At 56.1% G+C, this 56060-nt stretch carries 55 protein-coding genes (2 of these 55 cut by a window edge); 32 read left to right on the top strand and 23 right to left on the bottom strand.

The window, feature by feature from the left end:
* Positions 1-431 carry the start of a TonB-dependent receptor PqqU gene (gene pqqU / locus F3I20_RS04810; protein ID WP_190286016.1) on the bottom strand. Its footprint begins 1690 nt before the window's first position, so the window shows 431 of its 2121 coding nt (coding positions 1-431); it begins with the start codon at positions 429-431; its stop codon lies off the left edge, out of view.
* A 182-nt stretch (positions 432-613) separates the two neighbouring features.
* On the opposite strand from pqqU, the gene F3I20_RS04815 reads away from it, so the two are divergent.
* The 9 genes from F3I20_RS04815 (at position 614) to F3I20_RS04855 (ending at position 8986) form a co-directional block, all read left to right on the top strand.
* A complete protein-coding gene (locus F3I20_RS04815; RefSeq protein WP_150010013.1) occupies positions 614-1486 on the top strand; it encodes an NAD(P)-dependent oxidoreductase in 873 nt (290 codons plus the stop codon).
* A 152-nt stretch (positions 1487-1638) separates the two neighbouring features.
* Positions 1639-2655 (top strand): dipeptidase, encoded by a 1017-nt coding sequence (locus tag F3I20_RS04820; RefSeq protein WP_150010015.1) that lies wholly within the window; start codon positions 1639-1641, stop codon positions 2653-2655.
* Between the two features lie 143 nt (positions 2656-2798).
* Positions 2799-2870, top strand: a complete 72-nt coding sequence (pqqA, locus tag F3I20_RS04825) for a pyrroloquinoline quinone precursor peptide PqqA (RefSeq protein ID WP_010245082.1) — start codon at positions 2799-2801, stop codon at positions 2868-2870.
* A 54-nt stretch (positions 2871-2924) separates the two neighbouring features.
* Positions 2925-3842: a pyrroloquinoline quinone biosynthesis protein PqqB gene (gene pqqB / locus F3I20_RS04830; RefSeq protein WP_150037147.1), complete on the top strand. Its 918-nt coding sequence runs from the start codon at positions 2925-2927 to the stop codon at positions 3840-3842.
* 3 nt (positions 3843-3845) lie between these two features.
* A complete protein-coding gene (pqqC, locus tag F3I20_RS04835) occupies positions 3846-4601 on the top strand; it encodes a pyrroloquinoline-quinone synthase PqqC (protein WP_010245074.1) in 756 nt (251 codons plus the stop codon).
* A 3-nt stretch (positions 4602-4604) separates the two neighbouring features.
* Complete coding sequence (pqqD, locus tag F3I20_RS04840) at positions 4605-4883, top strand: pyrroloquinoline quinone biosynthesis peptide chaperone PqqD (protein ID WP_098050560.1); 279 nt, start codon at positions 4605-4607, stop codon at positions 4881-4883.
* Positions 4846-6012, top strand: coding sequence for a pyrroloquinoline quinone biosynthesis protein PqqE (pqqE, locus tag F3I20_RS04845; RefSeq protein WP_370513505.1), 1167 nt, complete (start codon positions 4846-4848; stop codon positions 6010-6012). Before pqqD ends, pqqE begins: the two co-directional genes overlap by 38 nt.
* Entirely contained in the window at positions 6012-8285 is a 2274-nt protein-coding gene (pqqF, locus tag F3I20_RS04850) for a pyrroloquinoline quinone biosynthesis protein PqqF (RefSeq protein ID WP_150010021.1), read from the top strand. Before pqqE ends, pqqF begins: the two co-directional genes overlap by 1 nt.
* A gap of 116 nt (positions 8286-8401) precedes the next feature.
* A complete protein-coding gene (locus F3I20_RS04855) occupies positions 8402-8986 on the top strand; it encodes a YceI family protein (RefSeq protein ID WP_013357817.1) in 585 nt (194 codons plus the stop codon).
* Between the two features lie 53 nt (positions 8987-9039).
* Here F3I20_RS04855 and F3I20_RS04860 read toward each other — a convergent pair whose 3' ends face one another.
* Positions 9040-9942 carry a pyridoxal-phosphate dependent enzyme gene (locus tag F3I20_RS04860; protein ID WP_150010023.1) on the bottom strand — a complete coding sequence of 301 codons (903 nt, stop codon included), beginning with the start codon at positions 9940-9942 and terminating at the stop codon, positions 9040-9042.
* A gap of 586 nt (positions 9943-10528) precedes the next feature.
* Here F3I20_RS04860 and F3I20_RS04865 point away from each other — a divergent pair.
* The 9 genes from F3I20_RS04865 to psrA all read left to right on the top strand — a co-directional run bounded on the left by F3I20_RS04865 (position 10529) and on the right by psrA (position 16874).
* Positions 10529-11509, top strand: coding sequence for a 6-phosphofructokinase (locus tag F3I20_RS04865; RefSeq protein WP_150010025.1), 981 nt, complete (start codon positions 10529-10531; stop codon positions 11507-11509).
* A 10-nt stretch (positions 11510-11519) separates the two neighbouring features.
* Positions 11520-11834 (top strand): PTS sugar transporter subunit IIB, encoded by a 315-nt coding sequence (locus F3I20_RS04870; RefSeq protein ID WP_013357820.1) that lies wholly within the window; start codon positions 11520-11522, stop codon positions 11832-11834.
* The gene (locus F3I20_RS04875; RefSeq protein WP_033732644.1) at positions 11827-13194 is read left to right on the top strand and encodes a PTS sugar transporter subunit IIC; all 1368 of its coding nucleotides are present in this window, start codon (positions 11827-11829) and stop codon (positions 13192-13194) included. The genes F3I20_RS04870 and F3I20_RS04875 overlap by 8 nt, the downstream gene beginning before the upstream one ends.
* Positions 13181-14023, top strand: a complete 843-nt coding sequence (locus F3I20_RS04880; RefSeq protein ID WP_150010027.1) for a class II fructose-bisphosphate aldolase — start codon at positions 13181-13183, stop codon at positions 14021-14023. Before F3I20_RS04875 ends, F3I20_RS04880 begins: the two co-directional genes overlap by 14 nt.
* Positions 14024-14117: 94 nt before the next feature.
* On the top strand, positions 14118-14387 hold the full coding sequence (locus tag F3I20_RS04885) for a hypothetical protein (protein WP_150010029.1): 270 nt from the start codon (positions 14118-14120) through the stop codon (positions 14385-14387).
* 9 nt (positions 14388-14396) lie between these two features.
* Complete coding sequence (locus F3I20_RS04890; protein WP_033732648.1) at positions 14397-14834, top strand: PTS sugar transporter subunit IIA; 438 nt, start codon at positions 14397-14399, stop codon at positions 14832-14834.
* Positions 14831-15454, top strand: a complete 624-nt coding sequence (locus F3I20_RS04895; RefSeq protein WP_150010031.1) for a P-loop nucleotide/nucleoside kinase family protein — start codon at positions 14831-14833, stop codon at positions 15452-15454. Before F3I20_RS04890 ends, F3I20_RS04895 begins: the two co-directional genes overlap by 4 nt.
* Positions 15423-15863, top strand: coding sequence for a thiol-disulfide oxidoreductase DCC family protein (locus F3I20_RS04900; protein ID WP_150010033.1), 441 nt, complete (start codon positions 15423-15425; stop codon positions 15861-15863). Before F3I20_RS04895 ends, F3I20_RS04900 begins: the two co-directional genes overlap by 32 nt.
* A gap of 111 nt (positions 15864-15974) precedes the next feature.
* The gene (gene psrA / locus F3I20_RS04905; protein WP_150010035.1) at positions 15975-16874 is read left to right on the top strand and encodes an L-proline-binding transcription factor PsrA; all 900 of its coding nucleotides are present in this window, start codon (positions 15975-15977) and stop codon (positions 16872-16874) included.
* Here psrA and F3I20_RS04910 read toward each other — a convergent pair.
* Together F3I20_RS04910 and F3I20_RS04915 are read right to left on the bottom strand one after the other, a co-directional pair.
* On the bottom strand, positions 16849-17658 hold the full coding sequence (locus F3I20_RS04910; RefSeq protein WP_150010037.1) for a substrate-binding domain-containing protein: 810 nt from the start codon (positions 17656-17658) through the stop codon (positions 16849-16851). The two genes, psrA and F3I20_RS04910, sit on opposite strands and share 26 nt — an antisense overlap.
* A 10-nt stretch (positions 17659-17668) precedes the next feature.
* Positions 17669-18973: an MFS transporter gene (locus F3I20_RS04915; protein ID WP_370452831.1), complete on the bottom strand. Its 1305-nt coding sequence runs from the start codon at positions 18971-18973 to the stop codon at positions 17669-17671.
* A 314-nt stretch (positions 18974-19287) separates the two neighbouring features.
* Here F3I20_RS04915 and F3I20_RS04920 point away from each other — a divergent pair, with 314 nt between their 5' ends.
* On the top strand, positions 19288-20181 hold the full coding sequence (locus F3I20_RS04920) for a dihydrodipicolinate synthase family protein (RefSeq protein WP_150010041.1): 894 nt from the start codon (positions 19288-19290) through the stop codon (positions 20179-20181).
* Positions 20182-20193: 12 nt separating this feature from the next.
* On the opposite strand, the gene F3I20_RS04925 is transcribed toward F3I20_RS04920, so the two are convergent.
* The 3 genes from F3I20_RS04925 to F3I20_RS04935 form a co-directional block, all read right to left on the bottom strand.
* Positions 20194-20688, bottom strand: a complete 495-nt coding sequence (locus tag F3I20_RS04925; RefSeq protein WP_150010043.1) for a P-loop nucleotide/nucleoside kinase family protein — start codon at positions 20686-20688, stop codon at positions 20194-20196.
* Between the two features lie 307 nt (positions 20689-20995).
* Complete coding sequence (locus tag F3I20_RS04930) at positions 20996-21235, bottom strand: hypothetical protein (protein WP_150010045.1); 240 nt, start codon at positions 21233-21235, stop codon at positions 20996-20998.
* 264 nt (positions 21236-21499) lie between these two features.
* Positions 21500-21829, bottom strand: a complete 330-nt coding sequence (locus F3I20_RS04935; RefSeq protein ID WP_150010047.1) for a cupin domain-containing protein — start codon at positions 21827-21829, stop codon at positions 21500-21502.
* A gap of 139 nt (positions 21830-21968) precedes the next feature.
* On the opposite strand from F3I20_RS04935, the gene F3I20_RS04940 reads away from it, so the two are divergent.
* Positions 21969-22607, top strand: a complete 639-nt coding sequence (locus F3I20_RS04940) for an RpiB/LacA/LacB family sugar-phosphate isomerase (protein WP_150010049.1) — start codon at positions 21969-21971, stop codon at positions 22605-22607.
* Positions 22608-22672: 65 nt separating this feature from the next.
* Here the strand turns inward: F3I20_RS04940 and F3I20_RS04945 are convergent, their stop codons facing one another.
* The 6 genes from F3I20_RS04945 to F3I20_RS04970 form a co-directional block, all read right to left on the bottom strand.
* On the bottom strand, positions 22673-23437 hold the full coding sequence (locus tag F3I20_RS04945) for an ABC transporter ATP-binding protein (protein WP_150010051.1): 765 nt from the start codon (positions 23435-23437) through the stop codon (positions 22673-22675).
* Between the two features lie 10 nt (positions 23438-23447).
* Positions 23448-24314 carry an ABC transporter ATP-binding protein gene (locus tag F3I20_RS04950; RefSeq protein WP_150010326.1) on the bottom strand — a complete coding sequence of 289 codons (867 nt, stop codon included), beginning with the start codon at positions 24312-24314 and terminating at the stop codon, positions 23448-23450.
* Entirely contained in the window at positions 24286-25191 is a 906-nt protein-coding gene (locus tag F3I20_RS04955) for an ABC transporter permease (protein ID WP_150010053.1), read from the bottom strand. The genes F3I20_RS04950 and F3I20_RS04955 overlap by 29 nt, the downstream gene beginning before the upstream one ends.
* Positions 25188-26219 carry an ABC transporter permease gene (locus F3I20_RS04960; RefSeq protein ID WP_150037145.1) on the bottom strand — a complete coding sequence of 344 codons (1032 nt, stop codon included), beginning with the start codon at positions 26217-26219 and terminating at the stop codon, positions 25188-25190. The genes F3I20_RS04955 and F3I20_RS04960 overlap by 4 nt, the downstream gene beginning before the upstream one ends.
* A complete protein-coding gene (locus F3I20_RS04965; RefSeq protein WP_150010057.1) occupies positions 26216-27847 on the bottom strand; it encodes an ABC transporter substrate-binding protein in 1632 nt (543 codons plus the stop codon). Before F3I20_RS04965 ends, F3I20_RS04960 begins: the two co-directional genes overlap by 4 nt.
* Positions 27848-27937: 90 nt before the next feature.
* On the bottom strand, positions 27938-29092 hold the full coding sequence (locus F3I20_RS04970; protein WP_150010059.1) for a mandelate racemase family protein: 1155 nt from the start codon (positions 29090-29092) through the stop codon (positions 27938-27940).
* A 347-nt stretch (positions 29093-29439) separates the two neighbouring features.
* On the opposite strand from F3I20_RS04970, the gene F3I20_RS04975 reads away from it, so the two are divergent.
* The 5 genes from F3I20_RS04975 (at position 29440) to F3I20_RS05000 (ending at position 35473) form a co-directional block, all read left to right on the top strand.
* Positions 29440-30555, top strand: a complete 1116-nt coding sequence (locus tag F3I20_RS04975; protein ID WP_150010061.1) for an ABC transporter substrate-binding protein — start codon at positions 29440-29442, stop codon at positions 30553-30555.
* Positions 30556-30720: 165 nt separating this feature from the next.
* Complete coding sequence (locus F3I20_RS04980) at positions 30721-31128, top strand: DUF2231 domain-containing protein (protein ID WP_013357848.1); 408 nt, start codon at positions 30721-30723, stop codon at positions 31126-31128.
* Positions 31129-31140: 12 nt separating this feature from the next.
* Entirely contained in the window at positions 31141-32442 is a 1302-nt protein-coding gene (locus F3I20_RS04985) for a PQQ-dependent sugar dehydrogenase (protein WP_150010063.1), read from the top strand.
* Between the two features lie 631 nt (positions 32443-33073).
* Positions 33074-33706, top strand: coding sequence for a DapH/DapD/GlmU-related protein (locus F3I20_RS04995; protein ID WP_150010328.1), 633 nt, complete (start codon positions 33074-33076; stop codon positions 33704-33706).
* A 336-nt stretch (positions 33707-34042) separates the two neighbouring features.
* A complete protein-coding gene (locus tag F3I20_RS05000; protein WP_150010065.1) occupies positions 34043-35473 on the top strand; it encodes a purine-cytosine permease family protein in 1431 nt (476 codons plus the stop codon).
* Between the two features lie 112 nt (positions 35474-35585).
* On the opposite strand, the gene F3I20_RS05005 is transcribed toward F3I20_RS05000, so the two are convergent.
* Both F3I20_RS05005 and F3I20_RS05010 read right to left on the bottom strand, forming a co-directional pair.
* Complete coding sequence (locus tag F3I20_RS05005; protein ID WP_150010067.1) at positions 35586-36908, bottom strand: MFS transporter; 1323 nt, start codon at positions 36906-36908, stop codon at positions 35586-35588.
* A gap of 190 nt (positions 36909-37098) precedes the next feature.
* Positions 37099-38103, bottom strand: a complete 1005-nt coding sequence (locus F3I20_RS05010) for a GT-D fold domain-containing glycosyltransferase (RefSeq protein ID WP_150010069.1) — start codon at positions 38101-38103, stop codon at positions 37099-37101.
* A 668-nt stretch (positions 38104-38771) separates the two neighbouring features.
* Here F3I20_RS05010 and F3I20_RS05015 point away from each other — a divergent pair.
* Positions 38772-41129, top strand: a complete 2358-nt coding sequence (locus tag F3I20_RS05015) for a membrane-bound PQQ-dependent dehydrogenase, glucose/quinate/shikimate family (RefSeq protein WP_150010071.1) — start codon at positions 38772-38774, stop codon at positions 41127-41129.
* Between the two features lie 258 nt (positions 41130-41387).
* Here the strand turns inward: F3I20_RS05015 and curA are convergent, their stop codons facing one another.
* Positions 41388-42419, bottom strand: coding sequence for an NADPH-dependent curcumin/dihydrocurcumin reductase (gene curA / locus F3I20_RS05020; protein WP_150010073.1), 1032 nt, complete (start codon positions 42417-42419; stop codon positions 41388-41390).
* Between the two features lie 111 nt (positions 42420-42530).
* On the opposite strand from curA, the gene F3I20_RS24580 reads away from it, so the two are divergent.
* Positions 42531-42626: a hypothetical protein gene (locus F3I20_RS24580; protein WP_373276587.1), complete on the top strand. Its 96-nt coding sequence runs from the start codon at positions 42531-42533 to the stop codon at positions 42624-42626.
* Positions 42608-43276 carry a glutamate racemase gene (locus F3I20_RS05030; RefSeq protein ID WP_223811657.1) on the top strand — a complete coding sequence of 223 codons (669 nt, stop codon included), beginning with the start codon at positions 42608-42610 and terminating at the stop codon, positions 43274-43276. The genes F3I20_RS24580 and F3I20_RS05030 overlap by 19 nt, the downstream gene beginning before the upstream one ends.
* 50 nt (positions 43277-43326) lie before the next feature.
* Here the strand turns inward: F3I20_RS05030 and F3I20_RS05035 are convergent, their stop codons facing one another.
* Positions 43327-44427, bottom strand: a complete 1101-nt coding sequence (locus tag F3I20_RS05035) for an NADH:flavin oxidoreductase/NADH oxidase (RefSeq protein ID WP_150010075.1) — start codon at positions 44425-44427, stop codon at positions 43327-43329.
* A gap of 229 nt (positions 44428-44656) precedes the next feature.
* On the bottom strand, positions 44657-45406 hold the full coding sequence (locus F3I20_RS05040; protein ID WP_150010077.1) for an SDR family oxidoreductase: 750 nt from the start codon (positions 45404-45406) through the stop codon (positions 44657-44659).
* A gap of 152 nt (positions 45407-45558) precedes the next feature.
* Between F3I20_RS05040 and F3I20_RS05045 the strand changes: the two genes are divergently transcribed.
* Complete coding sequence (locus F3I20_RS05045; RefSeq protein ID WP_150010079.1) at positions 45559-46482, top strand: LysR family transcriptional regulator; 924 nt, start codon at positions 45559-45561, stop codon at positions 46480-46482.
* A gap of 14 nt (positions 46483-46496) precedes the next feature.
* On the opposite strand, the gene uraH is transcribed toward F3I20_RS05045, so the two are convergent.
* Complete coding sequence (uraH, locus tag F3I20_RS05050) at positions 46497-46919, bottom strand: hydroxyisourate hydrolase (RefSeq protein ID WP_150010081.1); 423 nt, start codon at positions 46917-46919, stop codon at positions 46497-46499.
* A gap of 369 nt (positions 46920-47288) precedes the next feature.
* Between uraH and F3I20_RS24100 the strand changes: the two genes are divergently transcribed.
* From F3I20_RS24100 to F3I20_RS05065, 3 genes are all read left to right on the top strand, one after another.
* Positions 47289-48482 carry a thioredoxin domain-containing protein gene (locus F3I20_RS24100; protein ID WP_223811658.1) on the top strand — a complete coding sequence of 398 codons (1194 nt, stop codon included), beginning with the start codon at positions 47289-47291 and terminating at the stop codon, positions 48480-48482.
* A 314-nt stretch (positions 48483-48796) separates the two neighbouring features.
* Positions 48797-49312 carry an O-acetyl-ADP-ribose deacetylase gene (locus F3I20_RS05060; protein WP_150010083.1) on the top strand — a complete coding sequence of 172 codons (516 nt, stop codon included), beginning with the start codon at positions 48797-48799 and terminating at the stop codon, positions 49310-49312.
* 852 nt (positions 49313-50164) lie between these two features.
* Positions 50165-50500, top strand: a complete 336-nt coding sequence (locus tag F3I20_RS05065; RefSeq protein WP_150037144.1) for a gamma-glutamylcyclotransferase family protein — start codon at positions 50165-50167, stop codon at positions 50498-50500.
* Positions 50501-50855: 355 nt separating this feature from the next.
* Here F3I20_RS05065 and F3I20_RS05070 read toward each other — a convergent pair whose 3' ends face one another.
* From F3I20_RS05070 to F3I20_RS05085, 4 genes are all read right to left on the bottom strand, one after another.
* On the bottom strand, positions 50856-52901 hold the full coding sequence (locus F3I20_RS05070; RefSeq protein WP_150037143.1) for an FUSC family protein: 2046 nt from the start codon (positions 52899-52901) through the stop codon (positions 50856-50858).
* Between the two features lie 114 nt (positions 52902-53015).
* Entirely contained in the window at positions 53016-54398 is a 1383-nt protein-coding gene (locus F3I20_RS05075; RefSeq protein WP_150037142.1) for a M24 family metallopeptidase, read from the bottom strand.
* Positions 54399-54625: 227 nt separating this feature from the next.
* On the bottom strand, positions 54626-54832 hold the full coding sequence (locus tag F3I20_RS05080; RefSeq protein WP_013357880.1) for a type II toxin-antitoxin system MqsA family antitoxin: 207 nt from the start codon (positions 54830-54832) through the stop codon (positions 54626-54628).
* A gap of 104 nt (positions 54833-54936) precedes the next feature.
* A protein-coding gene (locus F3I20_RS05085) for a type II toxin-antitoxin system HipA family toxin (protein WP_150037141.1) crosses the window boundary here: on the bottom strand, positions 54937-56060 show its 3' portion. 190 nt of this gene lie beyond the right edge of the window; 1124 of the gene's 1314 nt are visible here — the last part of the coding sequence; the start codon falls outside the window, past its right edge — the gene reads right to left on this strand; the stop codon is at positions 54937-54939.

Below are 56060 nucleotides of genomic sequence, written 5' to 3' on the forward strand. Positions count from 1 at the left end.
AAGGGGCCGCGCAGTACCTCGACATGATCAATCGAGCCGATGTCGATATTGGAGGTCTGCGCCTGACCGTCCGGCATGGTGGCCGGGATGCCATCCACGTAGATACGTAAGCCGCGCACGCCGTAGGTTGAGCGGGAGCCAAAGCCGCGCATCGACAGCTGCAGGTCCTGGGCATAATTCTGGCGGTTCTGGATCTGCAGACCCGGCACGCTGCTGAGGTTTTCCGACAGGTTCACGCGCGGTGCCGCCTGACGCATATCGTCGCCAGTGACCACACTCAGGGCGGCGGGGGTATCGAGTTCGTTAAGACCCGTTTCCGGCGGGGCGGCCGTCACGACCAGGGTATTGTCATTGTCTGCCGCCAGCAGCGGCAGCGGCAAAATGGCAGGCAACATCAGCAGCGTCGCCTGACGCAGAGAGAGTATTTTCATTATCAGAGGCCTGAAAAAAGAAGCGTAAATGAACCAGGTAGAACCATTGCCGCATAGGGTAAGGCTTCGGGGTGCCGGGGTACACCGTTTCACGCTGGATTTTTTCTCTGTTTACCGCCAGGCTGGAATCCATCTTTTGCAGTCATAAGGCATCCAGCGTTGACGGATGCAGACACAAACTTATGGGAGTCAGCATGAAACAACCTGAAGTGGCGGTTCTGGGATTAGGCGCAATGGGGCACGCATTTGCCGCCAATCTGCTGAAAAAAGGTTTTCGCGTACACGGCTGGAACCGCACCCGCGCGCGCGGCGAGGATTTGCTGGAGGCCGGATTGCAGCTGGCTGATTCACCGGAAGAGGCGGTGCGTGAAGCCGATGTGGTGATCGCCATGCTCTCCGATGGCGGCACCACAGAGCAGGTGCTCCATCAGGCGAAAGCGGCGTTTAAACAGGGCGCGACGCTGTGCCAGATGGGTACCATCGGCGTGGAAAAAACCGACGCGCTCATCGCCTTTTTCACAGCGAAACGACCAGATCTGCTGTTTATTGACGCGCCGGTTTCCGGCACCAAAGCACCCGCAGAAAACGCACAGATTCTGGTGCTGGCCAGCGGCGATCAGAGCCGTGCCGAGGCGGCAGAAGCAGTGTTTGCCGCCATCAGCAAAGGGACAAAGTGGCTGGGCGAGGCGGGCAAAAGTACCCGCATGAAGCTGGTCATCAACAGCTGGCTGATCGGCATGATGCAGAGCCTGGCGGAGAGCACCCGGCTGGCGGAGGATTTCGGCTTTTCCACCGACGATCTCTGGCAGGTGCTGGAGGGCGGTCCGCTGGCCGCGCCCTATGCGAAGATGAAGCTTGGGATGATCGCCAGCGACGACTATACGCCGCAGATGCATCTGATCTGGGCGCTGAAGGATGCCCGCCTGGCGCTGGATGCGGCTGAAACGCCCTTACCGACGCTGGAGAACATTGCGCAACTCTGGCAGCAGGCGGTAGACGCCGGACACGGTGACGAGGATCTGGCGGTCATCTACCGCTACCTGAAGGCGCAATGAGTCAGCCGCCGTTTGACTTTAACACCCGCCCGCGGGTGCACAATTACCTGCACGGTGCCAGCGCACGCTGACCCACACCCTGCGTGCGCGCCTGTTTGATGAATCCACCAGGCAGGGTTAGCATGGTCGCCTGTTTATTCGGGTGAACACTTATGCTGATTTTTGACGGTCATAACGATCTGTTGCTTAACCTATGGCTGCATCATCGCGATGCGCCCGCGCAGGCGTTTTATCAGGGCATTGAACGGGGCCATCTCGACTTTCCACGCATTCAGCAGGGCGAGATGGGCGGCGGGCTGTTTGCGATTTTTGTACCGCCGCAGGCGTACATCGCCAGCACGGTTCCGGCCCGCGCCGATGAGCCTTATGAGCCGCTGGAGATCATGTGGCAGCAGCTCGATATCCTGCAGCAGCTGGCTGATGCGTCCGGCGGACGGGCGCGACTCTGCCGCAGCAGTGACGAGATTGCCGCCTGCCGCGCGGAAGGCGTGCTGGCGATGGTGGCGCACATTGAAGGTGCCGACGCGCTGGACGAGGAGGGCGAGCAGCTGCGCGCCTTCTGGCAGGCGGGGGTGCGCAGTATCGGGCCATTCTGGAATCTGCGCAGTCGCTTTGGTGAAGGCGTCAGCGGCTCGTTTCCCGGCACGCCCGATACCGGACCGGGTCTGACCGCCGCCGGTGAAAAGCTGATTCAGCAGGCGAGTGAGCTGAAGATGATGATCGACGTGTCGCACATGAACAGTAAGACGTTCTGGGAAACCGCCCGGCTTTCCCGTGCGCCGCTGGTCGCCAGCCACTCCAACGCGCATGCCCTCTGCCCGCAGCCGCGCAATCTGACCGACGATCAACTGGTAGCGATCCGCGACAGCGGCGGTCTGGTTGGCCTTAATTTCGGCAATGCGTTTCTGCGCGCCGATGGAAAACGCGGCGCTGACACGCCATTAACAGAAATTGTTAAGCATTGTGATCACCTGTTGAAGATAATGGGCAGCGACCATGTGGCCTTTGGCTCTGATTTCGACGGGATTACCCCTCCGGCCGCGCTGGGCGATGTCAGCGGAATGCCGCGATTGCTCGCCGCTTTTCAGGAAGCGGGCTATGATCAGAGACTGACAGAGAAGCTGGCATGGGGAAACTGGCAGCGGGTTTTACATCTGACCGGGCTGTGATAACAATTTCCTTACGTTCCGGGCTTGATCCCGACGCGCCATTGGCGCAACATCTGCCTGGAAATTGTGACGGTGCTCTCATTTAACAGCCGTCACGCCGATTTCAGACAGCACATTTACTGTTAACCAAGAGGAAGTAACTCATGTGGAAAAAACCAACTTTCGTTGATATGCGTCTCGGTCTGGAAGTGACTCTTTACATCTCCAACCGTTAATCGTTCTGCCCGCCCTCTGAGCGGGCATTTTTTTTCAACTTCTGGTTTTCCTCTATGTTTATCAAAATCCTCGGCTCAGCCGCGGGTGGCGGGTTTCCGCAGTGGAACTGTAACTGCGCCAACTGCCACGGCGTGCGTAATGGTACCATTCAGGCTCAGGCACGCACACAATCGTCGATTATCCTCAGCGATAACGGTGAAGACTGGGTGTTATGTAATGCGTCACCCGACATCGGCCAGCAGATCCTGCACACGCCAGAGCTAACCCGCAAGGGCGTACTGCGCGGCACGGCGATCGGGGGAATTATCCTCACCGACAGCCAGATCGATCACACCACCGGGCTGCTGAGCCTGCGTGAGGGCTGTCCGCATCAGGTCTGGTGTACGCCGGAAGTCCATGCCGACCTCAGTACCGGCTTCCCGGTCTTTCCGATGCTCACCCACTGGAACGGCGGTTTACAGCACCGACCGATTGCACCCCTGACGCCGTTCAGCGTCGATGTCTGCACCGATTTGCAGTTCACCGCGATTCCTATCATCAGTAATGCACCGCCTTACTCGCCCTATCGCGATCGGCCGCTGCCGGGCCATAACGTGGCGCTGTTTATTGAAAACCGGGTGAATGGCCAGACGCTGCTCTACGCGCCAGGTCTGGGCGAGCCGGATGCGGTGATCCTGCCGTGGCTGCAAAAAGCGGACTGCCTGCTGATTGACGGCACCGTCTGGCAGGATGATGAGCTGCTGACCACCGGCGTGGGTCACAACACCGGCAAGGCAATGGGTCATCTGGCGCTGGCGGAAGAGCAGGGGCTGATGGCGCTGCTGGCGTCACTGCCGGCTAAACGCAAAATTCTGATCCACATTAACAACACCAATCCGATCCTTAATGAGCAGTCACCCCAGCGTCAGTTTCTGACGGAGCAGGGAATAGAGGTGAGCTGGGACGGAATGGCGATTCATCTTCAGGGCTAAATCATGCAGATTACTGACACGCTGTCGCCGCAGGCTTTTGAACAGGCCCTGCGCGACAAAGGCGCTTACTACCACATTCATCACCCGTATCACATCGCGATGCATAACGGTCAGGCCACACGGGAGCAGATTCAGGGCTGGGTGGCGAATCGCTTCTATTACCAGACCACCATTCCGCTGAAAGATGCGGCGATCATGGCTAACTGCCCGGATCCGGCCACCCGGCGTAAATGGGTGCAGCGCATCCTCGACCACGACGGCAGCAACGGTGAAGAGGGCGGTATTGAGGCCTGGCTGCGGCTGGGCGAGGCGGTCGGGCTGACGCGTGAAGAATTATTGTCTGAGCAGCATGTGCTGCCGGGCGTGCGCTTTGCGGTTGATGCCTATATCAACTTCGCCCGCCGTGCCAACTGGCAGGAGGCGGCCTGCAGCTCACTTACCGAGCTGTTCGCGCCGCAGATCCACCAGTCACGACTCGATAGCTGGCCGCAGCACTATCCGTGGATCAAAGAAGAGGGCTACTTTTACTTCCGCAGCCGCCTGGGTCAGGCGAACCGCGATGTAGAGCATGGCCTGGCGCTGGCGCTGGAGTACTTCACCACCGCAGAAACGCAGAACCGGATGCTGGAAATTTTGCAGTTTAAGCTCGATATTTTATGGAGCATGCTGGATGCCATGACCATGGCTTACGAGCTGAAACGTCCGCCTTATCACACCGTCACCGACAAGGCGGCGTGGCACACCACCCGACTGGTATAACAGATGAATGAAAACTCGATTGCCGTGTTTCGTCGCGGCTACCGTATGCAGTGGGAAGCTGCTCAGGATACCCATGTGGTGCTCTATCCCGAAGGCATGGCGAAGCTGAACGAAACCGCCGCCGCCATTCTTGAGCTGGTGGATGGCAAACAGGATATTGCCGCGATCATTGCGACGCTGGATAGCCGTTTTCCGGAAGCGGGCGGCGTGGGGCCGGACGTTTTAGAGTTCCTGCAGTCAGCCTATGAACAAAAGTGGATACAGTTCCGTGACCCCGCATAAACCCGGCGTGAATCCCCCGCTCTGGCTGCTGGCCGAGCTGACCTATCGCTGTCCGCTGCAGTGTCCCTACTGCTCCAACCCGCTGGATTTCGCGCAGCAGGAGAAGGAGCTGACCACGGAGCAGTGGATTGAGGTCTTTCGTCAGGCGCGCGCCATGGGCAGCGTCCAGCTTGGATTCTCCGGCGGCGAGCCGCTGGTGCGTAAAGATCTGCCTGAACTGATTAAGGCGGCGCGCGATCTCGGCTTTTACACCAACCTGATCACGTCGGGCATTGGCCTGACGGAGAAGAAGCTGGATGCGTTCAGCGAGGCCGGTCTGGATCATATCCAGATCAGTTTCCAGGCGAGTGACGAAACCCTGAATGCGGCGCTCGCCGGGTCGAAGAAAGCGTTTCAGCAGAAGCTGGAGATGGCGAAAGCGGTAAAAGCGCACGGCTATCCGATGGTGCTGAACTTTGTGCTGCATCGCCATAACATTGACCAGATTGATAAGATCATCGAACTCTGCATTGAGCTGGAAGCGGATGACGTAGAGCTGGCGACCTGTCAGTTCTACGGCTGGGCGCAGCTCAATCGCGAAGGCCTGCTGCCGACGCGTGAACAGATCGCTCAGGCGGAAGCGGTGGTCAGCCGCTACCGTGAGCGGATGAGCGACAGCGGCAATCTCACGAATCTGTTGTTTGTGACGCCTGACTACTACGAAGAGCGACCTAAACCCTGCATGGGCGGCTGGGGGGCGATCTTTCTCAGCGTCACACCAGAAGGCACCGCGCTGCCGTGCCACAGTGCGCGCCAGCTGCCGATTGAATTTCCGTCGGTGCTGACACAGCGCCTGGATGATATCTGGTACAACTCGTTCGGCTTCAACCGCTATCGCGGTTTTGACTGGATGCCGGAGCCGTGCCGCTCCTGTGATGAAAAAGAGAAAGATTTTGGTGGCTGTCGCTGTCAGGCCTTTATGCTGACCGGTAATGCTGACAACACCGATCCGGTCTGCAGCAAATCACCGCATCACGGCAAAATTCTCGAAGCCCGGCGTGAGGCGGATTGCAGCGACATAAAAATTGGTCAGCTGCAGTTCCGCAACCGAAGTAACTCGCAACTGATCTACAAAACCCGGAACCTCTGATGACCACGCGCGGACTGGTGATAGAGGGTCTGACGGTGGAACTGGTGCATCAGGCTGATGCCAGCCAGGCCGCCGCCCTGATTCGGGTAGGGGCAGGGAGTCACGACGAGCCGGATCGCTGGCCCGGACTGGCGCATCTGCTGGAGCATCTGCTGTTCACCGGCAGCACCGGCTGGCCCGATGAGGGCCGGCTGATGAGCTGGATCCAGACGCAGGGCGGCAGGGTTAACGCCACCACGCTGGCCCGGCGCAGCGCGTACTTTTTTGAGGTCACGCCGTCGCTGCTGGCAGACGGGCTGGCAAGACTGCAGGATATGCTGGTCTCTCCGCTGCTCGATAATCAGGCGATTGCGCAGGAAGTGGCGGTCATCGACGCGGAGTATCAGCTGTTGCAGCGCCATGAGCCATCCCGCATTGAAGCGGCATTGCTGCACGCCGCGGAAACCTCCGCTGAATTTCAGCGCTTTCATGTCGGCAGCCGGGCGAGCTTTGGCGACGAGCTCTCTGCGCTGCAACGGGCATTGCGCCAGTTTCACCAGCGCTACTACGTTGCCAGCAATATGCGGCTCTGGCTGCAGGGACCGCAGTCGCTGGATGAGCTGGAACAGCTGGCGCATCAGTTTGCCGCCGCGCTGCCTGCCGGTCAGTGGCGGCAGGATTTGACACCGCCGCAGCTCAACAGCGATACCTGCTGGCAACTGGCGGAGACAGCCCAGGCAGCGTTATGGCGCACCTGGCTGCTGGACAATAGTGACGGTGTCACGTTATGGCGTGAATTTCTGTTGGATGAAGCGCCTGGCTCGCTGCTGGCGACTCTGCGTGAGCAGGGGCTGGCCGAGGGACTGGAGCTTAAATGGATTTATCAGGCTGAAGATGCGTGCTGGCTGGCGTTGGGTATCGAAACCAGCGAGCCTGAGAAGGTAAATCATCTGGTTAACGGTTACCTCACTGCGCTGCGCCAGACGACTGCACAGCAACATCTGCACTATCATCAGCTTGCATATCAGCAATTTGTGACATTGTCACCACTGGAGCAGTTGCGTCAGCGCGCTATCGGCTTCACACCTGATATAAGCCTGCCTGCGCTGCAGCCGCTACTGGATAAACTCACCCATGCGCCTGGCACAGTGCTGTGCTGTACGTCGCAACCGGCAAGGGAACAGATCGTCACGCAGGGCTTCACGCTGGCGCTGACGGCCTGTGAGCCAGCCCAGGATGAGAGGCTGCCCGCTGCCCGTTTCACCTTCTATCCGCTCGACATCACTGCCACGCCTTCGCCGCTGCCCGCGCAGGCGGTGGCATTGCCGCATCATCCGTCAGAGGACCCGCAGGCAACGCTGATCCTGCGCCCGGAATTTTATTCAACCTTTACCGCCGAAACCGGCGAAGCGCTGGGACGACGGTTGCGTCCGCTGTTTGCAGCGCTGCGTCACCAGGGCGGTCACGGCAGCTGGCAGGAAACAGAGGGCGTGTGGCAACTGACGGTCCGGCTGACATCGGATCAGGCGGTCGCTGACCAGGCGCTGAGCCAGATTGTCTCTGCCCTGGCATTGCCGGTTGAGGCAAATCTGCCATTGCCTGTTGAAAGCATCGCTATCCGTGCGTTGCTGCGACAGTTGCCTTATCAGCTGGCAGCCAACGTTACGCCAGGATGCTGGCGGGCGGCGCTGAAGGGCGGCGATGCGATGCTGCACTCAGTGATTGCCCGGCGGCTGAGCGCGCTGTCGCTGCCGGTCAACCCTGACACGTCGCCCAAACGTATGACTACGCAGACCGGCATGACGCGCCTGCCGCACGCCAGTGCAGACAACGCGCTGCTGCTGTTTATTCCGCTGCAGCGTCCTGAGCAGCTGGCGGCATTGCGCGCGCTGGCGCTCATCTATGAGCCGCGTTTTTTCCAGCGCTACCGCGTTGAGCAGCAGATAGGTTATGTGGTCAGCAGTCGCTATATGCGCTGTGCCGATGAAGATGGGGTGTTATTTGCGCTGCAGTCGCCCGATTACAGCGCATTGTCACTGCTGCGCTACTGCCGCAACTTCCTGCGGTCACTGAACGAGACGCTGGCGGGATGTGATCTGGTGGCCCTGAAAGCGCGACTGCTGAGCCAGCAGGCTGAGCAGCCACTGGCCCTGTTGCGCCGTGAAAATGGCCTGGCCGAACCGGACGCGGCGCAGATTGCGGCGCTGACCCTTGCAGATTTACAGCAATTGCACCGCACGCTGATTCAGGATCGCCGCCGCTGGCGGGTGCTGTTCACCGGCAGGAATGCATAGTGACCGGTTTTAAGGTTGCTGAATTTATTTGAAAATTACCGACAAATCTCTTCACTGTCTATTCCGGGAAAACTGGACCACACTCAATTCACTTTTGTCCGCATAAGGAATTGACCGTGAAGAACTTCAAACGTATTGCACTGCCCCTGTTAGCCGCTGCTACCCTCTACGCTCCGTTATCTCAGGCCGAGGCGATGCACTACCAGCTGAACCCTGAGCATACGTCGGTAATTGTTGCCTGGAATCACTTTGGCTTCTCAAATCCTACCGCGGATATCCCGGATGCAACCGGTACGCTGGTGTTTGATAAAGATCATCCTGAGGCCTCACGCGTTGACGTGACCCTGCCCGTCAGCAAAATCGACAGCCACGTTGCCGCGCTGACCAAAGAGTTCAAAGGTGCTGAATACTTCGATACCGCCAAATACCCGACTGCGACCTTCCACAGCACCAAAGTGGTTGCGAAGGGCGACAACAAGTTTGACGTTGAAGGTAACCTGACCCTGAAAGGCATCACTAAGCCAGTGACGCTGCACGCGACGCTGAACAAGCAGGGCGAGCATCCGATGGTCAAGAAGCAGGCGATTGGTTTTGACGCCACCGGCACCATCAAGCGTTCTGACTTCAAGCTGGACAAATATGTCCCGGCAGTCAGCGACGACGTTACGCTGACGCTGTCTACTGAAGCTTACGCGAAGTAACAAACGGCTGGCGCAGCCCCTCTGGCTGCGCCATCGCTTTTCCCTTTAATTCCTCAGCCTTGCAGACTCGCCAGGGTAACTGAAGCCCCCCCACAGACGATAACCAGCACGTTATCATCCGGTTTAAAGCCGATTTTCCCGTCATACAGCATCGATAATGAGACGCCACAGGCTGGCTCTGTCAGAACACGATGATCGTCCAGGAAGCGGCGACAGGCATTCACAGCTTCATCATCGCTCACAACCTTTCCCCTGACATCTGCCCGACGTGCCACGTTAAACGCATTTTCACACACCTGACTGGCTGCCAGCGTGGTGGCGATACCGCTGACCCGGTCCAGCGTGACCCGCTCACCGGCTTCCAGTGCGGCGTTAAGCGACGCGGTTCCCTCAGTTTCAACCGCATAAATCGGGATATGGCTGAGCTGATGCCTTTTCAGACCCTGGACAATACCGGAGAGCAGACTGCCGCCGCCCACGGAGAGGATTATCGCATCCGGCCGCAACCCCTCACTGATTACTTCATCTATCAGCGTGCTGATGCCGTCCCACAGCAGCGGATTGTCAAAGGGATGGATGTAGATATGTTCGTGCGACGCCAGCGATAACGCGTACGCATTGGCCTCACTCCAGACATTGCCGTGTACGATCAGCCTCGCACCTTCCTGTTCGATAAGCTGTCTGGCGCGCGCGGAGGTGGTTTCAGGCACCACCACCGTGACCGGTAGCCCCAGTCTGCGGCCGCTGTGCGCCACGGCAATACCCGCATTGCCGCCGGAGGAGCTGACAAACGCCTTAGCGCCCTGTGCAGCATAGTGTTGACAGATATGGCCTGCGCTTCTGAGCTTAAACGATCCGGTTGGCTGCGCTGATTCCATTTTCAGCCAGACGTTGCTGCCGCTGAGCTGACTCAGTGGCAGGGAGTGAATGAGAGGGGTACGGATAGCTATTTCCATGCGTCTTATCCTGGTCAAATGGTGTCATAGGAAACCGGTTTGTCGTCACGGTGAACGTCGGTCTTGCCGTGCGGAATAGCAGCGTCGAACGCAGAAGAAAAAGTCACCCTTTCAGAAGAGCGTGGAGAATTTTCCTTAAAAATCATTATCGTCGGGCTGCGTTTTTGTCTGCAGTGAAGGTTATACCGAAGAATGCTACTCGTTCGCAACAGAGATAATAAATCTGCTTAACATCTGACTGCAGATTTTCTTTCTGCACCTTAGTTGCGGTTTCTGCTCTGTGAAACCAGGAAAAATGAGGTGAAAGTCACAAATCTGCAACGCCACCTGGATGACCGATTTTACCCCCTCCGGCTTTCTGACAGGTTCACCCGCGCCAGCCGCTAACCCAATGATTTATATCGATTCGCCTTAAGCACAATAAGTTGGAATAGTGTGAGTCATATCACAAATAAAGCGATGTTAAGAGCACTGTCAATATCCCCGTCTGAAAAATACCGCGCGTAACTGTGATCTCCTCTGCAAATAGCAACCCCGCGAACCGGAAGAATGGCCCTCAGCAGAGTAAGCCAGCGAGGTGAGGGAAATGCGAATTGGAATGGTGATCAGTGGCGGTGACGTGACCGGCATTAATAATTTTGTCTTTCAGATTGGGCGTATGGCGCAGGCTGAGATGGTGATATTTGACGGCGGTATTCCCGGCCTGCTGGAAAATAATCATCGTGAGATCAGCCAGCGCGATCTGCTCGACTTTTCCATCGCCTCTATTCCGGTTATGCAATCGGGACGCACTGAAAAGAAACTGGTGCGCAGCGAATATGAGTTAATTGCACGCCAGCTGAAAAGTGCCCGTATTGATATAGTAATTATGGCGGGGGGGGACGGGTCGCTGCAATTTCTTCATACCCTGTCGGCATATGGTGTGAATTGTTTTGGCGTCGGTATGACCATCGATAATGATGTCTTCGGCAGTGATTACACGCTGGGATTTTCTACCGCCTGCGAGCAGGTATTAAAAGAGGTCGCGAAACTGCGTAATACCGGCCGCGCCTTACCGGGCCGGGTTTTTATGCTGGAATTACTCGGCGGCTATTGCGGTGAATTGACCCTGCAGTCCGCGATTAAATCTAACGCGGATATTGCGCTGATCCCCGAGTGCCAGATCCCGCTGCCACAACTGGCGCAGCGCATCACCCGGCGGCTGGCAGAGCAGAACAGCGTGGTCATCCTCTGTTCAGAAGGCTACACCCGCGAATACTCGCCCGGTTTTCAGGGGGCGATCGACACCTTAATCAAACAGCTTGAACCGCTTATTGGCGTGCGCATCCGTAAGACCATTCTGGGTTACGGGCTGCGCAATGGTGATCCGACCTGCGAAGAGATCTTTCAGGGCACCATTATAGCCAGTGAAGTGGTGCGTTGTATTCAGTCAGGTATGCGGAATAAAGCGGTCATTATTAATGGCAGCAATAAACCGATCCCGATTGATTTAATAAGCATGCAAAAACGCCTGGTCGATATTGACGGGCACCATTACAAACTCGCTAAGCAACTCAATATAGTGTGAGGAAAAAACCATGCTGAAAATACTCTGTGTCTGTGGTTGTGGATTAGGTTCCAGTTTTGCAATTGAGATGAGCGCAAAAGCAGTATTAAAAAAGCTGGAAATTGAGGCTGATATCGATCACACCACCATTTCAGAAGCGAATGCCTTTAAGTCAGATATGATCCTGACGCAAAAAGCCTTTGCCGATGTTTTAAACGCCGACGCCAGTCCGGAGCAGATTAAACGGGTCATTATTCTTAACCGGCTGACCGATAAAGCGGAAATAGAGCAGAAGATCCTGGCCTTTTTAAAAGAACGCAACCAGAAGGTCGCCGCCCATGAATAGTGTGATCGACTTCCTGGTAAAAGATCTGCTGGGGCAGGCGTCGATTCTGATCGCCTTTATTGCCCTGATTGGTCTGCTGCTGCAAAAAAAATCGGCAGGCAAGGTGGTGGAAGGCACCTTTAAAACCCTGCTCGGCTTTTTAATTATGATGGCGGGTATCAATATTATTGTGGGCACCCTGACGTTCCTCAATACTATTTTCACCCATGGCTTTGGCATGCGCGGCTATATCACCGATGTGGCCGCCATTGCCGGGCTGGCTAACCGTGAGCTGGGGTCGGAAGTGGCGCTGACACTGCTGGTGATCTTTATCGTCAACATCATCATCGCCCGACTGACGCCGTTTAAGTACATCTTCCTGACCGGCCAGGCGTTGCTGTGGATGGCGACCATTGGCGCGGTGATCGGCTATAAAGCGGGGCTGACCGGCCTGCCGCTGATTCTGACCGGCGGCATCTTTGGCGGGATTATGGCGGTCGTGATGCCCGCGCTGGCGCAGCCAGTGGTGCGGCGCATCACCGACTCGGACGACGTGGCACTGGGTCATTTCTGCACCATCGGTTATCTGGTCACGGCGGCGGTCGCCAAAGTGGTTGGCAAAGGATCGCGTTCCACCGAAGACCTGAAGCTGCCCGATAACTTTAAGTTTCTGCAGGATACCTATCTGTCGATGGCGCTGGTGATGGTGCCAATGTACCTGATCCCCGCCGTGGCAGCCGGTCCGGCCTTCATTGCCCAGTACAGCAACGGCATGAACTACCTGATGTACGCCTTTATGCAGTCGATTCAGTTCGTGGCCGGGGTCTTCGTGCTCTACAGCGGCGTCCGCCTGCTGCTGAACGAACTGGTGCCTGCCTTCCGGGGTATCGCGATGCGCGTGGTGCCAGATGCGAAACCGGCGCTGGACTGCCCGGTGATGTTTCCGTACGCCCCGAATGCGGTGATTGTCGGCTTCCTTGCCACCACCCTTGGCTCCATCGTCGGCATGCTGGTCTTCCCGATGTTTGGTCTGGCGATGATCCTGCCTGGCCTGCTGACCAACTTCTTTGCCGGTGGCACCGCCGGAGTATTTGGTAATGCCATGGGCGGGCGGCGCGGCGCGATGATCGGCGGCTTCGTCCACGGTCTCTTTATCACCATTCTGCCCGCCATCCTGGTGCCGATGCTGGAGAGCTACGGCTTCACCGGCGTCACCTTCAGTGACTCCGACGTGATCAGTACCGGCCTGGTGCTTGGTCATGCCTTCCAGAATAACTGGCTGTTTGTCGCCCTGTTTATCGCCTTTATTACCGCGCTTGCCTGGTTTGTTAATGGCAAATCGACCAAACCTCAGGAGGAAAAAATTCATGAAACTTTATAACTTCGCCGATCTGTTACAGCTGGCCAAACAGCGTGACTTTAAAGCGGTCGGTTCGTTTAATCTCCACTGTCTGGAGATGCTGCCCGCCTATTTTAAAGCGGCAGAGAAAACCAACAGCCCGTTAATGATTCAAATCTCCACCGGCACGGCGAAATATCTCGGCCATAAACTGCTGGTCGATGCGATTAAATCGCTATCAGAGAGTACGAATGTGCCGACCTGCCTGCATCTCGATCACTGTTCCGATTTAGCGGCGATTCAGACGGCGATTGATGCCGGATTCAGTTCTGTCATGTACGACGGCTCACATCTGCCCATTGATGAGAATATTGCGAATACCCGTCGTGTGATTGATATGGCGCGGCCACACAATGTCTCGGTAGAAGCGGAGCTGGGTGCCATCGGCGGGTCGGAAGATGGTCAATGCGTAGAGATGGAGGCGATAGCGTTCACGCCGGTGGAAGATGCTCGCCGCTTCGTTGAAGAGACCGGCGTCGATATGCTGGCGATCTCCATCGGCACCGTGCACGGGCTTTACACCGGTAAAGCGCATATTCAGCATCAGCGGCTGGCAGATATTACGGCGGCAACCCATACGCCCCTGGTGCTGCACGGCGGTACTGGCGTCAGCGATGAGGATATGCGGCTGGCGGTCAGCAGCGGAATTGAGAAGGTGAATGTCGGCACCGAAATGAATGTGCAGTGGGTGGCGCAGTGCAAATCGACCTTCGAAAAAGGCAAAGTTAATGACAGCGTACGTAATTTCCTGGTACCGGCTAATGATGCGGTGACGAATGTGCTGGTAGAGAAAATGCAGTTATTCCGGTAATTACCCGTGCCGCCATCACCGGGTTAATGCGTTAACGATCTTTTATTCACTGTTTAGATTAGCTACCCCAATATTATATGGGGCAGGAGAGCCTATGTTTGGATTTCTCAAAAAGTCTCCGGCTGTGGAACCACTCAGCGAGCAGCAGCAGGATCATCTGGCGGAATTAAGTCGCGAGAAAATAACGCAACTGGAGCAGCAGCTGGCAATGAATCCGCGTGATGGCGAAACGCAAAAACAATTAATGCTGGAATATAACCGGGCATTAAGCCTGTTTGCGAAAAGCCGTCGCTACCGCAATGAAATTGATGCGCTGTTTGTCAAAATCGATGAATTACGCAATGTGGTTCGCCAGTCGATTTAAGGAGAGCTGATGACGATAAAGCAGTTATTGCAGGAGGCCAACGCCATTCAGATTGGCATCGATGCCACGGACTGGCGTCAGGTTATCGCGCTGGCCGCCGAACCGCTGGTCAGCGGCGGTTATCTTGATGCCACCTATCCTGATGCCGTGATCGCCAATACGCTGGCTCACGGCGCTTATTATGTGTTTGAGGAGGGGATCGCCATTCCCCATGCGCGACCGGAAGCGGGGGTGATCCGCGACTGTTTCAGTCTGATCCTGCTGAATGAGCCGATCTCATTTGAGGGCAGCGATAAGGCGGACATTGTGATTATGTTTGGCGCACGCGACAGCAACGCGCATATTGAAGAGGGGATCCGCGCGATTGTGTCGCTGCTGGAGGATGAGGAGACGCTGGTCCGGCTACGTCAGGCCAGCAGTGTGGCGGAGGTTATCGACATTCTATGACGCAAAACATTCCCCCCAAACGTGTGGTGCTGGTTAACGGCATCCCCGCCTCAGGTAAAAGCACCCTGACGCACGCGCTGTCACAATACTTTGGCTGGCCGGTGCTGACCCTCGACAGGCTGAAAGAGCCGTTTATGCAGGCTTTTGCGCCGGTCGATCGCTCGCGTAACCGGCAACTGGGCTGCGCGGCTTATCAGGCGATCTGGAACATCGTCGAACAGGCATCCGCCAGTCAGGTCTGGCTGATTGATGCCTGGTTTGGGTTTCAGCCGCGCACGCTGCTGGAGCAGGGACTGCAACAGGCTGGCGTCGAAGAGGTGCTGGAACTGTGGCTGAAGATTGCGCCGGAGGTGGCGGTGGCGCGCTATCAGGCGCGGCTGTCGCAGCGGCTGCCGGGCCATCCGGGGGCTGAGTATCTGCCGGAGTTGCGCCAGCTGGCGCAACAGGCCAGGCCGATGGCGCTGGGTCCGGTGTGTGAAGTGGATGCCTGCGCTCAGGATCACGCGGCCATTATCCACTGGCTGCAACAGCAACTGACCAGAACCCGCTACACTTCAGCTCATCATCAGAAGAGTGAGGAGTTGCAGGATGTCATCACCCCCGTATCTGCAAACCGGTGAAAGCGCCGTACTCTATGACGGCGTCTGTAAGCTGTGTAACGGCTGGGTTCAGTTTCTGCTGCGTCACCATCTGGCGCGGCAGGTCCGTTTTGCCTCGGTGCAGAGCGAGCAGGGCAAAGCACTGTTGCGCTGGGCCGGGATGCCGGAAGAGAACATCAGCACCATTGTCTACATTGATGGTAATCAGCACTGGCTGCGGGCGCAGGCGGTGTTCCGCGTGATGCAGCATCTGCCTGCCCCGTGGCGCGGGCTGGCAGTGCTGCGCCACTTTCCCGACGCGATCGGTAATTTTGCCTACGATCGCATCGCCTTAAACCGCTATAAGCTGTTTGGCCGCTACAGCAGCCAGCACGCCATCCAACCCGATTATCCGGGTCGATTCCTGCATAAGGTGGAGCCGTCCCATTAAGGTTTTACCTTCAGCTGCAGGCGGCAATGAGATCAGTGAGAGCAATGATGTTATTGTTACGTTTCCTCAATGTTAATCGCCAGCACTGACAGACCACGGATAGAAGGACTTATGCCGGTTAATTTCGATCTCAATGACCTCTACGCGTTTCGCGCGCTGGTGGAGTTTGGCAATTTTCGTCTGGCGGCGGAATCGATCTGCCTTTCGCAATCGGCGCTGAGCCGCCGCATCGACAAGCTTGAAACCACGCTGGGAATCAAACTGTTTGAGCGGACCACGCGCCGCGTCACGCTGACGCTGAAAGGGCATGCGTTTGCTCAGCGTTCGGAGAAGCTGCTGGCCGATTTTGAAGAGGTGATGGCCGATCTGAGTGAAATAAGCTTAGCCCGCACCGGCCTGATTACTGTGGCCTGTGTGCCGTCAGCCGCCTACTACTTTATGCCCAGCATCATCCGGCTGTTTCAGGCGCGCTATCCAAAGGTGCGGGTGAAGCTGATTGATAGCAGCGCGGCCAACGTCTATGACGCGGTTATTGGCGGGCAGGCCGACTTCGGCATCAGTTTTTCCAGCCGCTCGCAGCCGGATGTGCACTTCCAGCCGCTGATGGACGACCCATATGTGGCGGCCTGTCGGCGTGACCATCCGATAGCAGGCAAAAAGAGTCTGAGCTGGCAGGCGTTTTATCAGTATGAGTGGGTCGGACTCGATAAGACTTCCGGCAATCGCAACCTGCTGGACCAGGCGTTGCAGGCGATCATGCCGGAGAAGCCCTGTGTCTGTGAAACCCGGCACGTGACTACCATGCTGGGGATGGTTGAGGCGGGGCTTGGCATTGCTGCCGTCCCCGCCATGTCGATGCCCGGCTACGATCACGCTCTGCTGATGGCGGTGCCGTTAACCGATCCGCAGGTGAAGCGCACTGTAGGCCTGTTGCGTAAAAATGGCCGGATGCTCTCGCATATCGCCAGCGAACTGGAAAATCTGATTATTGAACAGTATCAGCGACTTTAGCCGGTTTTGACGCCTTCACGCTGTGCAGGCCGCTGGCGTGTACTGCCTGCTGTGCCTCAGGCGAGGCGAGCCAGTGCAGCAGCTTCGCCGACTCGTCGGGCTGCGCTGAGCTGCGTACTACGGCACCGGCAAAGCGGGTAGTGTATTGCAGCTTGTCCGGCAGTTCGCCAATAAAAGTAACGCCCGATACCGGCAGCAGCTCACTGACCTGCTGAAAGCCGATGGCGTAGTTACCGGCCGCGACCTCAGAGGCCACCGGGATGCGCTCAACTTTGACCGCCTTCGCTTTCACCTGATCCTCAATGCCCAGTCGGCTGAAGAGCTGGCTGCTGACATATTTGCCGCTGGCGCTGTCAGAGTAGGCGATGGAAGAGGCGTTCAGCAGGGCAGTACGCAGCTCGATTTCGCTGCCGATTTTAACCGGTGTGGCACCCTGTTTAATCACTGCACCGATGCGCGAGTCCGCCAGCTCAACCCGTGAACCCGGCAGCGTTGCGCCCTTTTTTTGCAGATCGCTTAACGCATCGCCCACCATAATCACCACATCAGCCGGTTCACCACGCGCCAGCCGCGCCGGAATCGCCTGTGGCGTCTTGCCCATCGACGGACCGGCCACCGTGTTAATGGTGATCCCTTCACGCTGGGCGAAGCGGGGCGAGAGCGTATCCCATGCCGCTTTAAATCCGCCCGAGATCATTACCGTCAGCTCTTTTGCCTGCGCCGTGGCACTGCCCGCCACACTGAACAGCAGGGCAGCGTACAGCGACATCGTTTTCAGTTTCATCTTCAATTCCTCAGCTAACGGTTTTATGGACAGGTGATACGGCACTGCGGGTGCGGCGATAGAGATACAGTGTTGCGCCCAGTGCGCAGAGAGCCGCGAAACTCATCCAGTAACCTGGCGAAGCTTTGTCGCCGGTCAGCTCGATCAGGCCAGTCGACATCACCGGGGTAAAGCCACCAAACACCGCCGTTGCCAGGCTATAGGCTAGCGAGAATCCCGCCACACGGACTTCCCCTGGCATGATTTCGGTCAGTGCCGGGATCATCGCGCCGTTGTAGAGGCCATAAATCATTGAAAGCCACAGCAGCACGCCCAGCATCATGGAAAAGCCCGGTGCCGCTGCCAGCATGCTCAGGGCTGGATAGCTGGTAGCGATCGCCAGCAGGGTCATGGCAACCAGGACAGGTTTGCGGCCAAAACGGTCGGAGATCGCGCCGCCAATCGGCAGCCAGATGAAGTTCGACACCGCCACCAGCAGCGTCACCAGCAGGCTGTCCGAGGCGCTCAGCAGCAGGACTTTCTTGCCAAAGGTCGGCGCGTAAACCGTAATCAGGTAAAACGCCGTGGTGGTCATCGCGACCATCAGCATCCCGGCAATCACCACCTGCCAGTTACTGAGCAGAATGCGGAACACCTGTTTCACATCAGGATGACTGCGACGACTGCTGAACTCCTGCGTCTCTTCCAGCTTGCGACGCAGCACGAAGATAAACGGCACAATCAGGCAGCCAAACAGGAACGGAATGCGCCAGCCCCATTCGCGGATAGCACTTTCTTCCAGCACGGCGTTAAGGATAAAGCCCATCGCCGCCGCCACCATAATCGCGACCTGCTGACTGCCCGACTGCCAGCTGGTGTAAAAGCCTTTGCGGCCCGGCGTCGCGATCTCGGCCAGATAAACCGACACGCCGCCCAGCTCTGCACCGGCGGAGAAACCCTGTAGCAGTCTGCCGATCAGCACCAGCAGCGGTGCCCACAGGCCAATGCTCTGGTAAGAGGGGATGAGCACGATCATAAAGGTGCCCGCCGCCATGATGGAGAGCGTGACGATCAGCCCCTTACGACGGCCGACCTTATCGATGTACGCCCCCAGCACCACTGCGCCAATGGGGCGCATCAGGAAGCCTGCACCAAAGACGGCAAAGGTCATCATCAGTGAGGCAAACTCACTGCTGGCCGGGAAGAAGGTATGGGCGATATAGGTGGCATAAAAACCGAACAGGAAGAAATCGAACTGTTCGAGAAAATTGCCGGAGGTAACACGAAATATAGCGCCAATCCTGGCGCGGTGAGTCATGGGTGAGGTTGTCTGCATCAGTAACTCCAGTAAGGTATGACGCTTTTTGCCGCGCCTGTGACTGAAGAGTGGATCAGCGCCCGGCGCTAAATAAGTGCAAAAAGGACAATGATTAATGTGTGTTCCGCATGATTGCCTGGTGTTATCATTTAAAACCTCTTTGATTCAAAAGGTTAAACTAACAGTCGATTTTTTGAATGTGTTGGCAGGTCTGAGACGAGTTTGCGGAATTGTGACAGAATTCATAAGCGTGTTACGGGCTGGAGCAGTCGGAAATCACTCTCAGGCTCCGGTTCTTAGTACCCGTCACCCTCGATAAACAGGAGCAGACCATGTTTGCAGGACTCAGTGCCTTTCCCCTTACTCCCTTTGCAGAGGGTAAACCCGATGAAGCGGCCTTTCTGCGGCTGCTGAGCAGGCTGACGGAGGCAAAGGTCGACTCCCTTGGCGTGCTGGGATCAACCGGCAGCTATGCGTATCTGACCCGCACGCAGCGCAGGCGCATCGCAACGCTGGCAGTGGAACATGCAGATTCGATTCCGGTGATGATCTGCGTGGGTGCGGTGAGCACCGATGAGGTGCTGGCGCTGGCGGAAGATGCGCAGCAGGCGGGTGCCGCCGCGTTACTGCTGCCGCCGCTGGGTTATCAGGCATTGAAAGAGGAGGAAGTGTTCACGCTTTATGAGACCGTGACGCGTCACGCCTCGGTGCCGATCTGCATTTATGACAATCCGGGCAGCACCCATTTTACGTTTTCGGATGCGCTGCTGGGCCGCATCGCTGAACTGCCTGGTGTGGGTTCAGTGAAAATTCCGGGTGTACCGGCGGAGCAATCCGCGGCGAATGATCGCCTCATGCAACTGCGCGGCACGCTGCCTGCTTCCGTGTCGATTGGTGTTAGCGGTGATGCCTCTGCTGGCAACGGGTTGATTGCGGGCTGCGATGGCTGGTATTCGGTGTGCGGCGGGCTGTTTCCGCGCGTGGCAAAAGCGATGACCGAGGCGGCAACCGCAGGCAATTATGCAAGCGTCAGAGCACAGTCCGATCGTCTTCAGCCGTTGTGGGCACTGTTCCGCCAGCACGGCGGGAGTTTCCGGGTAATCAGCGCTGCGGCAGGGCTGCTGGGGCTGACCGAACGAGACTGCCTGCCACGTCCGCTGTTGCCGCTTTCCGCTGCCGACTGTCGGGCGATTGCTGACGTGCTGGCCGCTCTTGAACTCACCTGATATCAGAAGACGTCAACCGTGGCGCACCAGGTTAAAACCTTCTGCCTCGTGTGGCGGTTCAAAATAGCGGGTAATCAGCGCGAACTGCTCGTCCGTTGCAGCAAAGGCGTGTTCGCCACCCTGATTACGGGCGTGCAGACGCGATTTACACAGCGCGTCTGGCACGTCCAGATAATGCAGGCGATGATCAGCAGAAGACGCCTCTATCACCGAGCGCAGCCAGTCACGATTGGCTCGGGTGTTGGCCGGGAAATCGAGCACCACCGATACCCCTGCCTTAAGCAGCGCTACCAGATGGGGCGTTATCGCCTTCCTGAGTTTTGTCGCAACGCGCACGTAATCGGCCACTGAATGCATCTCGTCCTGGTAGAGCGCGGCCAGCCACTGATCCTCACTGATGACGACGTAACCGGGCAACGTACCCAGCTGAGCCGCCAGCGTCGATTTCCCCGAAGCCATTTTTCCACACAGCAGATGCAGTGTGGCAGGTGCAGAGGTCATGAACATGTCACTCCTTTAACAGACGGGTAATAAACCGTGCGGCCGGAGTAAGCCACGTCTCGTCGATGTGCGATTCAGGCTAACAAAAGCGTGGAGGGATAAGCAATGAGAGGATGGGGGATTGTAAGCAAACCTGCATTGACCACCCGGATCAGCATCCGTTGCTACAGGCAATTGGGTGTTGGGAACAGCAGGTAATTTTTAGATGAACATAAATACGCCTGAACGGCGAAGTGCGGTCAGGCGAATGTGCAAAATATCGATTGAGGTCCCGAAGCGTAGTGAATCTGCGCTATACAGCCAGCCACAGCCATCATTTTTGCGCCATCAGCAACGTCAGCAGTTCGCGACAGCACGCTTCTTCTTCGGCGCTGTCCGCGGAAGCCAGATGACGCAGCAGTTCCATGCAGCTTTTTTCTTTACCTGCTTCCAGTAACTCCTCAATCAGAAAATTGAGTTTGTCCTGCTCAGAAGCGGCAAAGGATGATGTGAACTCATTTTTGACCGGGATGGTAGGGTTCACCGGCAGGGTCAGCGTGTTTTGCATTGGCATATTATCGTCCTGTTTCGGGTTAAAAAATGGACTGGTGTGGTTATTAAACTTATACAACGATCCGGTTTTTGTACAGAAATCTGCCTGAATGATTTTTAAGCCGGCGCTAAGCGTAGCGCGGTTCCAGAGGAAGTACCGGCTAATCATTCAGTTAGCAGTGAAGGGAATGTCAGAGAAATTGCACCGGTTTTAAGTCAAATCCGGCGGGCAGGTCAAAGACACAGCACAGGTCAGTCAGACAAGCGGCCCATCGGGCCGCATGAGTTATTTAGCGGCGAGAAAATCTTCGCGTTGCGGCGTAAAGGTATCCAGCAGCACACCCGCCTCCAGACAAACGCAACCATGAACCACATCAGGAGCTTTGTAGAGTGTATCCCCCGGACCCACTTCCCGCGTTTCACCCTCAATGGTGAAAGCAAAGCGTCCGCTCAGTACATAGGTCAGCTGCTCATGGGGATGGTGATGCAGCGGGCCAGTCGCCCCTTTTTCAAAACGGACTTCAACTGCCATCATTGTGCCCCCATGCGCCAGCACGCGGCGGGTCACGCCACCACCCAGATCGTCCAGTGGCTGGTCTTTATGATAAATAAACATCGGAACCCTCATGCGGTAACAGGCACTGCAATGGCCGTTTTGTGATGGCTCTCACAGCGCGCAGGTGAATTAGCCCATGCACTTTAGTGCTTTTTCATTAAAATGAAACGGTGTTTCAATTAATTTATAAGGGTAGATCATGAAAATCGCATTAATGATGGAAAACAGCCAGGCCGCTAAAAACGTTACCGTGCTGAAAGAACTGGAAGGCGTCGCACAGCCGCTGGGCCATCAGGTCTTCAACGTCGGGATGAGCGATGAGCAGGATCACCATCTGACCTACATTCACCTCGGTATTCAGGCCAGCATACTGCTCAACAGCCAGGCAGTGGATTTCGTGGTCGCGGGCTGCGGTACCGGGCAGGGCGCGCTGATGTCGCTTAACATCCATCCGGGCGTCAACTGCGGCTACTGTATCGATCCGGCGGATGCCTACCTGTTTGCCCAGATTAACAACGGTAACGCACTGGCGCTGCCGTTTGCCAAAGGATTTGGCTGGGGCGCAGAACTGAATCTGCGCTTTATCTTTGAAAAGGCGTTCACCGGTGAGAAGGGCAATGGCTATCCGCCAGAGCGTAAAGAGCCGCAGGTACGCAATGCCGGTCTGCTGAATCAGGTTAAGGCTGCGGTGATCAAAGATAACTATCTCGACACCCTGCGCGCCATCGATCCTGAACTGGTACGTACCGCTGTCAGCGGCCCGCGTTTCCAGCAGTGCCTTTTTGAGCATGGTAAAAATCAGGAGATCGTTGCTTTTGTGCGTCAGCTGACGCACTAAGCCATCCGATTTCACGAGGCCGGTCTGACCGGCCTTTTTTATCTTCTCTCTGCGACCATTACTCTTCAGCTCTGCTGCGCAAGTGCCGGAGGTTTGTGGCGACTCGCCTCTACCAGCATCCGCGTATAGGGCATCGCGGCGCGATCGGCCACCAGCGTCGGCACATCCAGCGTCTCCAGCACCTTACCCTGTTGCATGACCGCCACGCGATGGCAGAGATGCGCCACCACGCCCAGATCGTGCGTTACCATCAGATAGGTCAGGTTCTCCTGCTGCTGCAGATCGCTGAGCAGATTCAGGATCTCCGCCTGCACCGAAACATCCAGTGCAGAAGTCGGCTCATCCAGCAGCAGTACGCGCGGCTCTAAAATCAGCGCCCTGGCAATCGCCACGCGCTGACGCTGGCCTCCCGAAAGCTGGTGCGGATAGCGCGTCTGCCAGGCGCGATTTAGCCCGACCTTATCCAGCATCGCCACCACCCGCTGCTGGCGCTGCCCGATACCCTGAATCTGCAACGGCTCTTCCAGGATGTCACCCAGCGTGTGACGCGGATGCAGCGAACCATAAGGGTCCTGAAACACCATCTGCACCTGACGACAGCGTGCCCGATCGATGCGGTGCGTCAGTGGCTGGTCATTAATGCTCAGCTCACCCTGCCAGTGAGTAAATAATCCCGCCAGGCACTTTAGTACCGTAGTTTTGCCCGATCCCGACTCGCCCACCAGCCCGAAAATTTCACCCGGTTTCACCTGCAGATTGACGTCGAACAACACCTGACTCCGGCGATCGTCATCACCAAAACTCAGGCTGAGATTTTTCACGTTAATCATCGCGAACTCCTTAGTCCGTCAACCAGCTGGCATGACGTTGTAATACCGGCAGGCGCGTACGCCGGTGATCAAGGTCGGGCAGTGCCGCCAGTAATCCCTGCGTATAGGGATGCTGCGCGCGATCGAGTTCACGGGCGGCCAGCGACTCCACCACGCGTCCGGCATACATCACCAGCACCCGATCGCAGAAGCTGCGCACCAGACTGATGTCGTGGCTGATAAAAATCAGCCCCAGCCCGCGCGCCTTCACCAGATCGTCCAGCAGCGCCAGCACCTGCAGGCGCACCGAGACATCCAGCGCAGAGGTCGGCTCATCGGCAATCACCAGTTCCGGCTCGGTGATCAGCATCATGGCGATCATCACCCGCTGCCCCTGACCGCCGGAAATCTCATGAGGATAGAGCTGATATACCCGCTCAGGATCGCGGATCTGCACCTCTTCCAGCATCGCCAGCGCCCGCTGACGGGCCGCCGCTTTCTGGCCGCGATGATGACTGCGCCAGGCTTCGGCAATCTGCTCGCCCACCCGAATCACCGGGTTCAGGGAATATTTCGGGTCCTGCATAATCATGGAGATGCGTTTGCCGCGAATGGCGCGCATCTGCGCCGGGCTGGCGTGCAGCAGGTCGATATCACCAAACTGCATCCGGCTCGCCTCGATGCGCGCCCTGGCCGGATGCAGCTGCAGCAGGGCGCGGCCCACGGTCGATTTACCGGAGCCGGACTCGCCGACAATCGCCAGCTTCTCCTGACCGAGCTGAAAGGAGACGCCGCGCACCGCCGGGGTGATCTGGCGTCCGTTAACAAAGTTCACGTGCAAATCGCGCACGTCGAGCAACGGCGAGGCGTTACTCACTGCGGGGATCGAGCAGGTCACGTAGGCCATCTCCTAAGAAGTTAAATGCCAGGCTGTTAATCAGGATCGCCAGACCGGGCACGGTAACCACCCACCAGCACTCCAGCATGTAGGTACGGCCGCTGGCGATCATCGCGCCCCATTCCGGATCTGGCGGCTGCGCGCCCAGTCCGAGAAAGCCCAGCCCGGCGGCGGTAAGGATAATGCCCGCCATATTCATGGTGATGCGGATAATCACCGACGGCAGGCAGAGCGGAATAATATGTTTCCACAGTACCCGCAGCGGCGACGCACCCTGTAAGCGCACCGCCGAAATAAAGTCCGCCTGACGCAGCGACAGCGTTTCGGCGCGCGCCAGACGGGCAATCGGTGGCCAGGCGGTAAGGGTAATGGCGATCACCACATGCTCCAGACCCGGACCCAGCGCCGCCACAAATGCCAGCGCCAGCACCAGGCTGGGAAAGGAGATGAAGATATCGGTGACGCGCATCAGCACGCTATCGACTTTGCCGCCAAAGTAACCCGCGGTAACGCCCAGCAGCAGGCCCAGCGGTCCGACGGTCACTGAGACCAGCAGCACGATGTAGAGCGTGATGCGCGCACCCCACACCAGACGGCTGAATATATCCCGGCCAAACTCATCAGTGCCGAACCAGTGGGCCGCACCGGGCGGCGTCAGGGCGTTGTTCAGATCCTGAATCAGCGGATGATACGGTGCGATCCAGGGGGCAAACAGCGCCACGATACAGAGCAGCAGCACAATGCCACCGCCGATGGCGGTCAGGGGATTACAGGCCATGCGCCAGAGGAAAGACCCGCAGCGGGCAGCAAATCGCCGACAGCGCGCCAGCCGCTCGCGGGAAGGACTGACAGACGCAGCATCAAACGAGATAGTCATACTTTGGTCCTCGGATCGAAGACCTGGTAGAGCAGGTCGGAGATCAGGTTAAGCAGCACAAAAATCAGACCCACCACCAGCACGCAGCCCATTACCGCATTCATATCGCCCAGCATCAGGCTGCACGTGAGATAAGAGCCGAAACCGGGCCAGGAGAAGACCGTTTCAATCAGCACGGCACCCTCCAGCAGCGAACCATAGGCCAGCGCCACCACGGTCAGCAGCTGAACCAGGATATTGCGAAACGCGTGCTGCCAGATCACCTGCCATTCGGTCAGGCCTTTGACCCGCGCGGTCAGAATGAACTCCTGCGACAACTGCGCGAGCATAAAACTGCGCGTCATCCGGCTGATGTAAGCCATGGAGTGAAAGCCGAGCAGTGAGGCGGGCAGCACCAGATGATTCAGCGCATTCCGGAACACCTGACCGTTATCCGCCAGCAGGGCGTCAATCAGCATAAAACCAGTGCGGCGCGGCACGATGCCATCCAGGCTGAAGTCCACTCGTCCTGCACCGCCGACCCAGCCGAGATGGGCATAGAACAGCAGCAATCCCATCATGCCAACCCAGAAGATCGGCGTGGAATAACCGGCCAGGCTGAGCATCCGTACCAGATAGTCGATGACGCTGTTACGCCGCGCCGCCGCCAGCACGCCCAGCGGGACGCCCAGCCCTGCGCCAATCACAATTGCCAGCGTGGCCAGCTCAACCGTGGCGGGAAAGACGCGCAGGATGTCATGCATGACCGGCTGGCCGGTGAGCAGCGCGTGGCCCAGGTCGCCATGCAGCAGCGCATTGAGATAGATGCCAAACTGCACCCACAGCGGTTTATCAAAGCCAAGCTGGTGGTAGACCTGCTGATAAGTGGCCTGGTCGGCATCGGGACCGACTATCGCCAGCACCGGATCCAGCGGCATCACCCGGCCAATAAAAAAGGTCAGCAGCAGCAGGCCGAACAGCGTGATTAACACCTGCACCGCGCGATGGCTGATGCGGCGGCACTGATTTCGTGTCAGGGTCAGTATCATGGTGTGCCTCCCGCCAGGGCTTCAGGCGTTTTCCAGACGTCGCGCAGGAAGGTCGTTGCAGAAGGATGCGGCTGATACGCCTGCACACGGTTACTGACCACCACGGAGTCGAGCATTTGTGAAATCGGCATCAGCGCAGGCACCAGCTGGTCATAGCGTTGCTGGATGGCGTAATAGGCCTGCTGCTGGCGGTTTTTGTCACGTTCCACCAGCGCCTGATCGATCATGCGGTTGAGCTGGGCGTCGTAGAAACCGGTTCGCCAGCCCTGGAAGTTAGTCAGCCGGGCGTTGTCGGCATTGTTCGGGTTGTAGACCAGCGCGCGCAGGCTGGAGTGGGGGTGTGGCTCGACGCCGCTGCCGCCGCGTCCGACCAGCAGGCTGAACTGGCGATCGCGCATCGCGCCATAAATCTGGTTGCCGGTGCCGGTAATGATTTTTGCCCGGATGCCGCCCTGCAGCAGCGTTGACTGAATGGCGATGGCAATATTCAGGAACGGCTGATCGGCCAGCACCCGCAGCGTGGTGTCGAAGCCGTCCGGATAGCCGGCTTCAGCCAGCAGCGCACGGGCGCGCGGTACATCAAGCCGGTAACCCGGGTCAGGCAGCGTGGCAGGCATGCCCGCCTGAATCGGGCGCTGATGCAGTTCGCCGTAGCCGGTCATCAGGCTCTTGTTGATGCCCTGATAATCGACCAGGTAGCGGACCGCCTCACGCACCTTAATATTGTCAAAGTGCGGATCTTTCATGCTCATCGCCAGGTAGTAAATTGTCCCTTTTCTGACGGCATCAAGGGTGAGGTCGGGATCGTGACGCAGGGCGCGCACGTCGGGGATCGCCATGTTGCTGGCGATATCGAGATCGCCTTTCTGCATCATCAGCCGCAGGGTCTGCGACTCCTGCAGGTGGCGGAATACCACCCGCGACATCTTCGCCTCACCGCGCCAGTAGTCTGTCGCGCGACTCATGCGCAACACGTCTTTTGCCTGCCAGACATCCAGTCGGAACGGGCCGGAACCCGCTTCATGCGTGGTGAGCCAGCGGTTGCCCCAGTCGCCATCGACTTCATGCTGCTGCACCGTTTTACGGTCCAGCACCACCATGCTGCCCAGCGCCGCCAGCGAGTAGATCACCAGCTGCGGATCGTTGGGTTTAGGCAGGGTGATCACCAGCGTGCGGTCGTCGGGTGCGGTGACCATCTGGTCCACATTGTCGCGGCTGAAACCGTAGGACTTCCACACCGACGCCTGCGCCAGATTCAGATGCAGCACCCGGCGCATCGACCAGACTGCATCGGCGCTGGTGAGCGGATTGCCGGAGTGAAACCTGACGTTGTCGCGCAGGTGAAAGGTCAGGGTGCGGTTATCCGGACTGACTGACCAGCGTTCCGCCAGCGCCGGGCGCACCTCGGTGAGCTGCTGCGGATTCAGCTCCACCAGGCCGTCATAGAGATTCACCACAATGCCGACCACCTCGTTGCCGGTCATCGCGGCCGGATCCAGGGTGAGCAGGTTGTTCATGTTCATGCCGACGATCAGCTGGTCATCCGGGGTCTTTGCCTGGATTGACGCGCTGCCCGTGAGCACCAGCAGCGTGATCAGCCACGCGCCACATCGTTGTGTCAGGGTCATAGGTAAAGTCCAGCAGGTCAGAGGTTTTTCCCGTTTACCGCGTCATCAGGGCTGCGCGGCAACGGGGTTATTATTGTTTGCCGTACTTCATTACCAGCGGTTCAGCGTGTGGGTCTCAATCCAGCTGAAGTTGATATCCTCTCCCAGCCCGCTGCGGGTGGGCAGGGTGACAAAGCCCCGATCGTCCATCGGATCAATCAGGCTGTTGAGATACGCAGGCGGCGTCTCATAATCCAGGAAGGGATGCAGCAGGCCACGCTCATACCAGCGGCAGTTACGGATTGCCCCGACGACCGCCAGGCTGGCTGCGCCGTTGCCGTGAACTTCGCAATCCATGCCGAAGGCTTCCGCCAGACTGGCCACTTTCATCGTGGCGGAGATGCCGCCTACGCCATTGGCCCCGGCACGCAGAATGTCGCAGGCACCAGCACGGACCCAGTCGGCGCGGCTGTGATGTTTGCCGCCCAGGCTCTCCGGGCCGAGCACGTCGATAGAGAGGTTATCCGCCAGCCAGGTGTAAGAGGCCATGCTCTCTTCCTCCATCGGCTCTTCAAACCAGGTGAAGTTAAGCTTCTCCAGCGCCTTGCCGATGGTCAGCGCGTCGCTGCGACTGTACCAGTGGTAGCCGTCCAGCATCAGTGCGATATCCGGGCCAACCGCTTCACGCACCGCGGCGCAGGCTTTGATGTCCATGGTCGGACTGGGTGCAAAGGCGACCGGCGGCATCCAGGTGTGCAGCTTGATTGCCCGATAGCCGCGTGCCACCAGCTTTTCCGCGAACTGTGCGTACTCATCCGGTGTCGATAACCCACCGCTGAGTTCGTCGCCACACATGGTGCTGCCGTAAGCCGGGATCTTCTCGCGATAGCCGCCCAGCAGCTTGTGCACCGGCTGTTTCAGCCTGCGCCCAATCAGATCCCACAGCGCCTGCTCAACAGCGGAGAGCGCACGCTCGGTGAGCTGATGGGCGCTGCCGCGCTGCCAGTGCACCAGATCCTGCCACAGCCGCTCGCGGTCAAAGGCGTTCTGACCGATCAGCACCTTGCGGAAGAAGGCGTTAACGACATGAGATCGCACCACTTCCGGCGGCGCAAAGGCGTAGCCGCAATCGCCATCCTCGCTGGTCAGGGTCAACAGTGCCATCTGCGCATCATTTTCCGGGCCGGGATGGGAGTGGCCGGCGCTGTCGGCAACGCGCCGGGTAGGATAGGTAAAGAGGGTGACATCTATGGCGCTGATCTTCACGGTTATACTCCTGTGGATGACTTTCCCAATGGATTATTAAAACGCTGTTTCATTTTTAATCTAGCGTTCACAATTCATTAACGCATTGGCCAAATCGATACGATTAATGGCTAATATGTGTGCAGCCGCCCAGGGTGTTGTGAGCATATTCACGAAAGCTGTCTGTTTTGTGAGCAGCAACACGCTGCGCTTGTTCGCTGATTAACAGCCCTGTTATTGGCCAATTAACCCATTAACCTCGCCGCAAAAAACATTTAACCGGATGACTTCCCCTGAACGTCGTTTTAGGTGATAGTAACGCCGCTTTACATTAATAATTCTCATTATCATTTGTGCGGGTTTTCATAATGAAAAAATGGTTTTTAGCGCTGGGGCTGCTCACGCTGGCAGGGACAGCTTCGGCCAAAATGATTACCGATGTCGCAGGCCGTCAGGTCGAGGTGCCGCAGGAGGCAAAGCGCATCATTCTGGGTGAGGGCCGTCAGATCTATCTGCTGGCCGCATTTGACACCGACGCCCCGTTCAGGCGGGTGATTGGCTGGCGTGATGATCTCCACAAGGCGGACTGGGACGGTTATCAGGCTTATGAAAAGCGCTATCCGGAAATTAAAACATTACCGACCTTCGGCGGCGCGAAAGATGGCACCTTCAATGTCGAGCAGGCGCTGACCCTGAAGCCCGATCTGGTGCTGATGAATCTGGAATCGAAAGCGGCGACCGATGAAGGCAAGCTGATTGAAAAACTGCAGGCGGTCGGCGTGCCGGTGGTGTTTATCGATTTCCGTGAAGCGCCGATGATGAACGCGGAGAAAAGTATCCGCATCATGGGCGAACTGGTGAACAAACCGGCGCGTGCGCAGGAGATTATTACCTTCCGCCAGCAGCAGATTGACCTTGTGACGTCGCGCCTGAAGAACTTTACCGGCTACCGTCCGAAAGTGATGATCGACCGCGCAGGTGGCTACAGTGACGAATGCTGCATGTCGTTTGGTAATGAGAACTTTGGTCAGATGGTGGAGATCGCAGGGGGTCGCAACATCGCAAAAGATCTGATCCCTGGCACCTTCGGCACCGTTAACCCGGAGCAGATTATCGCCAGCCAGCCGGATGTGGTGGTGGTAACCGGCGCGAACTGGAAGAACTACAACACCGTGGGCAAATGGGTCGGCGTCGGTCCTGGCGCGAATGTCACCGACGCGACGGCGCGTCTTAAGGCACTGATGATGCGCGATGCCTTTAAAACCCTGCCGGTAGCACACAATGGCAACGTCCACGCCATCTGGCATCAGTTCTACGACAGCCCGTATCAATTTGTCGCTATCCAGGCGCTGGCGAAATGGCTGCATCCGGATCTGTTTGCCGATGTCGATCCGGATGCCACCTTCCGCACGTTCCACGAGAAGTTCCTGCCGCTGCCTTACCAGCCAGGCTACTGGGTCACCTTACCCGCTGATAAGCCCTGACTGACCGGCGATGACAGGGACGTCATCCGCCTGATTTGCAATTCCCTCCGAATAAACCCTCTGTTTCTCTTCAGATTTACTAATCTTTTACAGGCGCGGGGTCGGATGCTCTGAGCAGCGCGACATCTGACCTGGTCCGCATTCACGTTAAAAATGGAGAGAAACATGCGCAATACCCTGGGAAGATCGGCATTTGCCGTGACGCTGTATGCTCTGCTGGAGCCAGTACCGCTTGGATTCTTTGTGGCGGCCTGGCTGTTTGACATTCTCTACATGCAGACCTTTGTGCAGTTCTGGACGGATGCCGCAGGCTGGCTGATTGCGCTGGGACTGATACTGGCCATCGTGCCACGTCTCATTGCACTGGTTTATCTGTTTCGCGGCAGTGACAGCGCGGAAAAGGGCCATTTCTGGCTCTGGCTGGTGGCCATCATTATCGCTATCGTCAATGCGTTTATTCACAGCCGTGATGCTGCCGCGGTGATCCCGCTGGGCGTAACGCTCTCGACGCTGGTGGTAGCGCTGCTGCTGCTGGCGAATGTGCAACTTGCGTTACGTCAGCGTAGCGCTTAAGGAGGAGCCACCATGAACATACCGCATAAAACGCTGCTCGCGCTGACCCTGACCGCATTGCTGGCAGGCTGCGATGATGGTGCGCTGGTCGATCCGCAAAAGCAGATCGGACCCAATCCCGAACTGCCGCAGGCGCAGAACTTCTTTATGCCGCCGATGCAGGTACCGGAAGGCACGCCCTGGAAAGCCGGTGAAATGCCAAAAGTGGCTGACGGGTTAAAGATTGAAAAGATTGCTGAGAATCTGCAGCATCCGCGTCAGGTCTACGTGCTGCCAAACAATGATGTGCTGGTCGCAGAATCCAACGGCCCCTCAAAACCGACGACCCGACCTAAGCAGCTGATTATGGGCATCGTGCAGAAAGCGTCAGGTAAGGGTGGCGCAGGCGGCAACCGCATTACGCTGCTGCGCAACGTCAATGGCAAATGGGAGCAGCATCGTTTTATCGAGAATCTGCACTCACCGTTTGGCATGCAGTTGATTGGGAATACGCTCTATGTGGCGAATGCTGACAGCCTGGTGAAGTTCCCCTATCGCGAAGGGGACACGGAGATTCGCACTGCTCCTGAAGAGGTAACGGAGCTGCCGGGCGGACCGATTAACCACCACTGGACCAAAGCCCTTTTAGCCAGCCCTGACGGCAGTAAGCTTTATGTGGGCGTCGGCTCCAACAGTAACGTCACCGAAAACGGCATTGGCGCAGAGTATCGCCGGGCAGCGGTGCTGGAGGTGGATGCGGCCAGTGGTGCCAGCCGTATTTACGCCAGCGGTCTGCGCAATCCGACTGGCCTGCAGTGGGAACCGCAGAGCGGCAAGCTGTGGGCGATCGTCAATGAGCGTGATGAAATCGGCTCCGATCTGGTGCCGGACTACATGACCTCGGTGCAGGATAAAGGCTTCTACGGCTGGCCCTACAGCTACTTTGGTCAGCATGTGGATACCCGTGCCGAACCGCAGCGTCCCGACCTGGTTGAGAAGGCGATCAAGCCGGATTATGCCCTGAGTTCGCATGTCGCGCCACTGGGCCTGCTGTTCTACGGTGGTGATAATATGCCGCAGTACCGTGGTGGTGCGTTTATCAGCGAGCATGGCAGCTGGAACCGAACGCCGCTGAATGGCTATAAAGTCGTATGGGTGAAGTTCGAAAACGGTAAGCCGGTGGGTCAGCCGCAGACGGTGGTTTCAGGTTTCCTGACGGACGATGAAAAGCAGGTACGTGGTTTGCCGGTGGGTCTCGCCAGCGATAAACAGGGCGGCGTGCTGATTGCTGACGACGCAGGGAACACCATCTGGCGTATCAGCGCCGCGAAGTAAGTTCTGCGCGGCCTGGGTTATCGCCGTAAAACAGGCATAAAAAAAGGATTTGGCATCGCGCCAAATCCTTTATTTTTTTGTTCGCTTCCCGGCTGGTAACCGCGTTGCGAACGAGGTGCTCAGCACTCTCCACAAGCAAGATTGTAAAATGTGCGGCTAAGGATTTCAAGTTTCGCCAAAATACTGTATGTTTATACATGTGTTGAGTGTTGAGCATCGCCTCATTGTCGACTGGCCGCTCCCAGGGGCACGGTTTTAAAATCCCGGCAGGCATCAGGTGGTGCTGGCCTGTGGCTTTAACCATGAGTGCCGCTCAGCCCTCTCCACAAAGATGTGCTTAGGCGCCCGGCGGGTAGAGTCAAAGCCCTGGTTGCCGAACAGCGCGCTCCTGAAAAAGGAGAAGGAAAGTGATGGAACTGACTAAGCTGATTCTGGATCTTATCCGGGTCATCTTGCAGATCATCGTTGCCCTTATGCAACTGACCGGTCACGCAGGTTAACCGGAACTTGAAACAAGGCGGAGCTAACCACTCCGCCTTTTTTCTGTGTCAATTCTCTGTCATTAAAGGCGGGTAAGGTGGTTCGGCAAAAGCACGCCGCCGGGGTGCTGCTTATCCTGACCGGGAGTAATATGTCCATTGCCGCCGTTATGCCCGCCCGATTAACGCACACCTGGATTGATGAGAGTGTACGGATGCGGGAAACCACCGTGGGTCAGCAGTGTGAGATCCTGGCGCACAGCACGCTGGAGTACAGCGTGCTGGGTGACTTCTCCTATGTCGGCGAGCACTGCTGCCTGGCTGATACCAAGGTGGGGCGTTTCTGCGCCATTGCCAATCAGGTGCGTATCGGTGCGCCGAATCATCCTATGGATCGGGCTTCGCAGCATCGCTTTACCTACTGCCCGGAGTATTATCATCCCGACGCACGGCGCGATCAGGGCTTCTTTGCAGCCCGCCGTGCCGATAGGATAGTCATCGGAAATGATGTCTGGATCGGGCACGGCGTGATTGTGCTGCCTGGCGTCACTATTGGCGATGGTGCGGTGCTGGCCGCGGGCGCAGTCGTAACCAAACACGTTGCGCCTTACACCGTGGTGGGCGGTGTTCCGGCCCGGCCGTTGCGGGTCCGATTTACGCCCGCGATTGCCGCCCGCCTGCAGCGCATTGCCTGGTGGAACTGGCCACTGGAAAAACTGCTCGCAAATCTGCCCGACTTTCAGCACGGCGACATCGACGCGTTCTGTCAGCGGCACGGGGAGTAATCATCTCAACGTCAGCCGGTTCGCACACCGATTCAGCACGGCGAGTAGCAGATGTATGAATTTCATGATTGACGTGCGCCATACCAACAGAGAAAGGCAGAGGCGCTGACGGCTGCCCCACCATCCTCTCTTAATCTGGCAGGCCTGACACTCCACGCGATCCCGATCATCATCGTCAGCCTGTCGGTATCATCACATTTTCCAATGACAGGTTACCTTGTAACTTGCCCATGCCCATGACATTCTCGCTGATTGTATAGACATGTATCTTCAATCCTGGGTCGGGCACTTCACTTTTTCAGTTAACGCGTCTCTCACTGTTTCAGCGAGGAATCTATGTCGGTCAAAACATCTGTAGCAGACTATTCAGGCGCAGAGAAACAGCGCCTGTCAGAAACCCGTTCCATTGATTACATCCCATTGCGCGAACGGCACGGTCATCCCTTCAGCCAGTTCACGCTCTGGTTCGGTGGCAATCTGCAAATCACGGCCATTGTCACGGGCGCGCTGGCCGTGGTGCTGGGTGGCGACGTTGTATGGTCGCTCATCGGGTTACTGGTGGGGCAGATTCTGGGTGCAGCGATCATGTCTTTACATGCTATTCAGGGCCCGCGCCTGGGCTTACCACAGATGATCACCAGTCGTATGCAGTTTGGCGTATTTGGTGCCGTCATTCCGCTGGTGCTGGTCTGCATGATGTATGTAGGGTTCTCAGCCAGCGGGACAGTGTTAGCGGGGCAGGCGCTGGCTAAACTTATCCATGTCAGCAATTCAGCCGGAATGATCCTGTTCAGCATCCTCATCGTGATTATTGCGGTTCTGGGCTATCGCGTCATCCATCAGCTGGGGAAAGTGGCGAGCGTTATCGGCGTTTTAGCCTTTGCTTATCTGTTCATAACGCTGTTTTCTGCGCATGATTTATCCGCCGTCTGGCAGAATCAGCACTTTACCGTAGCGAATTTCCTGCTGGCGGTCTCCCTTTCTTCGTCATGGCAGATTGCTTTCTGTCCCTATGTCTCGGACTATTCGCGCTATCTGCCGGCGGATGTCTCTGCAAAGAAACTGTTCAGCGCGGTCTTTTTCGGCACTGTGCTTGGCACGCAGGCTTCAATGACGCTGGGGGTGATCGTCGCGGCGATTGCCGGTAGTGCGTTTGCAGGTAATGAGGTGGGTTACATCGTGAGCATGGGCAGCACGGCGACCATGGCGATGGTGATTTATTTCGCAATTTGCTTTGGGAAAATCACCTTTACCACGCTGAATGCCTACGGCAGTTTTATGTCACTGACGACCATTGTGTCTGGCTTCCGGCAGCAAACCACGCTGAGCCGGGGCGCACGCATTCTGTTTGTGGTGCTGATGGTGGCGCTGGCCTGCGTCATTGCTCTGCTCAGTGAACCGGCGTTTTTGAAATCCTTCACTCACTTCCTGCTCTTCCTGCTGGCTTTTTTTGTGCCCTGGAGCGCGATCAGCCTGACCGATTTCTATCTGATCACCAAAGGCAGGGTTGATGTCCCGGCGCTGTCGCAGCCCGATGGACGCTATGGACGCTGGAATCTGGCCGGTATCACCGTCTATTTCCTGGGCGTGCTGGTACAACTGCCGTTTATTGATAATCCGCTGCACCATGGCTCGCTGACCTGGATTTTTGCCGGCAATGATGTCTCGTGGATCATCGGCTGGTTTGCGACGGCGCTGTTATGGCTATTCACCAGCCGCTGGGATCGCCGTGGCAGACCTGAACAGTCAATCTATACCGCGATATGAAAAGGTAAAAGCCGCCCTGGAGGGCGGCTTTTTTTCAGGGGCTGGATGTGTGACAGGCAGGGTGTCAGGCTGAGGCGCAATCCGTCAAATCAGAAAATCTCGCCGCCTGAGATTATGCCGCCGAAACATCCGCCGCGCCGGTCTGCGCTTCGGCCACCAGCGGTTTCTCCGGCTGTAACAACGTCATCGCCAGCATGCTGCCAAAGGCGATGACTGCAGTGACGGTAAACATCGCGTTGTAACCGTAATATTCCGCCAGCCAGCCACAGAGCATCGGAGAGATAATTGCCGCCAGGTTGGCTATGGCCAGTGTCATGCCGCTATAGGTGCCAACCGACGCTTTCGGGGTGACATCGATGACTACCGACCAGTAGACATTATTCACCAGCGCATTCAGCGCATTGCCCAGGGTCATCAGCGCGATAATCCCGGCGGCCGACTGCACGTAGGGGATCGCCATAAAACAGCATGCGGTGCCGCACAGCGTGACCGCCGCAAACAGATTGCGCGCCAGCCGCAGATTACCGAAGCGGGCCAGCAGGGCATCGGCAATACGACCGCCCAGCAGCACGGTGATGCAGGCACCACTCCAGGGGATCATCGCCACGTACCATAGTGAGTGCAGGTCGTAATGGAAATTATCCTGCAGATACTTCGGCATCCAGGTCACCAGGGTAAAGGTGATGTAGAGGAAGGAGAAGTAGCCCAGCGCGTTGCAGACCAGCGTGCGGCTGGTAAAGAAGCGCCACCAGGGCAGGGAGACGCTGTCGCCTGTGCTGCGGCGCTGACCGTTCTGGATCAGTGTGCGTTCAGCCGCGCTGGTGTGAGGGCTCTTATCCGGGCTGTCACTGAAGGTGCGGGCAAACAGCGCCATCGCCAGCAGGGAGAACACACCCAGCAGGATAAACATCATACGCCAGTCATGAGTCAGCAGCAGCAGGCCAACCGCAATCGGCGCAGTCAGCAGTGCGCCAACCTGAGTAGAGAGCAGGCCAATACCCAGTGCAAAGCCGCGCTCGTTATCGGGTGCCCAGTGGGCAATCGCTTTGTTCATCAGCGCATAGGCCGGGCCTTCAGAAAAACCAAACAGGATGCGCAGAGCCGCAAAGCCCATAATGGCAGAGCCGCCAAACAGTGCCATGCCCAGTTCACCCGCCCAGGCGGTGGCGATCTCCAGCAGCGACCAGAGCACGCCGGCCAGCAGCCAGACTTTCTTCGTGCCGATACGGTCGGCAAGGAAGCCACCACACAGCGAACCAAACAGATAACCGAAGCCAAAGTAACCCAGCACGGCACCGAGCTGGACTTTGCTGAAGTGGTACTCTGCCGCAATGGCGTTGGCCGCAAATGACAGCGCGCCGCGATCGATGTAGTTGATCAGGGCGATCAGGAACAGCAGTGAAAATATTGTGTAACGGTAACGGCTGGATCTCATCTCACGTCTCCTGATTAGGTATCTCAGGAGAGCCAAAGCAAGATTAATGCCGGAGAAGAGCTCTCTCCGACAAAAACACCGCTGACAGAGGCTGCGGGCTGCTGAGCCTGCGTTTAACGGGTTAACTGATCCCGCTAATTATTCGCCTGCGCATCAATGCGGTGCAGTCATTGCCTGTCGATGGTGAAGCTCATGCAGCGTTATGATGCGTGCTGCTGACGTGGGGCAGCGGGATAACCAGGGCTTCCGCTTCAGCCGTGACTTTATCCTGTGGCGTTTCGCCAACATGCTGCAAAATCTGCCGCTGATACGTCGCATCAGCCACTGTTGTCTGTTCACTCAGCAGCACACCCGCTTCATTAACATTTTTTCCTGCCACTTTTACTTTGCTGGTGGCACTGACCAGCATCCACTCATATTCAATATCGACATGACCGCTATCAATACAGCGAACTCCACGCTGACTTAAATCATAAGCCAGCACGGTCGCCGTCGGACCTAAAGAAATTAAGACCAGATCAAAGTCGACGGCATTCGCTAATACCGTATCGAAGAGACGATCATAAACGGAAAAAGCATTACGGTTCAGCGTTGTAATACGTTTTATTTCGCTGGCCCCCTCCAGTAAATCATTGCCTAATCCCAGACGTGTGCCACTGCCCTCAACAATTAATACCCGGCGACCCTGGTAGAGCTGTTTAAATTTATCGAATATCGTCCTGGATAAGTGTTTGCTTTTATAGTCGTGATAAGGGCGGGTCACCGAGGTATTGCCATACTGGTATTGATGATTCAGCAGATCATCATAATGTTTAAAGTAAAATGATTTATGGAAGAACCAGAACAGGGCCGATCCATTTTTCATATTGCGGGTGGTGCGAAAAGCATCCGGCAGGCAAATCAGACAGTTCGGGTTGTCCCGGGGCTCCTGCTGCAGCAGCGTCTTGAGCCTTGCCGACAGTTTTGGGTCAAATGGCTGAAAGCCAATGTTTTTATACCAGGTCATCTCCAGTTCCCCGTCGCCGTAACGGGCCAGTGATAATTGCGGTTTACGTAATAGCAGATCGATTGTTTCTTCTATCGACATGACGGAATAACGCTTTACCCGTGCCTGCGCGGCAGGATAGCGAATGGCCGCATTAATGAATTTAAACGGGAAACGAAACTTACGATAAATAGCATGAAGTGCGGACATAGTTAGCCTGCCTGGGTTATTGTTGCCAGAGAAAATCCCGCCTGCTTGCCGGATAAATTCTTATAAGAGTGATGATATATATCACAGATAAAAGTAGGGTCGGGCTACGGAATATCTGAAATCGTTTTATTCAACAGAATCCCTGACATTATTAATATATTCCTCACTGAAGGCAGCGCTAAAAAATAATGTCAGAATAAAGTCAATTACCAGAAATAATAATCTGAAAATCATTGAAACCGCATGAGCACTGATAACCTGACGGTATAAGACATCAGCGCACTACGTTTTCTGATTTTAGCATTAAGAGTTGTTGCAGCAAGACGTTAATAAACCATTATGCTTATTTGACACTCATTATCCCTGTCTGATCAGACTTAAGCTGGCGTTAATGAAGCGTGGCTGGTCTGTCAGTTATTCACCTTTGAACAAAAGGTGCGATAATTCACGTCCTATCGTTAATTTTTTGTGATGAATATCGCGTATTTTCCCCTTAGGAAAGTAAATAAAGCGGTCTTAACGCTTCTGCAATCGCTATTTTTAATCAATATTACTAATGATTTACGCCTGTACACGTTTTTACATATTTCACATGTAAGTTAAAATCTCGTTGAATTTATGTTTCCAGCTTAACTTTCTGATGACCGCTAATGACCCGAGGAAGGATCATGATCAATAAAATAACCAGTGTAATCATGGTGATATTTGCTATCGCCCTGATTTACATGGGAGGACAACTTCTGCTTGCGGGAGGCAGCGCGTTCTACGCGTTGATGGGTGTTGGCGTTCTGCTCAGCGCGATTCTGCTGATGATGAACAAACGCAGTGCACTGACGCTGTATGCGCTGCTGATGTGGGTCACGCTGTTCTGGACGATCTGGGAAGTGGGCTTCGACAAATGGCAGTGGATTCCGCGCGGCGATCTGTTTGGTGTGCTGGGTGTCTGGCTGGCTCTGCCGTGGGTGGTTCGTCCTCTTTATCAGGGACAGCGCCGCTTCCATCCTTTCCTTGGCGGCTCAGTGGTGCTGATGGTGCTGCTGGTGATTGGCCTCTGCTTCTACGATCCGCTGCCGCAACAGGGCACCATTAATACCCAACGTAATAGTTCCGCGACCGGCGGTGCTGCTGAAGAGTGGAACGCCTATGGCGGGACAACGGATGGCCAGCGTTTCTCGGCACTGAAGCAGATTACTAAAGATAATGTGAAAGATCTGGAAGTCGCCTGGACCTATCACACCGGCGATCTGCGCCAGGGTGATGATGCGACTGAATACACCTTTGAAGCGACGCCGCTGAAAGCCAACGGCATGCTCTACTTCTGTACGCCGCACAACGAGGTACATGCTCTTGACCCGGAAACCGGTGCCGTGAAGTGGAAAACAGCGCCGGATAAAAACCGCTCTTATCTGCAGCAGCACCAGACCTGCCGTGGCGTGAGCTACTTCGATGCGGGTCAGCAGGTGGAGCAGCAGACAGGCGCATCCCCGGCTATCTGCCGCAAACGTATCTTTAATGCGACCACCGATGCCCGCCTTCTGGCGCTGGATGCCGACACCGGCAAGCCCTGTGCTGACTTTGGTAACAACGGTGTGGTAAACCTGCGTACCAATATGGGCGAAGTGCGTCCGCATGCACTGATGCAGACTGCGGCACCACTGGTGGCAGGCAATCTGGTGATCGTAGGCGGTTCGGTGATGGATAACGGCTTCAACAGCGGCAACCCATCGGGTGTGATCCGTGCCTATGATGCCGTTACGGGTCGTCTGGTGTGGAACTTCGATCCGGCTAATCCGGATAACACTGCACCGGTCGCCGCAGGCGCAACGTATCCGCAGGATACCCCGGTTGCCTGGGCCACCCTGAGCGCCGACCTGAAAAACGGTCTGGTCTATGTGCCGTTTGGTAATGCCTCGCCGGATGAAGTAGGGATTAAACGCGATCCTGCCAGCAACACCGAAAAATTCCGTGATGCACTGGTGGCACTGGATCTGAAAACCGGCGCGTTCAAATGGCGTTATCAGAGTTCGAACCACGACCTGTGGGATCGCGATAATCCGTCACAGCCGTCGCTGGTGGACATCAACTATCAGGGCAAACCGCAACCGGCGGTGATCCTGCCGACCAAAACCGGCAACCTGTTTGTGCTCAACCGCCTGACCGGGGAGCCGGTTTACCCGGTAGAGCAGGTTAAGGTCTCCACGGATGGTATTAAGGGTGAGCAGTATGCGGCGACCCAGCCGGTCTCCAGCCTGAACTTCATTCCGCAACCGCTGACTGAGAAGTCGATGTGGGGCATTACGCCGTTTGACCAGATGGCCTGCCGCACGACCTTCCGTGAACTGCGCTATGACGGTAACCCATGGACGCCGCCAACCGAGAAAGGCTCGCTGATCTTCCCGGGCAATATCGGCGTGTTTAACTGGGGTTCCGTGGCTGTTGATCCGCAGCGTCAGATGCTGATTGCGGCACCGGTGCGCCTGGCCTACAAATACAACCTGATTAAGCGCACGCCGGAAACCGAAACCCAGCGTACCTTCACCAAAGATGGCACGCCGTACTGGAATGAAAACTTCCACGGAGATTACGCTATCCACATCCAGCAGATGGCGTCAGGTCTGGGTATTCCCTGCATCGCGCCACCGTGGGGACGGATGGTGGGTGTGGATCTGACCACCGGCAAAACCGAATGGCTGCGTCGCGTCGGCACCACCAAAAACCTCAAGACCAGCTTCCTGCCTGGCCGCTTCCCGCTCGGTTTCCCGATGGGGATGGTGGCGCACGGCGGACCGCTGCTGACGGCGGGTGATCTGGTGTTCCACGGCGCAACGGCAGATAACTTCTTCCGTGCTTACGACAGCACCACCGGCGAACTGCTGTGGCAGACGGAACTGAGCGCGGGTGCGCAGGCCACGCCATCCACCTTTATGGGTAAAGATGGCAAGCAGTATGTCGTGATTGCAGCTGGCGGCCACGGCTCGCTTGGCACCACGGCGGGCGACAGCGTTGTCGCTTTCCGTCTGAAGTAATCCTGACCCGCTGAGCGCCGCCCCGGCGCTCAGCTTTTTTACGCGCTTGCCTGGCTGACTTTCCTGCCATATTACCTCTTCGCTTTTTTACCTTCTGAATATGTTTATTGCTAAGCGTCGTCAGTAACAGGTGCGCCTGATGTGAGTGAGAGTCTTTGAGTTACGCGCGGGATTGAGGCCGGAGAGGTCACACTGCGGGAACAGGGATATGGCATTCATTGCAGCGTGCCACGTCAGTGGCGTGGCACGCTAACGTCATTATGCGCCGACGTTCACCACGGTTTTACCGAAGTTTTTGCCATTCAGCATATCGATAAACGCCTGTGGTGCGTTATCCAACCCTTCAATCATGTGCTCGCGATAGTGGATTTTTTTGCTCTCCACCATAGGACGCATTGCCTCCAGGAACTCCGGATAGCGGTCACCGTAATCCTGGAAGATGATAAAGCCCTGCATACGGATACGGCGCTTCAGAATGCCCGCCATGATCAATGAGGTTCTGTCCGGGCCTTCCGGCAGCTCACGCTGGCTGTAGGCGGAGACCAGGCCACAGACCGGCACCCGCGCGGCGGTGTTAAGCAGCGGGAATACCGCATCAAACACTTTGCCACCCACATTTTCGAAATAAATATCGATGCCATCCGGGCAGGCGTTTTTCAGCTGCTCTTCAAAGTCGGCACTGTGGTGATCGAGGCAGGCATCAAAGCCCAGTGTATCAACTGCATAACGGCATTTCTCTTCACCGCCCGCGACACCGACGACACGACAGCCTTTCTGTTTTCCTAACTGACCCACTGTTGCGCCTACCGGACCGGTTGCCGCGGCGACAACCAGGGTTTCACCCGCTTTAGGCTGACCGATATCCATCAGGCCCATATAGGCGGTAAAGCCTGGCATTCCGAGAATGCCCAGCGCCCAGGACGGATGCGGCAGATCGTTGCCCAGCTTCGCAATCTCTTTACCATCGGAGACGGCATATTCCTGCCAGCCACTCTGCGCCAGCACCCAGTCACCGGTTTTAAACTCGCTGTTTTTTGATTCGACGACCTGACAGACGGTACCACCGACCATCGGCTGATCCAGCTCTGCCGGTGCAGCGTAGGATTTACCGTCATCCATCCGGCCACGCATGTAGGGATCCAGTGAGAGGTAGATGGTCTTCAGCAGCACTTCGCCTTCTTTGATTTCCGGCAAGGGCTGCGCCACATGGCGGAAATTCTCTTTGGTCGGCTCACCGTGAGGGCGTGAAGCCAGTAACCAGGCGTGGTTCTGGGTTGCTTGTTCAGTCATATTGTCTTCCTTTTATAGCCGGGCGATGCACAGGGCATTACCGTATGAATACCGGAAAAGTGTAGATGACTGCGGCAGGAATGGGTTTAGCGCTGTGAGCGGTAAGGTGATATTAATCCTTACCGGGAGCAGCGGGGCGTGACATTTATCGACAGGGATGGTTATCGTGTTGTTATCCAGCATGCCTTGTGGCAACCCACACACTGACCCTGCACCTGTCAGAAAAGGAACTCACCCTGAATATTCTTTGCTTTCACACTGCCGCCAGCAATATCCCGATATTTGATGATGCCGCCACCACACTGACGGGTGACAACGCGCCGCTGAATCATCTGGTGATGCCTGCACTGCTGGCCGAGGCGGCGCGCAGTGGCGGGATGACGACTGCGTTACGCCGCCGTATTGCCCAAATGATTGAAACGCTGCTGCCGCAGTTCGATGCGGTGCTGATCACCTGCTCGACGCTGGGGCCAGTTGCCGATGATTTCTCTGTGCAGGATCGGGTCATGCGCACCGACGGGATGTTAGCGCAGGCGCTACAACGCCATACGGGGCCGACGGTAGCCCTCTGTGCAGCAGAATCAACGCTGACGGCGACGCGGGCGCTCTTCTGCCAGCCGGGCAGCCAGACAGAGGTTGCGCTGGTGGAGGGCGCGTGGGCGGCGTTTAAAGCGGGGGACACAACAGAATACTTTACACTGATTGCGGCAGCCGCCGAGCAGGCGTATCAGCAGGGTGCCGTTGCGGTGGCTTTGGCGCAAAGCTCAATGACGCCGGTTGCCCGGCAGTTTCCCGCGGCACGGCGACCGCTGACTGGCCCGCATCTTGCGTTGCAGGCCTGCTACGATCTCAGATGATCGTTACGTTATGCGGGCAGAGCGCCATCTATGCGCTCTGCCCATAAAGCTTACTGATCCTGCGTCAGAATGCCTTTGACATCGTGCGGTTCAGAACGCAGATATTGCGGCGGAACCTGGACTTTGCCTTCCAGCACAGCCGCAGCGTGCCACGGCCAGCGTGGATCGTAGAGAATACCGCGCGCCAGTGCGACCAGGTCGGCATCGCCCTGTTGAAGCACACCTTCCGCCTGCTGCGGTTCAGTAATCAGGCCAACCGCAATCACCGGAATCGACACCTGTTCACGGATATCGCGTGAGAACGGCACCTGGTAATTAGGTCCGACGCTGATTTTCTGATCTTCCGACAACCCCCCACTTGAGACGTGGATATAGGCGCAGTTCAGCGCTTCCAGCTCACGTGAGAAGGCGATCGACTGCTCGATTTCCCAGCCGCCTTCGACCCAGTCCGTAGCGGAAATGCGCACGCCTACCGGCACGGACGCGGGTACGGCTTCACGGACGGCTTTGAACACCTCCAGCGGGAAGCGCATACGGTTTTCCAGCGAATCGCCATATTCGTCACTGCGCTGATTCGACAGCGGCGACAGGAACTGATGCAGCAGATAGCCGTGCGCTGCATGGACTTCGATCAGCTCAATGCCCAGGCGTACCGCGCGATGGGCGCTGTCGACAAAGGCCTGTTTTACACGCTGCAGATCGTCAATGCTCATCGCCAGCGGTTTCACTTCGTCCGCGCTGTAGCTCAGGGCAGATGGTGCTACGGTCTGCCAGCCGCCGGCATCCGGTGCAATCTGCTTACCGCCTTCCCAGGGCACGGCGCACGATGCTTTGCGGCCCGCATGGCCCAGCTGAATACCCACCGGAATAGAAGAGTAGCGGCGCACATCTTCCAGCACCGTTTTCAGTGCGGCTTCATTGTCATCATTCCACAAGCCCAAATCGCCGGGAGAGATACGACCAATGTCCTCGACGGCCGTGGCTTCGATAATCATCAGACCCGCACCGGAAAAAGAGAGCTGGCCAAGATGAATACGGTGCCAGGCGGTGGCATTGCCTGCTTCAGCCGAGTACTGGCACATCGGCGCAATCACAATGCGGTTATCCAGCGTAAGTTCGCCCAGTGAGACAGTGGAAAAAAGTTGGCTCATGTTATCTCCGTGGTTTTATGACTGACGTGACAGGCAATAACTATAGCGGGAGATCTCACAGGGCGGGGTTAAAGCAACGTGTCATTTTATGACGACAAGCCGCAATCAGTGCAAAAGCAGCGTACCCTGCAGCAGCAGCAGGGCATGTGGCACGTTCAGTTGGCCTCTGATTAACGGGGAATGCCTGTGATGCTGAGTGACCAACCCCTGTTTACTTTTTCGCTCAACTTCAGACCTGCGCCATTCCGCCATCAACAAACAGCTCTGTCGCATTGATAAAGCTGGCGGCATCAGACGCGAGAAAGGCAACGGTTCTGGCCACTTCCTGCGATTCTCCCAGACGGCCAAGCGGTATCTGTGCAGCCAGCGCATCAAATAGCCCCTGACGCTGATCTTCACTGACCAGATCACCCAGCCCCGGCGTGCGGATTGGGCCGGGACTGACGACATTAACCCGGATGCCGCGCTCTTTCAGATCCAGCGCCCACGAACGGGCAAAGTTACGCACTGCTGCTTTACTGGCGCTGTAGACGCTAAAGGCCGCTGTACCCTGTGAAGCAGCGGTTGACCCGGTCAGAATCACTGACGCGCCATCAACCAGCAGAGGCAGGGCTTTCTGTACCGTAAAGAGCACGCCGCGCACGTTGGTGCCAAAGATCCGATCAACGTGCTCTTCAGTAATCGCGCCCAGCGGCAGCATGTCGCCGCCTCCGGCGTTAGCAAACAGAATATCCAGCCGTCCAGCCTGCGCCGCAATGCGCGAGTAAACATTGTCGAGATCGTGCAACTGAGAGGCGTCGGCCCGGATGCCGCTGATGGTTCCGCCGATTTCAGCGACCGCAGCATCCAGCTCCGCCTGACGTCGGCCGGTAATAAAGACCTGTGCGCCCTGTGCCGCCAGTTCACGTGCGGTGGCCAGGCCAATTCCGCTTGTTCCGCCTGTTACCAGAGCAATTTTTCCTGCAAGTGATGCGTTCATGAGCGTTTCTCCGAAGAGTGGCATTAACAGATTTATCTCTTTCCGGTCAGCGGGGCTGCCGGACTGATTGCTACTGTAAGAGAGGAGGATTGACGGATAAATCCGCAAAAATGAAAATGACTATCCATGTGGGTGGATAATAGGGGACGTGAATGGATCAGTTGCTGGCGATTAAAGCCTTTTCACGGGTAGTGGAAAGCGGCAGTTTTACCCGTGCGGCGGACTCGCTTAACATGCCGAAAGCCACGCTGAGCAAGCTGGTTCAGGAGCTGGAAGCGCATCTTTCCGTCAGGCTTCTGCAGCGTACTACCCGACGCGTGACCGTCACCGCGGAAGGGCGGGAATACTACGAGAAGGCACTGCGTATCCTGCGCGATCTGGAGGATATCGATGCCTGTTTCAATGCGCTGCGCAGTAAGCCGCGCGGACACTTACGTGTCGATATTGGCGGATCGACCGCGCGGGATATCCTGATTCCGCTGCTGCCCGATTTCTTTGACCGCTATCCGGATATTACGCTCGACCTTGGCGTCTCCGATCGTCCGGTTAACCTGATTAGCGATAACGTTGACTGTGTAATCCGTGGCGGTCCCCTGGCTGACTCCTCACTGATCGCCCGACTGATTGGGCATGCAACGCTGATCACCTGCGCGACACCCGCCTATCTGAAAGCGTCTGGCGTGCCTGCCTATCCTGATGAACTGCGTAACGGGCACCGACTGGTGAGTTACCTTTCGCCGCTAACCGGCAAGCCATTTCCGCTACGATTCGAACGACAGGGAGAAAAAGTTGAGATCACCAGTGCGCATCGTATTGGCGTCAATGAGAGTAACGGGCATCTGGCTGCGGGGCTGGCAGGGCTGGGGATTATTCAGACGTTCAGCTATTCGCTGTCGTCGATTCTGCGGCGGGGTGACATGGTTGAGATCCTGCGCGACTGGCGTCCCGCGGGTTATCCGTTTCATCTGGTCTATCCGCAAAATCGGCACGTAACGCAACGCTTAAGGGTCTTTATTGACTGGCTGGTGGCCCGTTTTCCGGCGCGTGTCGCGGGAGAGGGGGAATCCGGCACCTGAGTGCCGGACTGTCATCAGTTGCCGCGATAGGTTGAGTAACCAAACGGACTAAGCAGTAACGGGATATGGTAGTGCTCACCGTTTGCTTCCATGTTGAACTCAACCGGGATTTCCGGGAAGAAGGTTTTCTGGTTGCTCTTTTTATAGAAGTCACCGGTTTTAAATACGACGCGGTAGCTGCCTGCGCTGGCCGTTTTGTCCTGCGGGAACAGGGCGCTGATACGACCATTGTTATCGGTGACGCCTGACGCCAGCTTCACCCAGTTATCCTGCTGCTTCTGGTCCAGTTCAACCTCAATACCGGCTGTCGGCTGGCCAGTCTGCAGATTCAGAACGTGTACGCTCAGTGGGTTTTTTGCGGCAGTCGGCTGAGCTGCGATAGTGGACGCGGCAGAGGTCATCAGTAATGTAGCAATCAAAGCATATGAAGTTTTCATCAATGTTTCCTTTATTGACTGTTTGAGGACGGGTGACAATGCTGAGAGAGTAATGTGCCTGAGGACAAAAGGATAATGAGTGGAAGGAAATGTGAAATTTCCGAGAAAAAGGAATGTATTTAGTTACATCATACAAAGGTTGTCTTAACCGATTACTCAACATTTGTGCGGTTGAAGCTAACCAGGAAACGAGGGTGCCAGGTTAAATTTTCTGTAAATCCAGCAAAGAAAGCAGGGCGGCAGCAGGCTTAAATCGGCTTTATATGACGTGAGTCAATGAGTTACAGAACTCACTAATGAAAATACCCAGCGCGGCGCTGCCGAAATCGCCATCATACATGAGCGATCCCACATTCAGGACGACAATTAATGATTAAAAATAAACTGGCACTAGCCATGATGTTACTGGCTGGTGCGACCAGCGTTTCGACGGCAATAGCGGCAGAACCAGCGGCTGCCGATCCTGCTGTGAATACCGTTATCCAGCCTGAAGCGGCTGCATCTGCTATTTCGCAACCTGATCAGCAGCCAGCCCGTTCTGAAGCGCCAGCCGTTACAGCAACTCATGAGGCCTCGCAGCAACCGGATGATTCTGTGGCGACAGCGCCATCCAGTCCGGATTCGGCAGAGCAGCCATCCGTTGCGACTGCGCCAGAAGCCAGCGCCGCTCCGGTATCGCAGGAAGCCGCGACTTCTGTGCCGGTTCAGCCACAATCTGAGAGCAAGCAGTCGTCACAGGCTGTTAATCCGTCTGCTGAGGCAGCTTCCGTGGCGGAAAAGAGTGAGCCGCAACCAGCAGTAACCGATATGGATGCCACACAAAAATCCGCGCAGACGCCAGCTGCTGAACCTCTGTTTACGCCAGAACAGGAAACGCGCATTGGTGAGCTGGCGAAAGCTTATCTGCTGAAGCACCCTGAATTACTGATTGAAGTGGATCAGAAACTACAGAAAATTCAGTATGACGAGCAGATAAAAGCGATGACCACAGCAGCTATTCAGCATCAGGACGACCTGCTGAATGATAAAACCGTGCCTGCCATCGGGCCGGAGGACGCAAAAGTCGCGGTGATAGAATTCTTCGACTATCAATGCAGCGTCTGTGCACGACAGGCACCCATCATTCAATCGCTGATGAAAAATAATCCTCAGGTACGCTTTATCTTCAAAGAGTGGCCCATTTTTGGTTATCGCTGGAAACCCTCTTTCCAGGCGGCCGAAACAGGTTTAAGAATCTGGCAGCAAAAGGGCGGTGATGCCTATATGAAATACCACAATGCGCTATTTGCCAGTGGTCATATTGAGGGTGCGCTGACACAGAAAGATATCACTAAAGCAGCGTCTGCAGCCGGTGCCGGTAAGTTAAAAAGCAATGATATGCTCGACACATTATCCCACACGGATATCCTGGCGAAAAATACCGGTTTTCAGGGTACGCCGGCAATGATTGTTATGCCTCTGTCGGGTGCGACCGCAGAGACGGTAACGATTTACCCAGGCGGTGCGATGGAAGAGATGTTGCAGTCGGCGATTAATAAAGCCCTTGGTCAGGCGGGAAACTAAATCATTGTCCAAAACAGGATGCCGGAAGGTGAATGATAATCCTTCCGGCATCTTTTTATTTTTCGTTTTTTGCTGACTGAGATGGCCTGATTATTTTTGGCATCATTGACAGGCCGCTGGCAATGCATCCCTTAATCAATTTGCCAGGTTATGTTGCGTGCCTGAGTTGTTGAGAAAATCGTCTTAACTGGCTCGACCTTGTTTCACCAGATTCAGGCTATATTTGACTACGTCGCAAATTTTCAGTCATGACAACAAAGAAATGCAACGTCAGCAGGTTCGGGCATGTAGCTACAGTAATCAGGTGGGGTCAGATGAATAAAATAACTGTAATTCAGGGCGATATCACTAAAATCTCCGCAGAAGCGATTGTTAATGCAGCCAACTCTTCATTGCTGGGTGGTGGTGGTGTAGATGGCGCAATCCATCGCGCAGGCGGACCTGTGATTCTGGCTGAGTGTCATTTAATCCGCAGTCGTCAGGGTGGATGCAAAGTCGGTGATGCCGTGATAACGGGTGCAGGTAATTTGCCAGCGGATTATGTCATCCACACTGTAGGCCCACGCTGGAGCGATGGACGACATGACGAAGATGCACTGTTAAAACGTGCTTACCTGAGCTGTTTTAAACTTGTCGACCATCACGGCATTAAAACGGTCTCGTTTCCCAATATCAGCACAGGAATTTATGGTTTCCCTAAAGAACGTGCTGCGGCGATTGCCTTAGATGTCATTAAACATTGCATCGCTGAAAACCGCACAATCGAGAACGTTAACGTAGTCTGTTTCGATGCAGAAAATTACGATCTCTATCTTAAGCGACTTAACTGATAATACGCATGAGAAGGTCAGGGGAGACGTCTTTCAGTCAGAGGATCGCAATCTGCCAGAAGAATGCAGGCAGAAAAAAGGAACCTGATACCTTATTTAACATAATATACATTATGCGCTCTTTAGTGCGTGTCTGATTATGATGCCCGGACATCCCGACATTGCTGGATTCTGACGACTGGATCAGCTTTACCACCCAACTTGTCTCTTTCATCAAACACTGCTCAAACTCTGGATTGTTCATGAGACGCTGCCATTATCAGGTTTACCTTGATCTCCTGAAAGAAAAACGTCCCTTTTTGTTTTATGACTTGCGTCTGATGCTGTGATGACTATTACAGTGCTGCGCCTGATTACACCGCAGCACTCTCGCTACGGTATCTGGTTGCAGCGACAACCTGGGGATCACACTGCTGAATCTGCTCCCCAGGTTTCCAGGATGACGTCATCCCTGAGCTTTGTGCTATTACAATGGCGTCACGGCTTCAACGTTCTCAGGTCAATCGATCTTCACAGCTCACTGCACTTTGCTGGCGTTAACGTCTGGCAAAGAAAACGCTGTTATTTTCCTGCTTCCGGTTACGGCCATGGACTCGCTCATCGAAAATCACTATGCCGTTCTTTCATGCATTCTGGCTTTCAGGAGACATCATTACAGATTACTGCCCGCAAAATGGCAACGCTACGTGAATTCTGAGACGTCCGCGTGGCTCATGGACCGCAGAATTAACGACAGCCCGTCATTTTTACCATGGCTTCTTGCCTCATTTCAGGAAATCCCCACAGCCACATGACATCTGATTTCAGGCACGTTAAAGTTGCGGGCTTCGACGGATTCCATGATGAAAGAAAATGAAACGCTTATTTGTCTACGGCACGCTCTGTCCGGGCCGCGAGAACGCCCATATTCTGGAAAACATTGGCGGAGAATGGCTGGCCGGTTCGGTGAACGGAACCTTCTACGAGCGTGGCTGGGGTGCGGCGGCCGATTTCCCAGGCATCGTACTGGATGAGCATGGGCCCGATGTGCCGGGCTATCTGTTTGTCTCTGACCAGCTGGATGCGCACTGGCCGATGCTGGATGCGTTTGAAGATGGCTATGATCGCGTCGAAGTTCGCGTGTCTGCCGGAGATAATCAGCATTACACCGCATGGATTTATCAGCTCCAGCCACGGGTAAATAGCTGAATCCTGACACAGCCCGCTTAAAGATGCGTGCGCCCTGCTCTGATTACTGGCTTCAGGCGCGACAGGATGCGTGTCGTACCTGAAGACTCAGGCTTGTATCTTTTTCTTACTGACTGGAAATAGTATGCAACATACTGATTTTAAACCGGTATAATGCCAGGTTGAATCACCGCTCCGTTATCTCTGCTTTTCCCCTCAGCCCCGCCTTTTTTACTGACAGACCAGATAAACAGGCACAATGCCTGCTCCTTTTTGAATCAAGAGTTATTGTATGATGTAACTAAAATGCACCTCCTTTATATCTTCCGGGCGCTGTTCACGCCTCTCTCTCCGCCACCAGCTACTCTTCTACACTTTATTCCGGCCAGCGTTGATGGGGAAACAGAGAAACCCGAATATTAAACAGATGGATTAACGGTGCGACTGCAACACTCTCCTGTCTCGCAATCGGCTCCAGCCGCAGCAGTAACAGGTCCAGTTCATCCAGCAAATCCTGATGCGGCGTTAGCTGTAGCGACTTCATCTTACGTTTCAGATAGAGCGCCAGCTCGTGGAACATCTGCCCGCTATCAATCCGATGCCCTTCCAGCACCTCTCGATGACGTGCGTAAAAGTCATAGCAGTTCGCACCCAGCCAGGTTTCAGTAATCAGATAGCCCCCCACCACGATATCCGGCACCGGATCGAGCCGTTTGCGCGGCAGAATGACGTTCACCCTGTCGAGCATCCGCGCAATAAACTGCTGGCGTGACAGCAGCGTGGCGGAATTGCGCTCCACCATTTTGATAAACCCTAACAGATCGCGTAGTCCGCGCTGTACCGCTCTTCTGGCAATCCATGATGGCCGTTTGTTACGGATCAGCGCCGTCAGCACCACCGCAAACATAATCCCCACCATTGATGAGATGGCCGCATTCAGCGTGACGATCAGGTTCGGTACAAAGTGATGGCTCAGGCCGATAAAGCCAGGGATCTGAATGGCAACACTCAGCCCCACCATATTGGTCGCCGGATTAGCGATGACCAGACTCAGCAGCATCAGGCCCGGCAGCAGACAGATCATCAGCGCCTGTAAGGTATTGGCCTGCGGGATCAGAAAGGCGATATAGAACAGACTGACCACCAGCGCAATCATCACTCCTTTCACAAAAAGTTTCATGGGTGTTACCGGGGAATCAACGCCGGCAAAAAATGAGCTGATGATCGCCGCCATCAAAGGCGCATTCGCGCCATCGGCCCAGCCGCTGCCAATCCAGAACAGGCTGGAGAGAAAAGTTGCCAGAAAAGCGGTCAGTGCAGAGAGTCTCAGCAGCCCCTTGTCGATATGCCGGTGTTCGCGGATATTGCGGATCGCCGCCCCATCCCCATGACTATAGAGATCTCCGGCGCGCGCACTGACGTTCTCAAAGGCATCGGCAATACGGACAAAGTTAGCCATCCGCTCCAGCAGGCCGATCAGCAGCAGGCTCTCTTCGGTGGCCAGCTGCCCTGCCCGCCATTGATTTTCCAGGGTGGCCTGACTGGCAGCAATCGCCTCACGCAGTCCGGCGATATCATTAATCCGGTCATGATGCAGCCACAGCAGAAACGCCTGAAACACATCGGTAACGCATTGCGGAAAACGAATATTCAGTTCGGCCAGCACGCCCAGCCGTGCCTCAATCGCAGTCAGGGTTGGCAGCAGATAGGTCAGATGCTGATACTGCACGCTGACCAGACGAATGACATTACGCGCCGCTTCGCCTTCATAGACACAGTGGGTCAGCAGCGTTTCAACACTCAGTGGATAGCCCGCCATCTGGATTAGGATATCCTCCCGCTCCAGCGATTTGTTCCTGGCCATCCCACTAATCAGTTCATCGCATAATTTGCGCGCGTTCTGAAACCAGAGATTGACGCTCTGCCCCAGCAGATGGTGCATCGACACCGCGAATACCAGCCTGTGAACCAGCGTGCTGCAAAGGATCCCCAGCGTGATCTCCTCAATACGTGAGATCACGGTATTGATAATCGCAGACGGCGTATCCACATCAGGAAAGCCCATAATCGCCGCGCTGTAACCCGCCAGCATGAAGATATAGCTCTTCGGCGTGCGGTCATGCAGAGAAAGATACAGGCAGACCGTCACCCACAGCGACACACAGAGGCTGAACAGCACTGGCGACTGCACGGTTTCGGGATAGATCAGCAGAATAAAGATGCCGCCGAGCAGGGTGCCCATCAGACGAAACAGCGATTTCGAGACGGTCGAGGCGGCATAGAGTTGTGAGGTGACAAACACGGTGGTCAGTGCCCAGGCCGGTTTTTCAAAGTTGAGTAACAGCGCCACAGAGAGTGCGATAAACGCGGCAAGGGAGGTTTTGCAGGCAAACAAAACCGCGTTTTTGGTAAACCATTTCATCGAATGAGAGCAACCAGGAACTTTCTGAGGCGCGTATCCTGACAGAAGCGCCTGCGTTTTACTCCCAGTTAAATTTTACAAATTATTACCGGCCTGTTGCAGCTTGTTTATTCTCTACTGGCGAACCAGCGCACGCTGCTTATCCAGTAAGAAAGGGCGCAGATACCCTACTGTGTTCGAGAGCAAAATCACCTCCCCGGACAACCGGATTTTAAGTACGTCGGTCAGGTAGGCTTTGCGCCGGGTCATACGCTGCCAGACCTCCGGAAAATGGCTCGCCAGCTCCTCACGTAATGCCGCATCTGCCAGTCCAATCGTATCTTCAATACTGCAGCCGCCATAACCCGGCACCGATGGGATGATATCAATCTGCAACAGCATACCGCTCTTCAGGGTCACGGCTGAATCGGGATAGATGGGCGAGCTTAACCACTCTTCGTCAGCCACCAGATGCCCCGGATTGAGATGCCAGCCATATTGCGCTTTGGGCAGTACCGTTTCGATAAGCGTATAGAGTTCGCCGCCGGTAATGCCGATTCGCAACTGCTCCAGCCAGCTGACCACAGCATGATAATAGGGGATCGCCAGCCGGGTCAGCCAGTCAGAAACGTGACACTGTAACTCAGATGCCTCACTGACGACATATGCAGAGCGGCTGGTCAGGCCGCCTTTGTAGCCGACCGTCAGTGAAAGTTTGTCGCCAGTTGAAATCGGTTTATCTGACGGATAGAGCCGGGCCTGGGCGAAACGATCGCCGGTCGCGGCGATCGTGACAACGCTGTTTGGCTGCCCTTCTGCATTCAGCTGTGCGCCTGACGCCTTCTCCGTAACGCCCGGCGTAATGCTATCCAGCGCAGTCAGCATCGCGGTTGACGCAAGATTTGCTCCCGCCTCATAAAAGGCGACTTCATCGGCGCAGTTCACGCAACGCGCACCGTTGTCAGGCGAGATAAACAGCCCGGTGGCGTTAACCAGGTGCACATCGCCACCCGCTGCCTGAGCCGCTGCGCTATAGACGAACTGCGGCAGATCAAATAACGCATGCTGACTGCCGTTAAACAGCTTCCAGCCCACCAGCCCGGTGCGTTCACCTGCCGTAATGCCTGCCTCTGTTAACAGCTGATCCAGCGGCTTCTCCCCATTCATCGGCTGATTGGGCAACGAAAACACCGGCGCATGCAGACAGCGTCCCGGATTGCGGGCAAAAGGCACCAGCTTGAGGTTCTCATTTCCCATGATATAGGTAAGCCCGCCCTGCTGATTCACCACCAGCAGCGCCTCCTCAAAACGCGGAATAAATCCCGCCAGGTACTCAAAGTTACTGCCATGCTCTTTGTCGGTATAGATAATCAGCTGCGTAATCTGCTGCTGCTGCATCCGCTGAATAATGGCAGCCAGACGGCGATGCAGTGTGTCATCAGACATTACCGGACTGGTGGCACCAGGGAAAGTCGGCGGTGAAGGGATTATTGTCAGGGCATAGCGATTGGCATCCATAACGCACTCCAGCAGCCAGATTGATGTGATTGTGATTTCCGTTCCCAGGGTAAACCTGATGTTTCTCCTGTACGGTGCCACCCTCACACAACTTACTCGTTGCGTGTTATCAAAAGATGGACATTCCCTTGTAACGATTTTGCCTGCCTTGTGCAGGCTTTTTTATTTATGACGCGCCATTGCGTGGAGCAGGATAACGAAAGCCCGCACTAAGCGGGCTTGCTGTATCATTTAACAGGCACGCCTGCATTCTCCAGCGCTTCCGCCTTTTCGGGGTACAGCTCCGACGTTCCGGCATTCATAATCACCGCGCCACAGCGTATGCAGTGATCGCCCTTCACATCCGGCACAACATCATCGGGATTCCCCGTATTCAGACTGACGTCACGCGTGGCGTAAACAAACGCCTCTCCTTCACATCCCGGACACTTCATACCCTTACTCCCTTGATAAGCCTGTCAGATAAGCATAGCTGACAGGCGGTTTGCCAGAGAGCAGTGAGAGGCGTTTTCAGGATAGTGCCAGCTCATACCCGCCATCAATCGTTATACCGTAACCGCTCCAGCATAATCAGTGAATGGCTGAAAATCGCATCCGCGATGTGCTGCGGGAAATCGGCCGGTAAGGCTTCGCGCACTGAGACCACCGCCCTGGGAAACTCACGAACGAAGAAGTCGAAGATCTGCTGCAGGCTGTCACGATCAAAATTTACCTGCTTCGCCGTGGCGATAAAATGGCGCGGAAAGATTTTGTCGATTTCTGTCTTCTTCCCTTTAGTGGCTCGCAGCCCCATCGCCAGTTTAAGTGCACGCCTGTTCAGGCCGGTACCGCCCAGCACCGGATAAGCGGAGATCACATCATAAAAGGGTGTCAGTCGATAACTGCCGCCGCGCTCGATAAACAGCGAGAAGTTTTTAGCGTGACCGTCGGTTGCGCCTGTCAGCCACTGAAACACCTGAAACATCATAAAGCGATAGCGATCCTCAATGGCGTTGCTCGATCCCATCAGTATCTGCATTATTTCGGCGATGCCCGGCCCGCCGTCCGACTCATATTTGGTCGAGGATGGCAGCCCAAGCGCCTGACAGAAATCCTCCTGTGGCAGACGAATCAGCCGGGTTTTGTCGCGTGACCAGCGGCGATCAAAGCGCTCAACGGCCAGGGCGCGCATCTTACCGGCCCGGATAATCGTCGCCTGCGGCACATCAATACCCAGTGCGCGGGCCAGCGCCAGACAGAGATACTCATTCTCTACGCTTTCACGCATATCCAGCGTCGCGGCTGGCTGCTTAATCTCACCGATCGGCAGCTTAATAATGTGCGAAGTGGGGGTGGCTCCGGCAGGAATGCTCCAGCCCTCTTCGGTCAGCAGCAGCGCCGTTTTCTCCTGTGCGCCCGCCACTGAAATGCGGAAGTCAGTCTCTTCGCGCAACATCCCCAGCGGGATATCTGACTGATAGGCTGACAGCACACTCTCAAGCCGGGCTTCATCCAGCACCTCATAGCGAGCCTGCAGCGCAGGCAGCGGCATATCGGGCGGCAACAGCATAGTCGCGCCGACGCTGTCACGTCCCACTTCCTGCAACAGGTCAAACGGCTGACGGGATTTAATCTGGTAACGCGCCACGATTCTGTCACGAATCAGTGGGCTATCTGGCAGCA

Source organism: Candidatus Pantoea gossypiicola, assembly GCF_008632075.1.
Taxonomy (GTDB): Bacteria; Pseudomonadota; Gammaproteobacteria; order Enterobacterales; family Enterobacteriaceae; genus Pantoea; species Pantoea gossypiicola.

What these genes read in the sequence shown, in the direction of transcription:
- F3I20_RS04960 (WP_150037145.1), bottom strand. Translation starts at nt 26,219, where the DNA reads ATGATACTGACCCTGACACGAAATCAGTGCCGCCGCATCAGCCATCGC.
- F3I20_RS04880 (WP_150010027.1), top strand. Translation starts at nt 13,181, where the DNA reads ATGAAACTTTATAACTTCGCCGATCTGTTACAGCTGGCCAAACAGCGT.
- F3I20_RS05065 (WP_150037144.1), top strand. Translation starts at nt 50,165, where the DNA reads ATGAAACGCTTATTTGTCTACGGCACGCTCTGTCCGGGCCGCGAGAAC.
- F3I20_RS04995 (WP_150010328.1), top strand. Translation starts at nt 33,074, where the DNA reads ATGTCCATTGCCGCCGTTATGCCCGCCCGATTAACGCACACCTGGATT.
- F3I20_RS04935 (WP_150010047.1), bottom strand. Translation starts at nt 21,829, where the DNA reads ATGTTTATTTATCATAAAGACCAGCCACTGGACGATCTGGGTGGTGGC.
- F3I20_RS04895 (WP_150010031.1), top strand. Translation starts at nt 14,831, where the DNA reads ATGACGCAAAACATTCCCCCCAAACGTGTGGTGCTGGTTAACGGCATC.
- F3I20_RS05005 (WP_150010067.1), bottom strand. Translation starts at nt 36,908, where the DNA reads ATGAGATCCAGCCGTTACCGTTACACAATATTTTCACTGCTGTTCCTG.
- F3I20_RS04820 (WP_150010015.1), top strand. Translation starts at nt 1,639, where the DNA reads ATGCTGATTTTTGACGGTCATAACGATCTGTTGCTTAACCTATGGCTG.
- F3I20_RS04870 (WP_013357820.1), top strand. Translation starts at nt 11,520, where the DNA reads ATGCTGAAAATACTCTGTGTCTGTGGTTGTGGATTAGGTTCCAGTTTT.
- curA (WP_150010073.1), bottom strand. Translation starts at nt 42,419, where the DNA reads ATGACTGAACAAGCAACCCAGAACCACGCCTGGTTACTGGCTTCACGC.
- F3I20_RS04860 (WP_150010023.1), bottom strand. Translation starts at nt 9,942, where the DNA reads ATGGAAATAGCTATCCGTACCCCTCTCATTCACTCCCTGCCACTGAGT.
- pqqD (WP_098050560.1), top strand. Translation starts at nt 4,605, where the DNA reads ATGAATGAAAACTCGATTGCCGTGTTTCGTCGCGGCTACCGTATGCAG.
- F3I20_RS04865 (WP_150010025.1), top strand. Translation starts at nt 10,529, where the DNA reads ATGCGAATTGGAATGGTGATCAGTGGCGGTGACGTGACCGGCATTAAT.
- F3I20_RS04930 (WP_150010045.1), bottom strand. Translation starts at nt 21,235, where the DNA reads ATGCCAATGCAAAACACGCTGACCCTGCCGGTGAACCCTACCATCCCG.
- pqqF (WP_150010021.1), top strand. Translation starts at nt 6,012, where the DNA reads ATGACCACGCGCGGACTGGTGATAGAGGGTCTGACGGTGGAACTGGTG.
- F3I20_RS04945 (WP_150010051.1), bottom strand. Translation starts at nt 23,437, where the DNA reads ATGATTAACGTGAAAAATCTCAGCCTGAGTTTTGGTGATGACGATCGC.
- F3I20_RS24100 (WP_223811658.1), top strand. Translation starts at nt 47,289, where the DNA reads ATGATTAAAAATAAACTGGCACTAGCCATGATGTTACTGGCTGGTGCG.
- F3I20_RS05080 (WP_013357880.1), bottom strand. Translation starts at nt 54,832, where the DNA reads ATGAAGTGTCCGGGATGTGAAGGAGAGGCGTTTGTTTACGCCACGCGT.
- F3I20_RS04815 (WP_150010013.1), top strand. Translation starts at nt 614, where the DNA reads ATGGGAGTCAGCATGAAACAACCTGAAGTGGCGGTTCTGGGATTAGGC.
- uraH (WP_150010081.1), bottom strand. Translation starts at nt 46,919, where the DNA reads ATGAAAACTTCATATGCTTTGATTGCTACATTACTGATGACCTCTGCC.
- F3I20_RS05010 (WP_150010069.1), bottom strand. Translation starts at nt 38,103, where the DNA reads ATGTCCGCACTTCATGCTATTTATCGTAAGTTTCGTTTCCCGTTTAAA.
- F3I20_RS05060 (WP_150010083.1), top strand. Translation starts at nt 48,797, where the DNA reads ATGAATAAAATAACTGTAATTCAGGGCGATATCACTAAAATCTCCGCA.
- F3I20_RS04920 (WP_150010041.1), top strand. Translation starts at nt 19,288, where the DNA reads ATGTTTGCAGGACTCAGTGCCTTTCCCCTTACTCCCTTTGCAGAGGGT.
- F3I20_RS05040 (WP_150010077.1), bottom strand. Translation starts at nt 45,406, where the DNA reads ATGAACGCATCACTTGCAGGAAAAATTGCTCTGGTAACAGGCGGAACA.
- pqqC (WP_010245074.1), top strand. Translation starts at nt 3,846, where the DNA reads ATGCAGATTACTGACACGCTGTCGCCGCAGGCTTTTGAACAGGCCCTG.
- F3I20_RS04915 (WP_370452831.1), bottom strand. Translation starts at nt 18,973, where the DNA reads ATGCAGACAACCTCACCCATGACTCACCGCGCCAGGATTGGCGCTATA.
- pqqB (WP_150037147.1), top strand. Translation starts at nt 2,925, where the DNA reads ATGTTTATCAAAATCCTCGGCTCAGCCGCGGGTGGCGGGTTTCCGCAG.
- F3I20_RS05035 (WP_150010075.1), bottom strand. Translation starts at nt 44,427, where the DNA reads ATGAGCCAACTTTTTTCCACTGTCTCACTGGGCGAACTTACGCTGGAT.
- F3I20_RS04900 (WP_150010033.1), top strand. Translation starts at nt 15,423, where the DNA reads ATGTCATCACCCCCGTATCTGCAAACCGGTGAAAGCGCCGTACTCTAT.
- F3I20_RS04955 (WP_150010053.1), bottom strand. Translation starts at nt 25,191, where the DNA reads ATGACTATCTCGTTTGATGCTGCGTCTGTCAGTCCTTCCCGCGAGCGG.
- F3I20_RS05070 (WP_150037143.1), bottom strand. Translation starts at nt 52,901, where the DNA reads ATGAAATGGTTTACCAAAAACGCGGTTTTGTTTGCCTGCAAAACCTCC.
- F3I20_RS04975 (WP_150010061.1), top strand. Translation starts at nt 29,440, where the DNA reads ATGAAAAAATGGTTTTTAGCGCTGGGGCTGCTCACGCTGGCAGGGACA.
- F3I20_RS05000 (WP_150010065.1), top strand. Translation starts at nt 34,043, where the DNA reads ATGTCGGTCAAAACATCTGTAGCAGACTATTCAGGCGCAGAGAAACAG.
- F3I20_RS04885 (WP_150010029.1), top strand. Translation starts at nt 14,118, where the DNA reads ATGTTTGGATTTCTCAAAAAGTCTCCGGCTGTGGAACCACTCAGCGAG.
- F3I20_RS04940 (WP_150010049.1), top strand. Translation starts at nt 21,969, where the DNA reads ATGAAAATCGCATTAATGATGGAAAACAGCCAGGCCGCTAAAAACGTT.
- F3I20_RS04890 (WP_033732648.1), top strand. Translation starts at nt 14,397, where the DNA reads ATGACGATAAAGCAGTTATTGCAGGAGGCCAACGCCATTCAGATTGGC.
- psrA (WP_150010035.1), top strand. Translation starts at nt 15,975, where the DNA reads ATGCCGGTTAATTTCGATCTCAATGACCTCTACGCGTTTCGCGCGCTG.
- F3I20_RS04910 (WP_150010037.1), bottom strand. Translation starts at nt 17,658, where the DNA reads ATGAAACTGAAAACGATGTCGCTGTACGCTGCCCTGCTGTTCAGTGTG.
- F3I20_RS04965 (WP_150010057.1), bottom strand. Translation starts at nt 27,847, where the DNA reads ATGACCCTGACACAACGATGTGGCGCGTGGCTGATCACGCTGCTGGTG.
- F3I20_RS04980 (WP_013357848.1), top strand. Translation starts at nt 30,721, where the DNA reads ATGCGCAATACCCTGGGAAGATCGGCATTTGCCGTGACGCTGTATGCT.
- F3I20_RS04985 (WP_150010063.1), top strand. Translation starts at nt 31,141, where the DNA reads ATGAACATACCGCATAAAACGCTGCTCGCGCTGACCCTGACCGCATTG.
- F3I20_RS05045 (WP_150010079.1), top strand. Translation starts at nt 45,559, where the DNA reads ATGGATCAGTTGCTGGCGATTAAAGCCTTTTCACGGGTAGTGGAAAGC.
- F3I20_RS04875 (WP_033732644.1), top strand. Translation starts at nt 11,827, where the DNA reads ATGAATAGTGTGATCGACTTCCTGGTAAAAGATCTGCTGGGGCAGGCG.
- F3I20_RS05015 (WP_150010071.1), top strand. Translation starts at nt 38,772, where the DNA reads ATGATCAATAAAATAACCAGTGTAATCATGGTGATATTTGCTATCGCC.
- F3I20_RS05075 (WP_150037142.1), bottom strand. Translation starts at nt 54,398, where the DNA reads ATGGATGCCAATCGCTATGCCCTGACAATAATCCCTTCACCGCCGACT.
- pqqE (WP_370513505.1), top strand. Translation starts at nt 4,846, where the DNA reads ATGAACAAAAGTGGATACAGTTCCGTGACCCCGCATAAACCCGGCGTG.
- F3I20_RS04925 (WP_150010043.1), bottom strand. Translation starts at nt 20,688, where the DNA reads ATGTTCATGACCTCTGCACCTGCCACACTGCATCTGCTGTGTGGAAAA.